The organism is Aquidulcibacter sp. (assembly GCF_049239865.1).
Lineage (GTDB): Bacteria > Pseudomonadota > Alphaproteobacteria > Caulobacterales > Aquidulcibacteraceae > Aquidulcibacter.
In genome coordinates, this window is sequence record NZ_JBMLTR010000016.1 from 1 (window position 1) to 44,819 (window position 44,819).

The window sequence follows — 44,819 nt, forward strand, 5'->3', positions numbered from 1 at the left end:
AAAGAACAGACCCACAGCACCCTCCCCTTTTCCATCAGTCTGCCTTGATCACCCCGACCTGCATAGCAACAATGCCAGTTTGTCGAGATTGGGGGCCATCGTTCCCCATATTGTCAGCGCTGTCAATTGGGGTGCGGAAGGGGTGCGTGCTGTGGCACCTGATCGCTGCACTGGAAGTGGCTATGAAAGAAAAGTGGTGCCCGGAGCCGGAATCGAACCAGCGACACGCGGATTTTCAATCCGCTGCTCTACCGACTGAGCTATCCGGGCAACCTGTCGGGAGGCAGGCGTTTAGCGGATCAAATTGTCTCTGTCCACGGGGTCCTCTGCATCGGGTATGCCATTATCCTCTTCTTGAACAGGAATTGCATACGAACCATTGAGCCAGCGGCCCAGATCGAGGTCGGCGCAGCGCTTGGAGCAGAAGGGCCGATAGGCGTGCTCGGTGGGCTTGCCACATTCAGGACAGGTCCGGCTCATGCGATCACCACCTCACATTGGGTTTGGTTAGGACGGCCGAGGCGCAGGTGAAACTGGCCGCCAATCGTGTCGGCAATATCCTGCCGCCAGCCAATAGGGTCAGCTTCCAAAAAGGCCAGAGGGGCAGCTGGGGCATAAAGGGTTACGGTGCGGCCTTTGGCCCCTTTCAGGGCTGCGGCCAGCCGATTAATGCCTTCTATTGCCAAAGTCTCTGCCGTTGGCTGGCCTGCCGCATCGAGGCAGATGTCAGCTAAAGCTTGGCGGCGCTTTTGACGGGCGATTTCGGCAATGCCAAAGCGCGAAACGGGTAGGACCTCTGTTTTGGGTGCGGCAACGCCGCCATTTTTCTCCGCGTCAAACGCACTGATGAGCGCCTTGGTCAGCGCCTCGGCATCGCCCTTGCGGCGCGGCCCGGTGAAATCCACACAAATCAGGCCGCCCAAGCCGCGCAAGCGGATTTGCCGCACGATTTCGGGCACTGCGGCGAGGTTGAGGCCACGGGCAAAGCGGGCGGGATCGGTACCGCCGGTTTCGCGATTGGCACTATCGACATCCACAGCGGTCAAGGCGCGCGTGCGCTCAATCGTTAGCCGCCCACCGCCCGCGATCGGCACTTCGGTGTGCAGGGCGGCTTCAAAGGCGGCATCAATCCGGTCAATCTCGTCTTCATCGGCCTCACGCGGCTCCCCCGGCCAGCCCTGCCAGGGCGTGGCATCTTCCAAGAGACGTGGGCAAGGACCTTGCGGGGCGAGGCCTTCATAGGCGAGTGCGGGGCCCTTGCCGCCTTCAGCCTCGCGCACAATACGGACTGCGACTGCAGCACCGACGCGCAGCTCTGCCTCGCGCTCGCGACCGAATGGCGCAAAGGCAGGCTCGCCCACGCCCAAATCGACAAAAGCGCCACCAATGCGGCCATCAATCGCGGTGACGCGGCCTGCATAAATCTGCCCCCAGCGCACCCGGCTTTCATGGGTGGACCAACGCTCTAAGCGCAGCTCCACAATCCGGTCGCGGTCGAACAAAGCGGCACGCAGCTCGCCAATGCGCTCATGAATGACGATCTCACGGGTCGGCGGTTTGGGCGCGTTCATGATAAGGCCCTTTTATAGCCAAAGCCCTCGAGTAGAGAGACGGTCTCAAAGAGTGGCAGGCCCATCACGCCCTCCCACGAGCCATGTAATTGGGTGCAAAAGGCACCAGCGAGGCCCTGAATGCCATAGCCACCGGCCTTCCCCATCCATTGCTCGCTATCGAGATAAAAGCGGATCTCTGCCTCGCTGAGGCGCTTAAAGGTCAGGCGGGTTTCCACCGCCCGGCTTGCCTTAGCTTCACCGCGCTGGACGGCGACTGCGGTCGTCACGCGATGATTGCGGCCAGAGAGTAGATTGAGGCACGCCAAAGCCTGTTCACGCGTTTCGGCTTTGGGCAACAGCCTGCGCCCCACCGACACCACGGTGTCGGCGGCAAGGATCAGATCATTTGGATTATCGCGCGCGACGGCTTCTGCTTTGGCACAAGCCAAGCGCAACCCATGCTGACGCGCTGTTTCTTGGGGCAGAGGTGTTTCGTCCAGATCGGCTGGACAAATCGTGTCGGGTACAATCCCGACTCTGGCCAGAAGCTCTTGTCGGCGCGGCGATGCGCTCGCCAGAATAAGCTTCATGGGACTTGTGTTACCGGAAGCGATAGGTGACCCGGCCCTTGGTCAGGTCATAGGGGGTCATTTCGACCAGAACTTTATCGCCAGCTAGCACGCGAATGCGGTTCTTACGCAATTTACCAGCCGTGTGGCCAATAATTTCATGTTCGTTTTCAAGACGGATGCGGAAAGTGGCATTGGGTAGAAGTTCTACCACGGTACCTTGAAATTCGAGCAATTCTTCTTTTGACATTGGGTCTCCCGGCCGCAAATGACCTGTTGGGCTGACAACTCAGCTTGATTGGCGCGCTCTATAGTCTGTTTTGGGGGTAAAAAGCCAGTGGCATGGATGTTGAAGCTGTTGAAATGGGGCCTAGGTGCCACAGGTGGGCCAGTTCCTCTAAATGCTCCTGTCAGTTTCATCTGCGTCCGTCTTGCGGCACAGCCTGTTTTCGCCCATCTGAAGGGCCAAGACTAATCAGAGAGCTTTATCCCCGTGTCCGCCTTTACCACTGAAACCGTGCTGGCTGTCCAGCACTATACCGACCGTCTTTTCCGCTTCCGCACAACGCGTTCGCCAGCCTTCCGGTTCCGGACAGGCGAGTTTGTGATGATGGGCCTTGAGATTGAGGGTAAGCCATTGGTGCGGGCCTATTCCATTGCCAGCCCGAATTGGGACGAGGAATTGGAATTCTACTCAATCAAAGTGCCAGATGGGCCTTTGACCTCAAAGCTCTGCAACATCGAAGTCGGCCAAACCGTGCTGGTGGGGCGTAAGCCTGTCGGCACTTTGGTGTTGGATGCGCTGTTGCCCGGAAAGCGGCTTTATATGGTGGCGACGGGGACGGGCATAGCACCCTTTGCCAGCCTGATCCGCGATCCTGAAACCTATGAGCGCTTTGACGAAGTCATCCTGACCCAAACCTGCCGCACCGCTGACGAATTGACCTATGGGATTGAGCTGGTCGCCAGCCTGAAAGACGATCCGTTGGTGGGCGAGTATATCGTGGCTGGCAAGCTGATCCTTGATACCGCCGCCACGCGCGAGGCACAAAACCCCAAGGGCCGCCTGCCCACCCGCGTCGCTGATGGCAGTTTCTTTCAGGAGCACGATCTGCCCCCGTTCAATCCAGAAGTTGATCGCGGCATGATTTGCGGTTCGATGGAAATGCTGGCTTCCTGCAAAGCGATGTTTGAAGAAGCGGGCTTCACAGAAGGCTCGGTCAGCCAGCCCGGTCAATTTGTCTATGAAAAGGCATTTGTCGGCTGAGCGATTGGTGCTAGGCCTCGACAATGGAGTCCATCAAGCTTTGCCTCGTTGTCGCACGTGGCCGCAATCATGTGATTGGGGTGGATAATGACTTGCCTTGGCGCTTGGGAAGTGACCTTAAAAACTTCAAAGCCATCACCCTTGGCAAGCCCGTCATCATGGGGCGCAAGACGCGGGATTCGATTGGCAGGCCTTTGCCAGGTCGGCCGAATTTAGTCATCACCCGCGATACTGATTTTCAAGCTCAAGGTGCCAGCATCTGGACCAGCCTTGCGCTTGCCATTGAAGCCGCAAAAGCCATGGCTAAGACCGCCCAGCAAAGCGAAATCTGCGTCATTGGTGGCGGGCAAATCTATGCCGAGGCCCTCCCCCTCGCTGATCGCCTGTACTTAACAGACGTGAATGCAGCCCCGGTGGGAACCGCTTTCTTCCCGGCTTTCGATGAATCAGATTGGACAGAAAGCGCGCGCACAGAGTTCGCTGCTGGCCCAAAGGACGATCATGACTTCGTGGTGCGTGTTCTGGATCGAAAAGCTTAGGCGGCTTTGACAGCCTGATAGAGCTTCAGGATTTGCAGGGTGGCCCCGTCATTGCCGGGCTTACCGCCTTCATCCAATTCTTCCTGCAGTGCCAGACCATCAATTTCCGACTGCAGGGCATGGGCAAGTTTATCGCGTAAAATGGGGTCATGTTGGCTCAACACTTCCCACAAGGTGCGGGTCATGCGCAGGGCAACATCAGTATCAATGCGAACGCCGAGTAATTGATTCTGATCATCTGGGGTGCGGTTATTTTGCAATGTCGCCTCCACTTTAAAAGTCTGAAAAACGTTTTGTTCGAAAACGGTTGAACTATCGCGGATTCTAACCTTACCCGCAAGATTATTTACAATTAGTTGCCGACGACTTGCTTGGATGTACACGCGATGTGTGAATACCTGAATTTATTGATCGCGGTACCTTTTTGGGCCTCTGTCGATCTCATCTTGCTAAATCAGACTTGGGTCTACATGATGACAAAGCCTATCCACTTTTGATCATTGAGCCCCCCCTTGTCTGAGCCAGAAATACCAGAACCCTGGCGTGGCAGCGGGGCTACAAAGGGCCGTCAGATTGGCCCAATGGCTGAATTCCTCATCCTTGAGGTCACGTCCCAATCGAAAGTCTATAAGCAAAAGCTCGACCGCCTGTTGCGGACCGACATGAAGATTCGTCCTCGTTATGGCGAGTTCGAGGTGGAAATTTTGATCGACCTTAATCGGGACTATCCGGCGATTGACCTCGATAATGTCGCCAAGGCGGTGTTAGACGGCATCAAAGGCGCGGTGTTTTTCGATGATGCCCAAGTCATGCGTCTGGTGGTTGAAAAGCGCTGGGCGGAGTCCGAGCGGGTTTTGGTTCGGGCTTGGCCCCGAGACAACCAAGAAGCGGCACATGATTAATGCCTCTTGATACGGCACAGAGACAATTTGTTACAACAAAGTCAGTAAAAAGACGATATAGCCCTCGACAGACCTAGAAGTATGGGATTGAAATGGATGGACAAAGCTTCATGAGGGCGGATGATGCAAGATTGGCGCGAAGATAAGACTTTTTTCCGCGCGACCATCGCGCTGCCAGTCATTTGGTTTATGATATTTTTTGTCGTGCCAATGGCCATGGTTTGGGCCTATTCGGTCGGCGAGAATGTTGGCCCCGTTGAGGTCGCGATCACCGGCACATTCTCCAATTATGCTAAGGCCTTTTCGCCCGAAGTCCTGAAAGTGATGGGCGATTCAGTCGTCTTGGCGATGGTCACCACCTTGATTTGCCTTGTAGTGGCATTTCCTGTCGCGCTGGCCATGACCTTTGCCGATGAGAAGCAAAAGACCTGGCTGTTGTTGCTGATCATGCTGCCGTTTTGGACCAATCTTTTGATCCGCACCTATGCGCTGATCGCGGTGATGCGCACGTCTGGCGTCATCAATTCGGGACTGGAGGGCCTGCATGGCCTCTTGGCGCTAACCGGCATGCAAATGGGGACGTTTGAGCCCCTGCCCTTGCTCTATAACAAGTTCGCGGTGGTGGTAGGGCTTGTTTATGTGCATCTTCCCTTCATGGTTCTGCCGCTTTATGCCGCGCTTGACCGTTTGGACAAAAGCTTGATTGAGGCGAGCCTTGATTTGGGCGCGGGTCATTTAGAAACCATAAGGCGCATCATTGTGCCGCTTGCGGCGCCTGGTATCGCGGCTGGCCTTGTGATCACCTTTATCCCAGCATTGGGCGCTTATTTGACGCCAGACCTGTTGGGTGGGCCAGATGATCTGATGATCGCCAGTCTGATTGAGCGGCAGTTCAAGCGCGCCAATGACTGGCCATTTGGGGCCGCTTTGTCCTTCATCCTGATGTATATCACGCTGATCTTCTTTGCCATTCGCGCCTTTATGGAGCGTAAGGGCGGAAAGGTGGGCGCACACTAATGGCCAAGAAAGTTGCCCGCGCGCCCTTAGACTACCTCAATATGCCCGCCATGAAGGCGTGGTTGGCTGGGGTATTTATCTTCCTTTACACGCCTCTGATGATCCTGATCCTGTTCAGTTTCAACGATTCTAAGGCCAATATCGTCTGGAAGGGCTTCACGTTCAAATGGTACGTCAAGGCGTTTGAGAACACGCAATTGCGCGAAGCCTTGTTCAATTCGCTTTTGATTGCGGGCGTCTGCACCGTCATTTCTGTCGTTCTGGGAGCTTTGATGGCCTTTGCCTTCTGGCGCTTCAAATTCCCGTTCAAGGGCCCACTTGAAAGCGGCATGAGCTTGCCGATCGTGGTGCCAGAAATCTGCTTTGGCGTGGCGGTTTTGATGTTCTTTGCCAAAGTCGGCTTTCCCAATGATCTGCCCTATCCGTTCAATCTGACGCAGATCATTCTTGCGCATGTGACCTTCGCCTTCCCCTTTGTCGCCATTGTGGTGCGCGCGAGGTTAGAGGGTTTTAACCCTGAATTAGAGGCCGCCGCACTCGATCTGGGGGCCAGCCCCTTTCAGGCTTTCCGCGATGTCATCATACCCCACATGAAGCCCGGCCTGATCGCCGGTGGCCTCTTGGCCTTTACCTTGTCGCTGGATGATTTTGTGATCACCTTCTTTGCCTCGGGTCCCGGCACCATCACTTTCCCAGTCAAAGTCTATTCCATGGTGCGCTTCTCGGTGACGCCAGAGGTCAATGCCGCCTCCACCATCATCATCCTGATCACGGTGGTTGCCACCGTCCTTGCCCTGCGCGCCCAAGCCGCAACCACCAAAGAGAGCTGAGCCATGAGTGATCGTGACACCATTATTCGGGTCGAAGAAGTTTCCAAACGCTATGGCAAGGTGACAGCCGTTGACCGTGTGACTTTGGAAATCCCACGCGGGGAATTCTTTGCGCTGCTCGGCCCTTCAGGCTGCGGCAAGACAACCCTGCTGCGCATGTTGGCCGGTTTTGAAATGCCCAGCGAAGGCAAGATCTTCATCGATGGCGTCGATATGTCGACCATCCCACCCAACAAGCGGCCAGTGAACATGGTATTCCAATCCTATGCCGTCTTCCCGCATATGACGGTGTTTGAAAATGTGGCCTATGGCCTCAAGTTCGACAATGTCGCCAAGGCTGACCAATATGGCCGCGTGATGGCCGCTTTGGCCGACGTTAAGCTCGATCATTTGGCAGAGCGCAAGCCCGATCAGATGAGTGGTGGTCAGCGCCAGCGCGTCGCTCTGGCCCGCGCGCTCGTCAAAAAGCCGAAGGTGCTGTTGCTGGACGAGCCTTTAAGCGCGCTCGACGCCAAACTGCGCGAAGCCATGCGCTTTGAACTGGCCGAACTGCAAGACAAGGTTGGCATCACCTTTGTGATGGTGACGCATGATCAGGACGAAGCGCTGGCCATGGCTGGTCGCTGCGCGGTGATGGACCGGGGCAAACTGATGCAAACGGCCACGCCCTCTAACCTCTATGAATTTCCCGCCAACAAATTTGTCGCTGACTTCATTGGCAGCGTGAATTTGTTTGAAGGCACGCTCGAAGTCGACGAGCCGGACCACGCCATCGTCCAGTCTGAAGAGCTGGGCGGGCGGATCTTCTTTGACCATGGCGTGTCGGGTGCCGGGGGCGAGAAAATGTGGGTTGGTATTCGCCCTGAAAAGATCGAGCTCCTCAAGCGTGAGGAAGGTGCGGCCCCGCCAACGCCAGAAGATGCGCCTTCGGGCTGTAATGTGACGGCAGGCACGGTGCGGCAGATCTCCTACCTCGGCAGCGAAAGCATTTATGAGATTGATCTGGTCAATGGTCGGCGCATGCAGGTCTCGCGCCCCAATCTGTCGCGCTGGGATCAAGAGGATTTCACATGGGACGACGAAGTCTGGCTGCGCTGGCATGGCGATAGCCCAGTCTTGTTGCAGAGCTAAGCGGGCACTCAGATGCAGGATATGAAGCACGGAAAGCTGGGCAGGTGTCGGTGTGGCCAAGTCCGCTTTCAGGCCAAGCCGCCCGTCCTTCTCACCATGGCCTGCCATTGCAAGGGCTGCCAACGCATGACGGCGAGCGCTTTCTCTTTGAGCGAAATGTATGCCGGGGCGAATTTTGAGCTTCTTTCCGGCAATCCGGTGCAAGGCGGCATGAAGGCCAGCCCGGTCCATTATGTCTGCCCTGAATGCTCCAGCTGGGTCTATACCAAAGTCTCATCCACCATTGGTGACTTCATCAATGTGCGCGCGACGATGTTTGATGCGCCCGACCAGAGCCCGCCCTTCCTTGAGACCTGCACGGCGGAAAAACTCGACTGGGTTGAGATTGGTGCCCAGCACGCTTATGAAAAATTCCCGCCGCATGAGAAATTTGGCGGCCTCATCCAAGAATTTATGGCTCGATCCACATGAACGCACGACCCATCCTCGGCATGATTTGTTGCCAACGCCATGTCGGCACCGAATATGCGCAAGCCGTGATGGAGCGCTATCTCTATGGCGTCAGCCCGCATGTGGATGCCATCCCGCTATTGATCCCCTCTCTGCCCGCCTTTGTCGACGCAGAAACCGTGGCGGGCCGCCTCGACGGGCTGTTGTTGACAGGTTCTCCCTCCAATATGCAGCCCCATCGCTATGGCGAGGCGATTGAGGACGCACCCGGGCCATTTGACCCAAACCGCGATGAGATGGCGATGGCCTTAGCCGATGTGATGCTGAAGGCTGGCAAGCCCGTTTTCGGCATTTGCCGGGGCTTTCAAGAGCTAAACGTCCATTTTGGTGGCACGCTGCGCCGCGACATGGCCGACCCAGCACGGGCCTTCCAACATCATTCGCCCGATGGGGTAAGCTTTGATGCCATGTTTGCGCATGAGCATGACGTGCGGCTGGAAGAAGGCGGGGCCATTCTGGCCGCCATTGGCCAAGCCGAAATCAAGGTCAATTCCGTCCATTATCAGGGCGTGGACAAGCTGGGCGCCGACTTGCGCGTCGAAGCCCGCGCGCCCGATGGCGTGGTTGAAGCCTTTTCCAGCACCGCCCGCGGCGGCCCCGTCCTCGCCGTCCAATGGCACCCCGAGTGGAAGCCCGAAGCCAATGAGAACAGCCGCAAACTCTTCGGCCTCATGGGCCGCGTCTTGCGCGGTGGCGCGCTTTAGGCCCCCTACTTCGGCTGCTTAGCCGGCACCGCCCCGCTGGTATCGGAAATTACCAAAGCCTCCCGCTTGTTCGCCCGATTGGCGGGAGGGCCAGAGTTTAGCTTTTCGCTGCCAATGCAATTTTGCATGAAGTAGTCAATCTCGCCAAAGACATTGGCTGATTCCACATAGCGCTCTGGCGCGTGCTTCATGCGGGGAAAACGCACGAGACGCGCGGTCTTTCCGTTAGCGCTGAGCGCATCATACATCAACTGACTATTCTTGGGGTCTACAATGTCATCGAGTTCCCCTGCCAGCAGCAACACAGGGACTTTGATGGCATTGACTTGCTTCAGCGGCGAAACCCGGTCCATCGCAGCGCGATCAACTGCGGGGTCCCCCATCGTGCGCTTCCAGAAGGCCGAAACCAAAGGACTGTCAAAGCGGTTGACCCAGTCCATTTGCGTCGTCAAATCCGCGACCCCATTGATCGAGGCAGCGCATTGATACAGGCTCGGCGTCAAAGCTGCCCCTGCAAGGGCCGCATAGCCACCGTAAGAGCCACCGACGATGGCAACCCGTTTGGGGTCAACGCGACCTGTTTTGACCAAATGCCCGACCAAATCGGTGACGTCGTCCTGCATGCGCCCGCCCCATTGGCGATAGCCAGCCAAGGCAAAGCTGCGCCCTTTGCTGCCCGAACCGCGGAAATTGGGCTGGGCGACTAAATAGCCGCGACTGGTCAAAAAGGCCGCCAAGCGGTCCCAATCATTGTCGGTAGAAACGCCGTGGGGTCCACCATGGGGCATGACAATTAAGGGCATCATGGTTTCTTGGGCACCGACGGGTGCCAGCAACAAGGCTTCTAAAGCTTGACCATCGCGCGCCTGATAATCCAACCAAGTCGCGGTCCCAATGCTGGTTTCATTCAAGACACGATCGGTCTGGCCAATTTTCAGCATGCGATTGAAGCGTGCGTCATGCACCCACAGACTACCGGGGTCGGTTGGGGACTCGGTCTCGACCGTCCACAAGCCATCGTCCGGCGAGATGGATTTGATCTTGAGTACGGTGCCTGCTGGGGCCCGCTTTTGAATTTCCTCAAATCGCGCCCGATCCTTGGGGTCAAGTGCCACAAATTGCGAACCGCGCCCGGCCTCAATGCCCGCAACGAGGCCATTGTTGGTGTCAAAGATCACATCGTCCATATCGTATTTGGTGGAGGCAATCCGCGGCTCAGAGAAGGTCTTGGCGACCACATCATAATCATAGATGGCGGCAAACTCATCATTGCCCCGTCTGGCCCGCACCGTCACGTGATCGGGCTTCTCCGACGGGCCAATCACATCGAAACTAGAATGCTCTTCGAACGGAAACTCGGCCAAGGTGGTCGCGGGTGCGGCGCCCTGAGCTAGACGAACCAAACGCACCGAAGACCCGCGCCTTGCTTGCTCACGCCGGATCAACGGCACACCGCTTGCCGAAATGAACCACTCGGTCCATTGGTCCGGCGCTGCTTCATCAAGGACTTTGGTTTCAAGTGAGGTGAGATTAACCGAGACCAAGCGATCTACATTGTCTAGCCGGGTGCCAATTAATACTCGGTCAGGATCGGCTTGCAGCCGGGAAACGATCCAAGTCCGATCCGGGCGCGGCTTTGCGCGCCGTGCATCGTCGCGCTTCATATAGAAGCTGATTTCTTCTTCTTCGGTATCGAATTTGGGATCTGGGGCGTAATCATCGTCTTGCCCGTCAAATCGGAACAGCTTTTTGGCCCGTGCTTCCCCAATTGTCCAAACCCATACCCCCAGCCGACTTTCCCGATCCCAACCCGTTAACAACAGGCGGTTCTGGTCTTTCCATTCAAGCGCATAGACGTGGAATGGCATGTCGAGTCCGCCCGCCCTCTTGGTGCGCGCTTCTTGCATGTCATAGAGTTCGATGGCGGATTCTGCCCCGACAAATTTGACGGTCGCCAAGACCCGACCATTGGGCGAGACGACCGCGTCGGTAAAAAACGAACCACCCCAGAACTCATCAAGTCGAGGCCGCTCATAACTGGTTGGGACCACATCAGGTGCCGCCTGGGCCTGCACAGCTGGGCCGCTTCCCGATCCCAAAACAAGCGCTGCTACAGAAGCCACAACAAGCCGACGCACCAAACCACTACTCATTTTTGTTCCCACTCACCCGTAATTCAAGCATGGCAGCTTATTGCCTAGAATTGAGTTGGCAAGGGGGTGGATTTTAGGTGCGTGCTCAATTCAGGAGCGCAAAGGCGCGCAACTCGTGTTGCGCGATCCTTTCGATTTGCGATTCGTGATGGAACGCACCCTGCGGCGCAGAACACTTTTATTAGGCCTCAGCTACCCCTCCTTTTAGTTTAGCTTTGGTCTGCTTTGCGCCAGACTAGGTCAATCAGTTACTTTTGTTGCGCGCTCCAGAGCAGACATTTGTGATAGATCAGGGAATTTGTATTTAAAGTTTTCTCGCGCGGACTTGATTCTCTTCCCTGAAAGATTGCGTTGGATACCGTTTATTATTTCGCTCAGACCTCGATTGCAGTCTCTGGCGCTGCACTATTAGCAGTCAAGGCTTGGAAAGTATGTCTTCCATGTTCGAGCTCCCAAGCGCGCGTTTTTTGGGTTCCACCATTGAAGTTCTGACAAGTCCACTACATCAAAGTTGACCACACCCAGAGATATGCACGATGACGTGAGCCGAACCCCATGTCGGGATCACTCCCACTTCGATCAGTCAGTTTCGTCCGAGAGGTCCGGGGCGCGGGGACCTCGGATATGGCGGTTCATGAAGATCGCGTTGAGCAGGAGGCGCTCTGTGCCGGGGAATGTGCCCCGGAAGGTGGGGTTGTCGGCAAACAGCACCAGCGTGCCCGTTCCGCGCTGGGTGGCGGTGACGGCGGGCGCCCCGGCCACACGGGCGATGGATGTGCGCGAGGCATAGCCCGCCAGGAGTGGTGCCTCGCGGTAGCGGGCCACAACGGCATACGCATCCTCCCGTGGCCACTCGAGCACGGCGGTGCCGAGCTTCATGATTGCAAGGTCCCGGTCGCTATGGCCGAACGCCAGCGGATGGCTCGGATCAAGGTCGGACTGGAACAGGGCGCCCGCGATGATGTGCTCGGTCTCGCCAGTTTCCATGCGATCAAAATCGCGCCGGTCGCGCGGTGGCTGGGCTGGCCGCGCTGTTGGTTGGTCAGGAGTTCTGGCCTCATTGCCATCACTCACGGGCGCTAGCGCAGGTCCTGCTGCAGGCCGCGCGGACGGGCTGGCACCCGCAGCGGCTGCCTCGCCGGTCTCGGCCGCGAAGGCTCGCTGCGCCCACTGGGCTGCTGCACCACTGGCGATTAGCACCCCGCCGCCCCGGGTCCAGCGCGTCAGCGAATCGGTTTCGGCCCGGGTCCAGCCGGACGAGACACCACCCAGAACTAGAATATGCGTATAGCGTGACAGCTCTGTCCGGCTAAGCTCGCTAGCGCGGCGCAGCGTGACTGGCAGGCCCATCTCGTGGTCCAGTAGCCACCAGGCCTCTCCGGCTTCCATGCGCGGCGCGTCGCCCGTGAACAGCAGCAGAATTTCAGGCCGTGTGACCGTGGTCCAGGACTTGTTGCCGCCAAGGTCTGTGGCGGGGCTGGGCGTACGGCCTGACACAATGGGCGCAATCATCGCGCCGTCTTCTCGCACCAGCCTGCCCATCAGGGCGTGTATGGCGGCCGCATCCATCTGTTGCCCGGCGGTCGGCACGAACAGCGCGCCGCGCCCGAACGCCACTGGTCCGGAGGGTGTTGCCGCTTCGAACGGAGCCGAGGCCGCGCGCACCAGCAGGCCCGCGCGCAGTAACTCGCCCGCCACGCGCGGCGCGGCGCGGTCGCTCCACCGCACGACATAGCCATAGGGCCCTTCTGCCAGATCGGGTGCGGTTGCCGCTTGACGATCAAACCCGCCGCGCGCCCGCTCTCCCAAAAGCCGAGGACGGAACGCACCTGGCTCCAAGGCGGCCCAGTCCAAGTCATAGGCCAGCGGCATGGTCCAAGCGGACACGTCATAGAAGACGTTCTCCTCGAAGGACTTCGGCGTCTCGAAGATGCCGCGCACCATGGCGGCCTGCCGCTGGTCGGTGGGCACCAGATAGGCGCGCCCCGCCTCGAACCGTCGGCCACCGGCCTCGATGGTCTCGGACAGCGCATGGGCCGTCACGCCATGGGCGGCCAGAAGCCCCAGGAACCGCTGCATCCGTGCCGGATCATCGGGGGCGGCAACTACATAAGCCGCTGGTCCGGATGCGCGGGCGCTGGCGCGCGCCTGCCGGAAGAAGGCGCTTTGCGATGCGGTCAGGTCGCGCCGGATCTCAACCGCGCCAGTGACGGCGGCCAGATTGGCGCGGAACTGTAGCCGGATGTTCTCGGCATAGGTGCGAAGGCCGTTGCGGCCCTCGACCGCGCCGCCAGCGGCAGTGCCCGCTTCGTACAGGATGCCAACGCCGCCATTGACCTGCGGATAGGTCGATCCCTTGCCGATGTAGAAGTTATCGAACCCCTCCTCGGCATAATAGAGCACGCCATCAGGATCGAGCGCGCGGGAATGGTAGCCTGCAATCCGGTCTGCTAGTTCGGTCTGCCGCCGTGTAATCAAGGCATTCGTCCGTCGCGGCTCTCCGGGGTGGAAATAGAAGCTGCTGTTGGAGCCCATCTCGTGATGGTCCAGTGACAGTTGCGGGACCCAGCGCTGCCAAGCCCCGACCCACGCGCGCGCCTCCGGCTGGCTCAGCAGAAGCCAGTCGCGGTTGAGATCGAAGCCATAATGGTTCACCCGCGCCTCGCCCCATCCGCTATGCTGGAAATGGCCTGGATCGCTCACCCCGGCCTCGCCCGAAAAACGGTCTACCCTCGAGACCCGCAGCGCGTGGCCGTCTGGATTGAGGACAACGACCACCAGGATCACGGCCCGGTCGAGCATCGCCTCGATCTCGCCGCCGGTGGCTGCTGCAAAATGGTAGACTGTGGCCAGCGCCGCATCCTGAGCCGACGCCTCGGCACCGTGCACCCCGAAATTGGCCCAGACGAACACTGGCGCATCGGCAGGTGCCTCGACTCCGGCCTCCAGCCGCCCCAGATGCTCGGTGCGCAGCCGTTCAAGGCGCGCATGATTGGCCGGGCTGGTGATCTTCAGTAGCAGGATCGGGCGGCGCTCGTGGGAGCGGCCGATTTCCTCGACGCTGATCCGGTCTGACAGCCTGTCCAGCGTGCCCAGATAAGCCAGAAGGTCATGGTGCCGGACTGGACGCTCACCAAGGGCAAAGCCAAGTGCGTCTGTCGGGGTGGGGATCGCAGGGTTGTAGGTGGTGCCTGGCAACACATGCGGCGGCACCACCTGTCGAGCGGCAACCTGCGGCGGCATCAGTGCTGCGCCGCTCGGCTGGGCAGCCGCAGGGTAAGCCAGAAACAGGGCCATGATCAGGGCCAGCATGCAAGAAGTCCAGCCGCATGCACGCCGCGGCAGCCAATTGTTCTGCATTGTTAGTCTCTCCAGCCCCTACGCTTTAGCACGGATTGTTCATCACGCTGCATGAATTGACCGGCGTGCCTTGCGTAAGTCGTTGAGAAAGTGAAGCAAAAAAAAATGCTTAACCCAGTTCCTCTCTCAGACAGATTGCGCCTCGACCGCCATAGATGAGTATGCCGCTATGCCTTTTCGTTTGCTAGCCTGTGCTAGCTGAAAAGTCAGTGTCGGGTTTGATGGCAGTGTACTGGCGGCTTAGCGGCGCGGAAGGTCCTACGATAATCAGCTAGCGCGACAAGACCGACACAACACACACAGCTTCTTCCACGCCCCAAAGCCCACCGCCATTTTCTGCGACCCCGACTTTTGCGCCTTCAACCTGTCGGAGCCCAGCCTCGCCACGCAATTGGGTTACGAGCTCAAAGAGCTGGGCAAGCCCTGTTGCACCGATTGGATGTCCTTTGCTCTCTAGGCCCCCTGAGGGGTTGACTGGCGTTCGACCCCCAAGTGCAGTTTGCCCTTGCAGGGCAGCCATGCCCCCGAGGCCTCTGGGTGCAAGACCGAGGTTCTCGACTTGAATGACTTCACCCACTGCCGTGGCGTCATGGACTTCAGCTACATCGATATCCTCTGAGCCTATGGACGACGCCTCAAAGGCTTTGAGTGCGGTAACCCGGCCGATATGGTGATCTAGATCATCGGGATCGCGCTCCACCGAGGTACCCAGCACACAGGCGCGCAGCTCTATCGCCCGTGACGTCGCTCCCAATCGGATTAGGCCTGCTTCTGTACATACGATGGCAGCCGCCGCGCCGTCGCTGACGGGGGCACACATAGGCAAAGTTAGTGGCCAGGCAATCGGGCGGTCTGCCAGAATTTCCTCGACAGAATAGGGTCGTCGATATTGGGCACGCTCGTTATGGACCGAGTGCATATGATTCTTTGCGGCGACGGCGGCAAACTGCTCTTGTGTTGACCCATAAAGACGCATGTGTTGGCGGGCAAAGGCTGCGTAGACATCCATGAACACGCTGCGCCTTGCTGCAGATGTGGGCAGGAGCTGTTCGTCCATGCCGCCTAGCGCGAGCAAGACTTCCCGGTTCTGCTCAGCCAGTCCCACGTCCCAACCCGCATCGAAGACGGCCAGTGAGCGCGCGCGATCAGGGTGGGAGAGCTTTTCAACACCAACCACAAGAACGATGTCGGCCGCGCCGGATTTTAAGTAATTCGCAGCTTCAAACAGGGCCGTTGAGGCGCTCGCGCACGCATTTTCAACATTGCTAATTGGGATTCCTGAGAAGCCCAATGGCCGAAGCGCAACTTGCCCACGGATCATATGTTGGCCCTCTAACGAGCCCTGACTGGTGTTGGCAAACCACGCGGCTTCAATCTGAGAGGCAGTACAATGCGCATCCACCAAAGCCTCGGCGACCGCTTGGCGCGTCAAGTCTTTGACCGAACGCGCCAAGTCAATCCCGAAAGTCGTCATTCCGACGCCCGCGACGAAGATTGGCTTGGCGCCCATGGCCTACAAATACTGGTCTAGCGCATAGAAGGGCGACCAGAGGTCCTCAATTGGGGTGCGATCATGCACGAGTTTCTGCATGTCAAAGCCTGCAAAGACAGGATCATCTGGCTTGCGGCCGCCTCGATGGGGACGATTATTGTCGCTGCCGGGTACGCCTTCACCCAGAATGGCACCCAAATCCTTCGTACGGAGGAGTCGGTCCATGTCATTAGCGATCGTCCGGCACAAGATGCGCCATTCGCCCGCACGCTTCTCAAAAATATCGAGGTAGCGGCCTTGGTGCCAAAAATCGAGGAAGTCACCGTCCGGCTTTTGTAGCCGATGAATCACCGACCACTGGCTCTCGCAGAAAGCGCGATCACCCTGTAGGTCGATGATAGTGTTGGTGATCGCATGAATACTGGAATTAACTTGCTTGAGGATGGGGATCACATAGTCGGCAAATGCTTGGCCATTGCCACCATAGAAACCGTGATCGTCATAGCCGTCTTCCCAATAGCAATCCTTGAATGCCTGCTGGTCGCAGCGATCCGCGCCACGGCAATAGCGATGAATCACGTCGCGTATCGCTTCCTTGTCACGCAAGATTGTCAATTCGCGCTCCAGCGCGTCTAGACGGGCAGTGATGTCGTCGCTCATTCTTGATCCTCTCTATTTGCTGCAAACACTCTGTTTCGAAGCACGCCAATCCCCTCAACCTCGAGTTCGATAACGTCGCCATTTTCAAGCAGTTTTCCTGCTTCCAGACCGCAGCCACCGCCAACGGTACCGGAGCCTAAAATTTCCCCGGCATGAAGGGTCTCTGACGTGCTAATGAAGGCGATGAGGTCCTCGAATTTGACGGTCATCGTGCTGCTGCGCCCGGTTGAGCGGACTTCCCCGTTAACCCGAACTGTCATGGACGCATCGTCTGGATAAAATTCATCGATTGTGACGATCCAAGGCCCAAGCACATTGGCGGAATCAAAGTCCTTGGATTTGGATGGGCCAAGGCCGCTTTCCATCTCCATACCTTGCGTGTCGCGTGCGCTGAAATCGTTGAAGATCGTAAATCCGAAAATATGCGCGCGCGCATCCTCGCGTCTGATATCGCGCCCCGTTTTGCCGAGGATACAGCCCATTTCGAGTTCATAATCCATCAGCTTGGAATAGGCAGGCCAGTGCACATCTGTGTCATGACCAACCACGGCAAAGCGGTTTGCTTTGTAATAGATCGGTCGCAACTTGAAGACGTCATACATTTTGCGGGACCGCTCAGACGGTTCGCTTAGACCCTGCAAGCGCATAGCGGCTTGGGAAGAGCCCACGAGATGCTCCTCGAAGCACATACAGTCCCTAATTTGGACCGGGCGCGGCAAAGGTGAAAGCAGCCGAACCTCACCTATCGGTAGGACTTCCCCTTTGTAGGCTTCGACAGCAGAGCGGATGAGGGCCAATCGCTCTGCGCCGCCCTCAATCAAGTCCTGCATGGACGCAGCCAAGCTCGCATCCAGTCCGTGGGCGGACAATGCGCCCGCCAAGTCGAGAACGGCACTATCATTTTGGATGACTACGCCTACCCGAGCTTTAGGATCATCTTCAGTTAGGTAAGTGGCCAGCTTCATATCATAGACCTTTAGAAGTCCGAGGAGACCCGCAGACCAAACGTTCGCGGTTCGGCCCAAATCCCGCGTTGCGCAGTCCCGGTGCTGTTGAGAACCTGACGCCGATAGCGCTCGTCAGACAGATTGCGCGCCCAAAGACCCACAGTCCAGTTGTTCTTCTTTAGGTTTATGGAAGCGTCCAGTAATCCGAGGCCGTCTTCACTCGACTCCGGGTCAACCGTGTTATTGTCCGCCTCAAAGAAGATTTTACTCCGATAGGAATAACCTAAACGACTGGTGAGTTCACCGAGGCTGGTTTTGGTCTCGAAATTGAGGCCAAGCGACAAGGTGTTCTTGGGCGCGCGTTGCAAACGGTTGCCGCTGAAGTCCAAGGTCGAGTTGAATACATAGTTTTTGTACTTGGCATCGAGATAGCCATAGCTGAAGTCGAGCGACCACTTGCTGTCGAAAACCGCGCGACCTTCTAGTTCAAGGCCTGGAATGCGGCTGCTCGCGGCATTGGCGATCAAGACTTGATTGACACCGCCACCGATCGGAATCAGTCGCAATTGCTGCAGGTCGCGATAGTCCATGCTGAAGATGGATGCATTTAGCCGCAGGCGACGATCAAACAAGGTGGTGCGCATCCCGGCCTCATAGGAGTCAACCGATTCCGGATTGGCAACTTGTTGGGCGGTGGCAGGGGCAATCGCGATGAATTGGAAGGCACCGGATTTGAATCCCGAAGTATAGGAGACATAGCCCATGACGTCGGCGCTGAACTTATAACTTAGCGAAGCCGATGGGTCGAAGGAGTCCCATTTGCGCGAGACGGGTGTGGTGAAGTTCGAGATGACAAACCCCGGTACCGTTGTGCGCGTGTCAAAGACAACGTCCTTTTGGTCCTCGCTGTAGCGTCCACCCAATGTTAGAGACAAACGTTCAGTGGGCTCCCACTGAATCTGCCCAAATAAGGCCGATGATTTGGATTCAAGATTGAGCCCGAAATCCCAGCGCAACGGTGCCGGACTTACAAAGAAGGACAGAAGTGAAGCCGGGCCAAAATTGATGGTCTCAGTCCGGTTTACGTCCTCAGAAGAATAAAAGGCCCCGACAAGCACCTTGAGCTTTTCAGTCTCGTAATTCAGTCGAACTTCTTGCGAGAATTGGCTTCCATCTTCGTTGGCCAGATAAACTTGGAACGGCAGTGTCGTGCCGTCGAGATCGTCGACCTCCTCGATCTTAAGCTTGCGTGCAGCGGTGATCGACGTCAGTTCAAACGCACCGAACGGAATATTGAGTTGTGCAGAACCGCCAGAGGTCTTCTTATTAATGCCCTGACCCAAAGCGTCCGACGATAGCTTGTAGGGATCTTGTGGTTCCGCTGGGGTCACAAAGCCTGGAGTCAAAGGTCCGGGACTATCGGCTGGTACACCTAGTTGGTTTGGAACAAACACAAGCGGCGGACCATCAATATCGGAATAGTCGGCAGACAGGCGCAGCGTCGCTTCACCCAAGTCGAATATAAGCTTGCCGCGACTGGACCAACCATCTTCGCTTCCGCCGCGAATGTTGGCGACAGCGACGGGTTGGTAGCCTTCACGATAGCGTCGCGTCACGGATAGCGATCCTCGAACGGCGTCACCTGCGATGGGGCCGCTCAGCGAAGCCCCTACAGAATAAAGTGAATCCCCACTGATGGCGCTAGTCCCAAGCTCCCCTGAAAGGTGACCTTTGAAGACTGAAGTCGGATCGCGAGACACGACAGAAATCGCGCCGCCGATGGTATTGCGACCGTAGAGGGAGCCTTGTGGTCCACGAAGCAATTCCACGCGTGCGACATCCATCAAGTCCATGTCGAGCGCCCCAAAGCGACCGAGGTAGACGCCATCTACAAAGACGCCAACGGAAGGATCGCTGCCTGCATCATAGCTGCGCGTGCCAATGCCCCGAATGTAGATCAGCGGCTTGGAGCGATCTGCGGCTTCGAAATAAACATTGCTGCTGAGACGAGAGATGTCATTGAGCTCGGTATAGCCAGCATCTTCCAAGTCTTTTCCCGAGACTGCGGAGATCGACATTGGCACGTCCTGCAGCGATTCAGACTGTTTGCGCGCAGTGACAACGATGACTTCGACGCCAGCCTGATCAGGTTGGACTGCCGGAGAGCTTGCAGAAGTCTGCGCCCAAGCGGGGTGCGCTGCGAACAATGCCGTGACTGCACATGACATCAACAAGCCGGATAAACGACGCGAATTTGCGGTTTCAGACCTCAACATCCTATCCTCCCATATTCCGCGACTTGAACGTCATTTTTAGATGCGGTACGATATTAGGTACATTAGTACCGATAAGAGGTCAAGCGATGCCGAGTCCAGAAATGAATGCCTACACCACTGAAGCGAGACAGACGCGCCGCGCCTTGCTCAATAGTGACTATAATCCAGTTGAAATGCGCCAGATGCTGGCCTCTTTCGAAACTCTGGGGCCCGAAGGTATCCCTAAAAAGTTAGGGGGGGCTGAGCTCGAGTTGCGGCGTTTGGACGGGGCAGCCCTCTTGGTCTATGTTCCCGGTGGCGGCTTTTGCTTTCCAGGCGGCGATGCGCATCGCGTGCTCCTGGATCGCATTTCGACGCTAGCCAGCACGCGCGGTGCGCTCCTGCAGCATCGCTTGGCACCTGAAAATCCGTTCCCGGCAGCCCATGACGATGTTTTGGGTGCCCTTCGAACGATCCTCTCTGAGGAGATAGGTCCAGTCTTTGTCATGTGCGATTCATCCGCAGGCGCTTTGGTTCTGTGCGCTTGCGCTCAGCTGAAACGCGAGGGGCATCGCCTGCCGGACAAGCTCGTGTGCCTGTCTGCTTTGACCGACCTTGCCATGACTGGCCATTCTTATGTCGCCAATGCAGAAGCCGATCCTATGTTTGGACCCCAGGCTGTGATCCACAAGGTCTACCATTATCTACAGGGTGCCAACCCCGCTCAGCCAGCTGCTTCGCCTTACTGGGATGAACCGGTCGCGCTTCCCGACAGCCTCTTTATCGTTGGCAGTACAGAAGTCATGCGCGACGATACTGTGCGCTACGCTGGCAAGGCGGAAAGTGCTGGCACGAATGTGACGGTCAGAGTTTATGAAGCAGCAGCCCATGTCTTCCCATTGCTACCTGGAATTCCTGAAGCCGAAGAAGCGATTGACCAAATCGCAGCCTTCCTGACAGGCTCGTGACAGAGGTCACTCGTCTGACTTCAAAAACAGCCCTGTCGTGAGGATTTTGTATAATTCGTCGAACGCTTGACTGAACCCGACACCGGTTCTTTCAAGCGTCGATGGTTCATTGATCCGGTTAACTGCTGCGAGAAAGAGCTCAGCGACTAATGCAGAATGGAAGGGCTTGAAACACCCTCGACGAATACCGTCCTCAACGATCTCCATAAGCACTTTGGTCCGCTGGGCTTGGTGTGCTTCAAGCAGGGCAAGAGCCGGGCGATAACTTTGCAAATCGGCAAGGAATTGGCGACTTGCAGGCCTAGACTCAATCACGCCGGGCTCAAGATAAGCAAGTACGCGCTTTGTCGGGTCGTCATGCTGGAGAACGCCTTGCCACCCTAAATGGCGGATGCGCTCTAGCCAAGATTCGATCACCAGAATGAAGAGTTCCTGCTTGCTGGGTGCAATCTCGTAAAGGGTTCGCTTTGAACACTTCAAGCGTGCCGCAATGTCATCAACAGTGATGGTTCGGAAGCCATTGGCGAAGAAGAGTGCCTCTAACTCACCGAGCAGCTCTTTCTGGCGGTCAGACCCCGGCGTGAGACGTTGCGTGTTTTTCGGAACCATTTCGAATTTTGCCACCAGAGGAGTATCGCTCCGAGATACCAGTTTGACCGCGTGCTGCCAACCGCCAAGGTCAAACTTTACAGGTACGCTCGTACCTATTATAGTACCGTCTTTCAAATTGAAGAGTGAGCCCATGGGCGACGTCTTGAAGGCACCCACATCAGCCCAGCTGCTACTTGCAGCCCTAAAGCGCCATGCCGAACGGGTAGCAATTACGTTCGGCGACCAGAGTTGGACTTATAGTCAGATCGACGAATTGTCGGATCGGCTTGCGGCTTTTCTCTTTGCGCGCGGGGTTCGGCCCGGTGTTGCGGTGGCCGTTCATCTACCCAACAGCCACGAATATGTTGTCGCCGAGTTTGCTATCCTGAAGCTTGCAGCCGTCCGCGTGCCATTGAACGAGCTGATGGGGGTGCCCGAACTAGGCTATTGCTTAGATCATAGTGAAGCAAAAGTGCTGATTACGCATGCAGATCTTCCCCGTGCCGGCGGTTTGAAAGACCAGCCATTCATAATCCTTGTCGGCTCAAAGACAGAGCCGTCCTTGGAAAGCGGGGAGGTGCACTGGAACAAGGCCCTGGCTGCTTTCAATATGTTCAAGCCGCTCATTGCCGCACCAGAGGATACAGCAATCATCGCTTATACTGGGGGAACTACAGGGCTCCCCAAAGGGGTACGACATTCCTATATCCGCATGGCGTGGAATTTGTTCTCCCATATTTCTTGCCTTGAAATCCGCAGCGAAGAAGTAATGCTGTTGACGACGCCACTGCCTCATTCCTCGGGCTACCATATGGCAGCAGCATTCCTTCAGGGTGCTCATGTGATGATTGAGGGTCGATTTGATCCAAACCGCTTTTTTGACCTGTGTCGCGATTCCGGCGTGACTTGGACCATGATGGTGCCGACGATGCTCTACCGCCTACTCGACCATCCAAAAGCCGGCACTAAAGATCATCGCTCCTTGGCAACCATCGTCTACGGCGCGGCCCCAATGAATCGGGAGAGACTGGAAGAAGGCCTCTTAAAGTTCGGCAAGGTGTTCCTTCAGATTTATGGCCAGACTGAATGCCCAAATCTGATCACAACCCTCAGCAAGGCTGATCATATGAACCCGCGCTTGCTGACTTCTTGCGGCCGCGCTGTTCCCTTGGTTGAGCTCCGTCTTCGCCCCGATGAATCCGGCGCTGGTGAAGTCGAGGTCAGCTCACCCTATCTGCTGACCGAGTATTATCGCGACCCTGTAGCCACCCAGCAGGCCCTGCAGGAGGGCTGGCTCCGTACCGGAGATCTGGCTCGGATCGAGGATGGCTATTTGTTTCTCGTGGACCGGGCCAAAGATATGATCATTAGCGGCGGGATGAATGTCTATTCGACAGAGGTTGAGGGCGTTCTGCTTCAGCATCCTTGCGTCATAGAGGCAGCAGTCGTTGGTATCCCCCATTCTGATTGGGGTGAAGCGGTTACCGCCGTTGTGATCGCCCGAACGAGCTGTGATGGCGAAGAAATCCGCCAATTCGCAAAGGCGCGTCTTTCGGCCTACAAAGTGCCCAAAAGCGTCCACTTCATCGAGGAAATGCCGCTTACCCAATATGGCAAAATCGACAAAAAGCGCGTTCGCGCAATGATGGTTGAACGGCGGCCCTTCATGTAGCCATTAGATCGGGGTCGGCACGATAGGTCTCCTTTGCGCCAAAATTGGCCTATGCGTTGGAGTGCCGTGTAAACGCAAAGCAGACATTCGCTCCCATCAAGTTTGTCTATCGAGCAGCAGTGTTTATGTCAGCTGCCAAAGCCGTTGCCCCCTCAAGGAGGGCGACAAGTTTTGGCTTCTCCGCATTGCTCGACCAGGCAGCGTCTGCCTCGCCCCAAGACATCGCCCATCGCGGATCAAGCGGTACACTGACATTGACGACAGAGCGCGGCTCCACTTGCACACGCGCAAATCCACATAAGCGGATAGACCCAAAATCGGCATTCAAGTCGCGCCAATCCGCATAAATCTGGACACAGGCATTGCCTGCCTTGTCTGACTGATTACGCACAAGCACGGGAACGACAGGCCGTCCTTCGAAGTCAGTCGTTACCCCGTCGACTGCATGGATAACTAAGCTTGCATAGCCAAGGCCATGCCCAAAACCAAACAGGGGCTTGGGTCCATGGGCGTGATGGCCCGGATATCCCATAAGCAGACCTTCGCTATAATCCATCTCAAGGCTGGAGGTGTCATAGTGCCGATATCCCGGTGAATCGTTCAATTGAGCTGGCCAACTAAACGGCAGGCGGCCGCCGGGTTCGGCGTCACCAAGAAGAACATCAGCAATCGCGTTGCCCATCTCTTGCCCCCCAAACCATGGCACGATCACGGCCTGCGCCTGATCGAGCCACGGCATTAGGACGGGTGCACCAATATTCAGTACAACTACCGTGCTAGGATTGGCGGCAATGATTTCAGCAGCTAGGCGATCCTGCTCGCCGGGCAATCGCATCGATGTGCGATCATGCCCTTCGGTCTCCCAGTCTGGATTGGCTCCAAGCACGAGGACCACCGCATCACAAGCTTTGGCAAGGTCGACCGCCTGACCCAGCATGTCGTCGGTCTGTGGTGGCAACACACCGAAGCGAAACCCTTTGAGCAGGCTTCCAGCCTTTGGATCGAAGCGCAATTCAAGTTTTACAGGCTGCCCCACTTCCAACTGGCACGCCGCGGTTTGCTCCCGGCTGCCAAATCCGAAGAACCCTTCACCACGAGACCAGCCGGTCCGGTTGTCGATGATGCATACACCGTTAAGCCAGATGTCACACAGGCCAGCGCTATGGACGCCAAATGTGTGCAGGCCGCTATCGACTGGGGTGAAGGTTCCGCTTAACCGCACACTCCCTGCACGCGCGGGATCATTGGCATTGGCAAGGAACCCAAGGTCCATCCAACGCGCGAGCTTCTGAACAGACTGGCGGACTGGGCTGCCCTGACAATCGGGCTGACCAAAAAACTCCAAAAGGAACCCGTCGCTTGCGCCATCAGGTGTTCGAACGGATCCAACCCTGAAGTCAGGCATATAGCGATGGATGTTGCACCCGGGGGCGTAGGACACTTCCGCTTTGCCATTCAGGTGCGTTTGTAGTGCGGCTAAGGGATGCACGGCATAGTGCGCATTAACGAAGGAACTGCCACCGCCCATAATTTCACCATAGGCTGCATTGGGGCCGATTACAGCAATGGTTTTCAGTCTGTCGGGGTCAAGCGGAAGTAGCCCATCATTTTTCAACATGACAGTGCCCGCAATGGCAGCGCGCCTTGCAAGAGCCCGGTCTTCGGGCCGATCGATGCTTTGCTCTGTAACTTCGCCATGGCGCGATGGCGCGGTGCGCTGCGCCAACCGTGACAGCCGTTCGATCGCATCGTCTAGCGGCTGTTCAGGCAATTGATCGGCCACAATGGCTGCTGCCAGTTTGTCGTTGAAATTTCGCCCCGGACCAGGCATTTCAAGATCCAGCCCACCCAGATAATCACCGTCCCAAGACAGGGACCCACCCCAGTCGCTCACCACTACACCATCAAAGCCCCATTCCCCTTTGAGAATATCGCGCAAAAGCAGAGCGTTTGAATTGCTCTGGGTACCGTTGATGCGATTATAGGATGACATGATCATCCAGGCTCCGCCCTCCTTCACCGCCATCTCGAACGGGCGCAGATAGAGGGTCCTAAGGGTTGTTGTGTCGACGTTCGAACTCACCTTATGGCGTTCAAACTCTGTGTCGTTTGCAACAAAATGTTTGGGGCAGGCCGCGACGCCTTGAGACTGGACGCCCTGCACAAACCCAACCGCTAGACACCCGGTCAGCCACGGGTCTTCCGAGTAGCATTCAAAATTGCGGCCTCCAATTGGAGTTCTTTGCAAATTGATCGTCGGCCCAAGCAGGACCTGACACGCTTTAGACGTGGCTTCACGTCCGAGCGCTGCACCGATCTCGCGCAAGAGGCTCACATCAAAACTGGCCCCAAGTGCCACGCCGACCGGGAAACAAGCCGCGGTGGCTCCGCTTGTCAGATCACCGCGCGCACCATTAGGTCCGTCAGTCAGCTTAAGGGCAGGAATTGACAGGATGGTGCTTGCCTTGGTGCGCCAAAAATCCCGCCCTGAGAGTAATCTGACCTTTTCTCGAATGGCGTCGGGCCGGTCGAGATGTTCAATACTATGGGGTGTCATGTCCATACTTTCCGATGGCCTGGCCATCAATCAACTGCCCGCTCATTCAACCTTAGTCAGCGCGCACTTGCCAGTCTTGTCATCATGATCAGGCCAGCTGCAGCCCAAGCTTGCGGCGCACATGCATGGGTATAGGCAATGGGTGGTCTGTTGGGCGTTCGAGCAAAGCCGGCCACTAGTTCTGGCAGCGAATTACCAGGCATGTTTAGGGCGAGTGACACGAGGCCTTCGGCGACGAGCTGGACCTCGCCGTTAAACCCATATCGCGCAAGCCCAGCCCCAAAAAGGGCTGTATCATGCGGCCATACACTACCGTTATGATAAGACACCGGATTGTAGCGCTTTTCGCCACTCCCAAGTGTGCGCAAGCCCCAGCCTGTCCAGCATTCGGGCTGAAACAGGGAGGCGACTAGGGTGGGTGCAATGTCATCTGGGACAATGCCACACCATAAGAGATGGCCCGGATCGGACGAGTGCACACGCAAAGGCCGATCCCCAGCATCGAGTGCCATCGCATAGGTATTCAGTTCTGGTAGCCAAAAGAGTGCATGGAAATTGTCTCGAAGGCGCGCGGCTCGCTCTTTGCAGACGTTTGCGTTCTCGCTGTCCCCCGCCAAGGCAAACAGGTCTGACGCGGCGATAAACGCCGCATAAGCATATCCTTGAACCTCGGCCACAGCCAATGGCGCAGAGGCCGGTGAGCCATCTGCGTGGTTCATGGAATCGTGCGAGTCTTTCCACGATTGCACGGTTAGCCCGGAGCCCGAAGGTTTGAACCTGATCAGGCCTTCTGACGTCTGGCAGTTGACGAGCCAGGCTAAAGCGTTCGACCAATTGCTGTGAAGTTCGACAGCAAGTCCAGCGTCGCCTGTTTCGCGGACATAGTGCCCGAGCGCCATGATGAACAAAGCGGTCGAATCAACAGATCCATAATAGCGCCCGAACGGCACAGCACCCGTCCGGCTTAACTCGCCCCGCCTGATCTCGTGCAATATTTTGCCTGGTTCTTCCTCGCGAAACGGGTCGATCCGTGTTCCCTGATGGTGGGCGAGGAACCTTAGGATGGATTGGCTGATATCGGCGTTTTGCGGTCCCAACATCATGGAAGTGATGAGCGCGTCACGACCGAAGAAATTGACGAAGTTTGGTAAGCCAGCGGCTGGATATGGGCCAAATCGAGTTGGCAGAAGCAGCATCCTCAAGTCCACGACGGCTTGGTCATAAGCTTTTTGCCAGTCCGGGCTTTGAAGATCGAGTGCATTGCGGGCGAGAAAGTCGGCCTTGTCAGGCAAAGCGGCACGGCTTGGTGTGTCTTCAATTGGTAAGCCGCTATACTGAATTTGCGCCCGCACATGGATTTCGCGACTCTCGCCCGGCGCAATCTTTAGGGTCCATGCTTTTTCTTGCAAAGGCGGCTGCAAGGCAATTTCCAAGGTCGAAACCACGCCATCAGATGCTTGCCTCGTAAAGGTTCGGGTTGATGGCGTTTGCACGTCCACAATCGGGGTGGCGGCGTCCAGGGCCTTCTGCGCCCAGATCATGAACACATCTCGGAAATCAGCTTCCAGATCAAGCCGGATCGTGAGTGTCTGGTCGTCCAAGCTCGTATTGGTAATGAGTAACTGGTCTATCACTCCATCGCTTAACACCCGAAGCTGCCGTTCGATGCCTATAGTTTGAACCTTATGGTCATTCACATGGGTAAAATACTGGAAAAGCTCGTCGGCACTGCCTTTAGAAGCGAGGCGCGAAACGGTACCCAAGTCCCAGCGCCAGACTGATAACCAGCGCGTATCGCGCTGGAAAATGCCAGACCCAGTTCCGCCAATCTCACCTGTCTCCTGGGCGACAAGATAAGTGTCACCTTCCTTCAGTTTGATCATCAATCAGGGGCCCCACAAAACGTATGCATACATGTTGACATATATAAATCCCGTGTCATGTTCTGAGTCAAGGGCGCTAACTTACCTGCAAGTGATGAAAGCTCGCATGAGCAAGGATGAGTGCCATGATTACACTGGGGAAAGCCATGACAGTTTCAAAGAAGTCCGCTTTGCGGCGCAAATGCTCACATGTATCCTTGCTGGTCGCGGCGGCTTTGTCGGGCGGTGCCTTGTTCGTAAGTCCAGCATTGGCGCAATCCTCAAGCGGTCAGAATTCTGCTGCAGAAGAAGCCGAAGAAGTCATCATCGTAACGGCGACCAAGCGCGGGCAAACTGTTTTGCAGGCCCCTCTGTCAGTTTCGGTGGTGACATCACAGACAATCGAAGACAGCGGTGCCACCAACACGTCAGAACTTGCGACTTTGATTCCGAGCTTGGTAGTTTCAAACAGCCAAGGCCCCGTTCAGTCGAATGTCGGTATACGCGGCGTGACAACGGCAGGCGGTAGCGCAGCCTTGGAGCCGAGCGTTGGAATTTATGTAGATGGGATCTTTACCGATCGCACTTCGATCGGCATCGGCGACTTCAATGATATTGCGGCGGTTGAAGTTCTTCGTGGCCCTCAATCCACCCAATTCGGCAATGCTTCTCCAGCAGGTATCGTCAATTATGTGACCAAGCGCCCTGAGGCAGACTTTGGCGGCGAGGTGCGCGCAACCTTGGGGGATTTCAACAAGCAACAATTTGCTGCCAGTGTCACCGGGACGATTATCCCGAATGAAATGCTCGGCCGTATCAGCTTCTATTCCAACAAGCGTGATGGCTTTTTGAAGAACTTGGCCGGCAAGGATATGAATGATCAAAACAGCTATGGCGTGCGCGGCAAGCTGTTGGTTGCGCCGGAAGGTCCTCTGCAGCTAACGATTTCGCTAGAATATTCCAAGACCGACATCAATTGCTGCCAGCCTGTTTGGGACAATGTTCCAGAAGCCCTTTATGCGCGCTTCGCGACTGGCTCTCAGCAATATCCGTTCAACGGGACAGGGGCACCGCTTCCCCGCAATCAAGTTAAGGGTCAAGTGATCGCGGTAGATGGTGCCAGCACGTTCGAACAGGATCTCGTAGCGGGTAGTTTTGATTTCAGATGGAAGTTTGGCGACGGGTTTGAACTGGCCTCAATCACGGCCGGCAGACAGGCCAATCAGACGTCTGCCTCTGATGTCGATTTCTCCTCACTTAATCTGATCAACTTCCCAGCCGTTGGTCGCACAAATAGACATATCAGCCAAGAATTCCGCCTGACATCGCCGAAAGATAAGGCGCTGACTTATCTTTTAGGTGCTTACTTCTTCCAGAAGAATGTCGAGGAGACCAGCGCGTCGGTTATCAATCCACAACTGGCTGCTATCGGTGGCGGCGGCATCTTCGCGCAATTCTCGCCAAGCGCAAATTCGATCAAAAACCGAAATGCTGCCTTGTTTGGCGAAGCAACTTGGGAGGTTTCCGAGAAGCTCAGCTTCACTGGCGGGCTGCGCTACAATTACGACGACAAGAAGATTAGTGCGTTTGCTGAACGGCTACGCCAAAACGGAACACCCTTGTCGCCCCGTCAAACAATTCCCGATAACAAGACCCAGCGCGATGGCGGTGAGTGGACAGGCAAACTTGTCGCTCAATATGATTGGTCTAACAATTGGAACACTTACGCCTCCTATACACGTGGCTATAAGGCGTTTGGGATCAATGATGACGCCAACTTGCTGCGCAATATCCCTGGGGCTGACTACTTCTTCGATTCCGAAAAAGTCGACAATTTCGAACTGGGGACAAAGGGATACATCGAGCCCATTCGCACGAGTTTAAGCCTTGTCCTATTCAACATGGACTATTCAAACTTTCAATCGCTGGCGTCTTTTGTCGATACCAACAACCAACTTCGCTTTTTCCTGCAAAATGCCGCGAGCGTTGTGTCAAAGGGTGCGGAACTCGACTTTGTCTCGCGCCCAACAAAGCACCTGACCTTCTCCGGTGGGGTAACCTTCTTGGACGCCACTTTTGACTCTTACCCTAATGCGCAAGGGCCGTCGGGAAAGATCGACTTGTCGGGCAAGCCCCTGTCCGATGCTCCGCAATGGTCCGCCAGTTTGGTCGCGCGCTATGAGCGGCCAATTGGCGAAAATCTAAAGTTCTATACCCAAGCCGACATGTTCTATCGGTCAGATGTCTATACCGAACTCACCTATAACCTGCTGCAAGTCCAAAAGGCGCATACCAAGTACAATGCCCGCATTGGTATTGGTCAAACGGGCAATGGCTGGGCGTTGGAGGCTTGGGGCCGCAACCTGACCAATGAGATTACCTTTGGTCGCGCAACTTCAGCGGCGATCCTAGGCCAATTGACTTCCGTGCTCCCGTTTGTGGGTGTTGCATCCTACCCAACTGGAACTTCCACCCTTAAATTCACCAGTGAACCCCGCACCTATGGTGCAACCCTGATCTACCGCTTCTAAACGTGACCTCCCCGCGTGACTTTCCCCGCCGCAAACTGAACGATACACCATGGGGTATCGGCATTGTTGGCGGCGGGGATATTTCTGGGCGTTATGCTAGTTGCATTAAGGCAAGTCCGCGATTGGTCTTACGCGGACTGAGTGCAAAAGATGAGGATACGCGCGCACTCGTTGTAGATCCGATTATCGACATTGTTGTGAATCTCACGCCCCCTCTGGCGCACGAGGCAGTATCGCGGCTGGCGCTTCAGGCGGGCAAGCATGTCTATTCTGAAAAGCCTTTGGCCCGTGATCTCACCCAAGCACGATCTCTCATGAAACTTGCAGCGGAGCGCGGCCTTGTGCTTGCGTGCGCGCCAGCTACCTTTCTGGGTAACGCTCAACAAAGTGTAAGGCAGCTTCTCGATGCCGAAGCTTTGGGGACAATTATCGGAGCGCGTGGAATCTTGATGTATCCCGGCCCGGACAAATGGCACCACAATCCGGCCCCCTTATTTGGGCCGGCGGCGGGTCCATTATTTGATATGGGTATCTATCATTTAGCCGCTCTGGCTGCCTTATTTGGCCCGATCGAGTCTGTGACGGCATTCGCGAGTCAAAGTGCCAATAGCCGAATCGTAGCCAAAGGACCGAAAGCTGGTGAACGTTTTAGCGTTAGCGTACCAACGCATGTCTGCACGCTGTTGAAATTCGTAAATGGCCAGATCGCAGACCTTGTTTTCAGCTTTGATGGGGTTGGCAGTGCGGCCCCTGCCTTAGAGATTTATGGTACAAAGGGGAGTTTGTGTTTGCCGCCCCCTAGCCAGTTTGATGGCACCATCAAGCAGGCCCTAAGCTATGATGCGTGGTCTGAGCTTGTACCCTTACGCGACGAGTGGGACGATAGTCTCTGGATCGCTGGGATTTATGCGCTTGTCGATCATCTGGAGGGCTTTGACACGCCGTGGCCCGATGCAGAATTCGCGTTGCATTGCCTTGAAGCCATGGTGAAGATTGAGGCCAGCACCAATCTGGGTGAAACCTTGCATCTCGAAACATCCTGTCAGCGACCACAACCCCTGACGCAAGAGACCATCCGCCGATGGAAACATCCTGATCAGAGGGCCGCATGAAACAAGATTGGCTAGACAAGGAAACAGGGATTTCGATCCTTTATGCGCTGCCATTTCTGGCCCATGCGATGGCGCTTACCCCCCTGATAACATTCATTCCAGGTTTCTATTCAGGGGAGCATGGGCTGCCTTTGCAATTGGTTGGTGCCATCATCTTTGCTGCGCGCCTATTCGACATTGTCGTCGAACCGACCGTGGGGATCCTCTCCGACCGTACACGTGGCCCTTTAGGCAGACGCAAGTCATGGATATTGGCAGGCCTTCCAATCCTGATGCTGGGCTGCTGGATGGTCTTTGCGCCGCCGGTGAAGGTGGATGCTCTTTATGCGGGCTTTTGGATAACAATCACCTTCGCCGCCTTCAATGTTTTGGATACGCCCTACAAAGCTTGGGGGGCAGAACTATCGCGGACCTATATGGGCCGGGCACGGGTTGCGGGATGGCGGGAAGGCTTTGGCAGTCTGTCGGGATTGCTGGCGCTGATCCTGATTTTCATCATGCAACAATCGGGATCTGAAGGCCTGTCAGACACGATGTTTGCGATGGCTGTCGCCTTTGTCATTGGGATGCCGATCCTGTTTGCAATCACGCTGACCTTGGTGCCAGAACCCCCGATCGAAGACCTTCATATCCAGCCGCCAACACTGAAGGAAAGCTTCAAGGTGATTGGCGAGAACAAGCCCTTCATGATGATTTTGGGCGGATTAGGCGTTTTGATGGCGGGCGGCATTATTGGCGCAACTCTGCACATCATCGTGATGGAGAAGTACTTCGATGCGCGAAAATTATTCCCAATCATTCTGGGCTCTGAAAGCATCGCTGGCATCCTCTCAATCCCGCTGTGGCTCTGGTTGGCTAAGCGCATTGGCAAGCATCGCGCCATGGCCATCGGCGTGATGTGGATGGCGGTTTGGAGCGCGCCAATCCCGTTATTGAAGCCTGATGACGACATGCTCTATGCGGCCTGCATCATCATCCGAGGCTTTGGTGGTGGTGCTTTGGCAGTCCTCATCGGCGCTATGATTGCGGATGTGGTTGACATTGATACGCTCAAGACCGGCCAAGCACGCAACGGGCTCTATTTTGCCATGGTCGGTATGCTGGGAAAAATCGGGATTGCGTTCGGTGCCCTAGTTGGCACGACCTTACCAACATTGTTCGGCTTTCAAACTGCCAATGCGGTGAATAGTCCAGAGGCGCTGTTCGCGCTCTTGGTGACCTATGCTTGGGTGCCCATGGTCATTATGGGTCTGGCGGCCCCATTCTTCTGGTTCTACCCGCTGACAGAGCAAGAACAAAAGCGTTTGCGCTTTGAGATTGAACGCAAGTTGCAAGCAAAGGCGGAGGCATAATCGCCATGCCCGTGACGCAATCGCCCTCGATTCTGGCCTTTGGTGCCCATCCAGACGATGTCGAGATCTATTGCCTTGGCCTATTGCTACGCTTGAAATCGTTGGGCTGGCGTATTGGCTGGGTCGTGGCGACAGCCGGACAGGCGGGCCTTTCGCCGGCCGGTGAACCCGATGAGCGCTTGGTTGAAATGAAGTTGGCAGGTGAGAGCGTTGGGGTAACTCCCGTATGTCTCTCGCTGATGGATGGAGAATTGACCGACGCGCCCGTGTCCCAAGCTGCTGTGCGGGCGGCGATTGCTTCATTTGCACCCGATCTCGTGATCACCCATCACCCGGACGACTACCATCCCGATCACCGAGCCTTGAGCCAACTCGTTCGACAGGCCTGCGGGCTTAAGTCAGGCTTGGTGTATGCAGATACGATGCTTGGTCTGGGTTGTTGTCCTGATTTTTCAATAGATATTAGCGACTTTGCCGTTGCCAAACATCAAGCCCTGCGCCTGCATGCCTCTCAAAAGCCCGACCTTTTTTTGGACAATCTTGTCGTCTGGGAAAAATTCCGCGCCATTCAAACGTTTCAAAAGGACGTCTCGCGGGCGGAAGCCTATTGCTTCCCCGATCCTTATCACAGGAGAAAGGTTCAACGACTGCTTGACGCGGTGATCATCCGATGACCAATTTTGAGCATGTCCCTATCCACATTCAAACCTCAGTTTTCGCTTTGATCAAAATCAAACTAAATGACTTAAAAGATAGACTTGGCGATCGGTTGATCGCTCTGGGTCCGCGCAAGGGAACACGACTTTATGCCCAATTCTAAATCAAACGAGTTGTCCGTGGTCCCCCGTATCGAGCCTGGCTTATCAAAGTCAGAGCAGACCCGCCGGACGCGCGCGCTGATTATCGAGACGGGTATTCGCTGCCTAGCGGCTTATGGGTTTACCCAAACCAGCATGCACCTCATCTCCAAAGAGGCCGGCATTTCGCGTGGGCCGATGAACTATCACTTCGCCGACAAAAATGACCTGATGGGGGCCATTGCGGAGGCCTTACCCTTGGGAGCTGGTCAAGATGTGCTCGCAAGGCTGCGCGCTGTCACGGGTGTTGAAGCAAGGCTTGCAGCGATTATTGATCTAGCAATCGAACAACATCGCGGTATGCATCATTTCGCAGCGATTGAGCTATTGGTCGCCGCACGCCAAGACCCTGCCTTAGCCCAAGCGATCGGCCCGCATTTCGAAGTGGCAGAAAATCAGCTCGATCAATGGTTCTGCGATTACATGGCCGAGCTAAACTGGGCTCGTGACACCTTGATTCCGTTTCGCACAGTGATGGTCGCAGCCCTGCGAGGCTTAGCATTGGATCATGTTTTGCAGGCGGATAGCGACGCCCATAAGGCTGCACTTTCAATGTTTAGGCGTATATTTCTGAGCCACATTACTCAGGCCGAGAACCAAGATGACTAAAAGGATCCTCGCCTATGGGGATTCTAATACCTGGGGCTTTTTGTCCCTTGATGATCGTGCTCCGCAGCTTGAACGATTGCCTTTTGAGGATCGTTGGACGGGCCAAGCGCAAGCGAAATTGGGGTGTGGCTTTGTCATTCTAGAGGATGCCCTGCCTGGTCGCGCACTTGATTTAGACCGACCGGATATGGCGGGGTCCAATTCCTTAGAGCCTGCCACTTGGAATGGCCTCAAGGAACTTCCTATTACCTTGATCCGCAATGTCCCCATTGATCTCGTGATCGTCGGACTTGGAACCAATGACATACTTCAGGATCCGGAGTTGGAGATCGACACTTATTTGGATCGAGTTAACTCCATGGTCAAACGGATCCGCTCCTTTCAATTGCCTCTACCTCTCAAAGGAATGCCGCAGTCACCGGCCATTCTCGTGATGGCACCGCCCGGCTTCGGTGGAGCTGTAGAATCGTCAGCAACGGAGCGAGCGGAAGCCAAGCGCGTGAAGCTTCTGCCAGAACTGATCAAACATGCTAGTGACCAGTCCTATCATCTGGTCAATGCTGCTCAAGCAGTGCCAACCCTTGCTGGAGATGGTGTGCATTTGGATCGACAAGCGCACCAACGCCTTGGCCTACACATGGCTGGTGCTATTGAAGCAATCTACTCAACCACAGGAAATGCAGAATGAACCGCTTATTGAACGTATCAAGGCGAAAGAGCATGATTTTGTTGGGGGCTGCCCTTACCTCAACCACAGCCCAGGCAGCCAATGTTCAAAAGAAACGTGTCTTGGCGTTTGGGGCATCGAACACTTGGGGGTTTCAGCCTGTTGACCCCAAAGAACGGATTCTGCGTCGCCTGCCGTTTTCACAGCGTTGGACAGGCGTCGCACAACGCGCCCTAGGCCGGGGCTACGAGATAGTTGAAGATGCCCTGTCGGGCAGAACCGCTGGCATAGATCGCCAAAATGCTGCTGGTTCGCAGTTGCCTGGCTCTGCGTACAACGGCCTCACGGAACTGCCTGAGGCTTTGGCCCGAAATGTTCCTCTTGATCTGGTCGTGCTTCAACTTGGCACCAATGATCTGATGTCAGATTCGAGTTTATCGGCCGAGGCTTTGTGCCAAAGGCTCATTACCTTGTGCAGCGTCATCAACAAATTTACCCTTCCAATTCCGCTGGAGGGACAAGGTAAACCGATCAAAGCCATGCTGATGGCCCCAACCGCGATCGGCCCGATGCCCAACAACCCAAACTGGGAGCGCGCTGAGACCACACGAAAGCGAGCGCTTCCATTGCTGAAAGCTGCAGGCCTTGAACACGGCTTCTCCGTCTTTGATGGAGCGCAGGCTGTGCCCGCTCCCGGTCCTGATGGCCTCCACTTTGGACCAGATGGCCATCAGCGTCTGGGACTTATAGCGGCAGCGGCAATACGAGAAGCACTCCGATAGCGGCTTCTTTCAGAGCTCCACAATCAATAAGTGGAAATTTGCCAACTTAAACTTGGCTGACGGAAATAGAAGCGAATTCACGGCGCGCTCAACGTCCGCTTTCGCCCTCCACGCCCCCCAAACCAGACCATCCGCTTTCGGCCAAAAGTCGACGTCGCGTGACTTCTTGGAATGGCCAAATTGACTGCGCTTGGAAGCGCTTTGGTGATCGTTCCGGCTCACTAAAATGGGTCCAGATGGAGAGGCTCCAGCCTCGTCAGGCACGAGGGGCGTTGGCCAGCCCCTGCCCCTACAACATCGCCGGAATAACGCGGTCGGGTGGCTTATGACCATCAGCGAAGGTTTTGATATTGATGATGACTTTCTCGCCCATTTCGGTGCGGCTCTCCATCGTGGCAGAGCCCATGTGTGGGAGAAGCATGACGTTGGGGAGTTTTTTGAGCTTGGGATTGATCGCAGGCTCATGCTCAAACACGTCGAGGCCAGCACCCGCCAACAAGCCCTTGTCGAGCATGCGTGCAAGGGCGGCTTCGTCAATCACTTCGCCACGCGCGGTATTCACCAAATAGGCGCTGGGCTTCATCAATTGCAGGCGCCGCGCCGAGAGCAAGTGATAGGTTGCCGGCGTATGCGGGCAATTGACCGAAATAATGTCCATCCGCGACAACATTTGGTCGAGGCTTTCCCAATAGGTCGCCTCCAACTCTTGCTCAATCGCGGCCGAAACGCGGCGGCGATTGTGGTAATGGATTTGCAGGCCAAAGGCCTTGGCGCGGCGCGCCACAGCTTGGCCAATCCGGCCCATGCCGACAATGCCCAGACGCTTACCAGCAACCCGGCGGCCCAACATCCACGTGGGAGACCAGCCTTCAAAGCCATCAGCCTCAACCACGCGCACCCCTTCCATCAGGCGGCGCGGCACCGCGAGGATCAGGGCCATGGTGATGTCGGCAGTATCTTCGGTCAAAACGCCCGGCGTATTGGTCACGGTGATGCCGCGCTGAATCGCCGTCGCCACATCCATATTATCCACGCCAGCCCCGAATTGCGCGATCAGGCGCAAACGTTCGCCCGCGCGCGACAATACTTTACTGTCGATCTTATCGGTCACAGTCGGCACCAACACGTCGGCGCGGCTGACAGCATCGACCAATTGTTCATAGGTCATGGGCGTGTCGGTCGCGTTCAACTCGGTATCAAACAATTCTGCCATCCGTGTTTCCACAGGCTCTGGCAATTTGCGGGTGACGATGACTTTGAGTTTTGACTGGGGCATAGCCCTGTGTAGCAAGGCAAAGGGCAGACGCCAAGCGACATCGCAGTGATCGCTGAAATCTCGTGCTTACCGACAATTTTACCCCCTAAATTAAGACGCTGTTCACCTTCATCGGCCAGATGAAAGCCGGGTAGGCTTTGTCAGGGAACGCGATAAAGTCGTTGTTTGGGAACTCGTTGCGCACGATGGGTAAAGTAAAAGCCATCCTTGCCAGCCTTGCTTTGGCAACCACCAGCCTGTGCGCCGGCTATGCGTATGCCGGTGGCTTTCCCCCTTTCAACCGTTTGGCGGGGGAAACGCCGTCAGGGCAACCTGTCCCGCGCTTTGTTTCCTTGAAATTTTCCAACATCAATGGTCGCGCTGGCCCCGACAAGGATTATCCCGTCCGCTGGGTCTATAAGCGTAAGGGCCTGCCCGTCCGTGTCGTTGCCGAGACCGACGATTGGCGCCGCATTGAGGACCCAGATGGGGCTGTCAGTTGGGTGCACAAGCGCATGCTGGATGGACGGCGGACCGGAATTGCACGCCCTTCCCGGGATATGCGCGTCGCCATGCGCGCCGACGCCAGCAGCGATACCCGCGTTGTGGCCTATATTTCTGACGGCGTGATCGTTGAAATCACTGAGGAACGTCCCGGTTGGCGCCAAGTTAAGGCTGGGCGCTTCAAGGGTTGGGTGCCCGCGTCCGAGCTTTGGGGCGCTGACAATTCGCGTCACCCCTAGCGGATAGCGTGCTTGGCGAATGGCCTTGCGCCATGCTAACGCCCTTGTGAAACATTTTGTAACAGGACGGCATCCCTTTGACGCAGACCACCGATACGACCATCCCCGCGCGTGAATCTTCCTATAGCTATGAGCAGCTGATCGCGTGTGGCGAAGGCAAATTGTTTGGTCCTGCCAATGCACAATTGCCCTTACCCAATATGCTAATGATGGACCGAATCACCACCATCACCGAGGCAGGCGGGGCTTATGATAAGGGTCGGATCGAAGCCGAATTGGATGTCAATCCGGGCCTATGGTTCTTTGACTGCCACTTCAAGGGCGACCCCGTCATGCCCGGTTGCTTGGGCTTAGATGCCATGTGGCAATTGGTAGGCTTCTATTTGGGCTGGTCGGGTCTTCCCGGAAAAGGCCGTGCGCTTGGCGTTGGCGAAGTGAAATTCTCGGGCCAGATCACCAATGACGTGAAACTCGTGCGCTACGAAATCGATGTTAAGCGCGTGTTCAAATCGCGTTTGATTCTGGGCGTTGCCGACGGCCAAGTGCTGGCTGACGGCAAAGTTATCTATACTGCAAAAGACTTGCGCGTCGGACTGTTTCAGCCAGACGCCCTATAAGGAAAAAGCCGATGCGTCGTGTTGTCGTAACAGGAATGGGCATCGTGTCATCGATTGGCAATGACACCGCAGAAGTGACCGAAAGCCTGCGAACTGCCAAATCTGGCATTAGTTTCGCCCAAGAGCATGCCGATCATGGCTTTAAATGTCAGGTGCAAGCGCGCCCAAATCTCGACTGGGAAACCTTGGTCGACCGTCGCGCCGCGCGCTTTTTGTCAGAAGGCATGGGCTGGGGCCATATTGCGATGGAGCAAGCCATTGCCGATTCGGGCCTAGAGCCACACGAAGTCAGCCATGAGCGCACGGGCATCATCGCAGGCTCTGGCGGTCCTTCCACCAAAGCCATTGTTGGTGCTGCTGATAAGACCCGCGAGACGGGCTCGCCCAAGCGCGTTGGCCCCTTTGCCGTGCCCAAAGCCATGTGCTCGGGCGTGTCGGCAGCCTTGGCGACCTGGTTCAAGATTAAGGGCGTCAATTATTCGATCAGCTCGGCTTGTGCGACCAGTGCCCACTGCATCGGCAATGCCTATGAAAGCATCGCTTGGGGCAAACAGGATGTGATGTTTGCCGGCGGCAGCGAAGACCTCGACTGGACCTTGTCGATCTTGTTTGACGCCATGGGTGCTATGTCTTCTGGCTATAATGACACTCCATCACGGGCCTCGCGGGCCTATGATAAGAATCGCGATGGCTTTGTGATTGCTGGCGGGGCCGGCATGTTGGTGTTGGAAGATTATGACCGCGCCAAAGCACGCGGTGCGAAAATCTATGCCGAGCTGACGGGCTATGGCGCGACGTCTGATGGTCATGACATGGTCGCCCCATCGGGCGAAGGCGCGGTGCGCTGTATGCGCCAAGCTTTAGAGATGTCGGGTGGCCGCAAGGTCGATTATCTGAACCCGCATGGCACCGCGACACCTGTGGGAGACGCCAAAGAAGTCGGCGCGATCCGCGAAGTCTTTGCGGGCCACATCCCCCTCATCTCGTCAACCAAGTCGCTGACAGGGCATTCTCTAGGGGCGGCAGGGGCACAAGAGGCCATCTACAGCCTGTTGATGATGCAAGCTGGCTTTGCCTGCGAAAGCGCCCATATTGATGAGATCGACCCAGACTTTGCCGATTTGCCGATCCTGCGGGCGCGCAAAGAGGTTGAGATTGAGACCGCCATGTCCAATTCCTTTGGCTTTGGTGGCACCAATGCAACTTTAATGTTCTCCAAAATCTAGCGCCATTTTCCCGTCACAAAGTTGGGGCTCAATCGGACCATGCGATTCCTCCTCTTTCTGCTCATCGTGCTTGGTGCCCTGTTTTACTCAAACCCGACGGAGCAGCGGCTGCGTCAGGTCATGCGCGAGCAGGACAAGCTCAGCTTGGATGCGGCAAGCCTCCTGCCCATCAAGCGCACCAATTATTATTTGGCCTCAAAATTTGAGATCAATTATCTGATCGGCAAGAAAACCTGCTGGGGCGCGGCCTATGGGGTGATCATTTGCCCAGATGACAAGAAGGCCAAGAAGTGATGCGCCCGTCGCTCAAATGGGCGCTGACGGCGACCGATGTCGCTTTCATGCTCTATTGGAGTGTGGCGCTCTTGGAATGCGTGGGCCTGATCAGCATCCCCAGTGCGTGGCTTTACGCCAATGCCCACGATCCCCGCGTCGTAGCGTGGAACTGGTCTTTCTTTCCCCTCGACATTGCCTTTTCCATCACAGGCCTGTGGGCGGTTCGCGCGGCAAGCCTTGGGGACCCAATTTGGCGACCTCTCGCTCTGATTTCCCTCATCCTCACCATCGTGGCAGGTGGCATGGCGTGCGGCTATTGGCTGCTTCTGGGTGAGGTCGATGCCGTTTGGTTTGGGATGAATGCGGTTCTGGTGGTTTGGCCACTGGTATTTCTACCCGCTTTGGTGCGAGAAATGGCCGTAAATTCTGCGTCTGCGAATTGACTTCTCGTGTTCTGACACGTATCAGCGCCGCTCTCTAAAGACGTCACCTTAACAGCGCCTTCATTGCGCGCCACCTTTTGGAATACGACCATGAAAGTGAAGAGCTCTATCAAATCACTGAAGACCCGCCATGCAGCGTGTCAGGTCGTGCGCCGTAAAGGTCGGGTCTATGTCATCAATAAGGTCGACCCACGCTTTAAAGCCAAGCAAGGCTAATTGCGCGTGCCTGCGCCCATCCGCGCAGTCCTTTTCGATTATGGCAATGTTTTAGTCGGCTGGTCGCCGCGCAAACTCTATGCGCGCTTGATTTCTGATCCCAGCCGTCTCGACTACTTCCTCGATCATGTCTGCCCAATGTCGTGGCATATGCTACATGACGAGGGCCAAGCCATGGCCGACACCATCCCTGCCCGACAAGCTGAGTTTCCAGAGTTCGCAGCCGAGATTGCGGCGTGGAAGGCGGGCTTTGCTGAGATGATCACCGGCGAAATAACGGGCTCCACCCAATTGGTAAAGGAGCTCGCCGCCGCGCAAATCCCGCAATTTGTCTTGACCAATATGCCCAGCGAGATGGTCGAAACCTGCTTCAGCCCGTTTGATTTTCCGCGCCATTTCAAGGACATCATCGTCTCGGGCGATGAAAAGACCGCCAAGCCCTTAAAGCCTATCTTCGACATCAGCTTGAAACGCATGGGCGGCCTTTCGGCAGAAGAAGTCTTTTTCACCGACGATTCGCCCGCCAATATCGCCGCTGCCGCCTCTTACGGCTTTGTGACCCATTTGTTTGAGGGGCCAGAGGGCCTGCGCCAAGCGATGCAGGACGCGGGTCTTCCCGTTTGACGGGTCTTCCGGTTTAGGGGAAAGCTAAGCCTATGCGGTTTTTGCGCCTGTTGCCCTTCCTTTTACTTCTGCCTGCCGGTGCGGTCCCGATCACGCCGGGCGTGGTGGTGCCTGAGGTCGACAATCCTACCGTCTATGATCCCCCCCCTGCCCAAAGGCTAAACAGCTATTTCGAAGCCTTGGCCCGCAGTGGCTCTGCCGAAGAGGCCATGCGCTTTGAGGGCGAGATTTATCTGATCATGACGCGCAATGCCTCGCCCACTATCAATTTTTTGATGGAAAGCGCCAGTGTGGCGCTGGATGCCGGTGACACCGATGCCGCCCGGACGGCCTTGACCTCTGTCACAGAGCTAGCCCCCAATTTCGCCGAAGGTTTAGCGCGCCTGGCCACGATTGCTTATGATGATGGCGACTTGAAACAGGCTGAATCGCTACTGAAACGGGCGCTGCGCCTGGAGCCACGTCATTTTGCCGCTTGGACGGGCTTGGGCCTTGTACGCGAAGATCTGGGCGATTTCCGAGGGGCCGAAGAAGCTTATCGCGAAGCCCTGTTCTACCACCCTTATCTGGACGGGGCCAAGCGTGGCCTGATCCGCATGGAAGCCCGATTGGACGGATTATCGCTGTGAGCCCTGACGACCTTTCCCGCCTCATGCCATTTCTGGTGCTGGCCGCAGCCCTGTGCGTCTTCATGCTAATCTCGATCGTGTTGCGGCTGGCCTTGATAGAGCGTTCCTGGCCAGCCATCGGCCGCTTTGTGACCGCACGCGGGGTGAAGGCCCATGTGATTGAGCAAGGCAGTGGCCCTGAGATTCTCATGGTGCATGGCGCGGCTTCAAACGGGCGCGAATTGATTTCTGCACTCGGCCACCGCCTGACAGATATGCGCTTGATCGCGCCAGATCGTCCGGGTCTTGGCTATTCAGAGCGGCCAAAAGACGCGGCCACCTTGGGCGAGCAAGCCGCCTTCATCGCCGACATTCTGCGCCAGACCGCGTCTGGCCCCGTCGTAGCGGTTGGCCATAGCTGGGGCTCAGGGGTTATCCTGCGCTTAGCCTTAGACCATCCAGACCTCGTCAAAGCGCTGGTTCTTTTGGCCCCTGCCTCCCACCCGTGGCAGAAGTCGACCAGCCTATTAAACCGTATCGCTGGCTGGCCGATCTTGGGCGACCTACTCGTCTGGACCCTGCCGCCGCTGATTGGGCCAAAGCTTGCCCCCAAGGGCATTGCGCGCGGCTTTGCCCCCGGTCCGGTCAATCCGCCCGATTATGGGGATAAGATCGGCACACCGCTCTTCTTCCGGCCCAAGGCCTATAAGGCCAATGCCGAAGATATGGTGATTGGCAGCGCGGAAATGGGCAAACAAGCGCCGCGCTATTCAAGCCTGACCCTGCCGGTCACCATCGTTTCCGGCCAAGGCGATGTGATTGTTTATAATAGCATTCATGCCGCCGGCCTCAAGCGCGACATCCCACACGCGCAAAGCTTTCGCGTGCCCGAAGCGGGCCATATGCCCCATTGGGTCGATCCCGATCTGGTGGAGGGCATCATCCGCGCTCATGCGACCGATACTGTGTATGAGGGCAGTTCTGCCCAATTTCGTGCAGAGCCCTGATTGCGCCTTGGCGCAGGCAGGCTAGAAGGATGGTTAAGACCAGCCCCACATTGATGCTTTGAGGTTCCGACCATGTATGATGCCGACGACGACCAATCCCATGTTTCCGCCCCTCAAGCTTTGACTTCATCGTCTAAGGAAAAATTGCGCCAGTTTGTTGCCCGCATCGAAACCTTAGAAACCGAGAAAACCGAACTGGCTGAGCAACTCAAGGAAGTCTATGGCGAAGCCAAATCCTTGGGCTTTGACACCAAGGCCCTGCGCGCCGTGATCCGCTTGCGCAAGCAAGACGCCAATGATCGGGCAGAAGCTGAAATGATGCTCGACCTCTATCTGGAAGCCGTCGGCGAAATCTGAGGCTTTTTTGTCGCGACGGGTTGACCCTGCCCTGACCAAGCGCGCCCTGTCGGCCCTGAAACGGGCGGCAGATAAGGCCAAATTGAGTGAAGAGGGTCTAACGGAATGGGAAGCCGAATTTCTGGGCAGCGTCGAAGAACGTCTGACGAAATTCGGCTCTGCCTTTGCCGATCCTGATAAGGGCCAGTTGAGCGCGCCGCTCTCGATGCGCCAAGGCTTGAAGGTCCGTCAAATCAGCAAAAAAGGTGAGACCGAAGCCGACAAGAAGTCCCGCACGGGCTTTAAGGCCAAGGACAAGCCTCCAACCCCCACCAATCGAAAATCAGTCAAGCCAAAATCAGACAGGCCAAAATCAGACAGGCCAAAACCAGATAAGCCGCGCAAGCCGCTTGCCCGCAAAACGGGTCTCACTTCCAAAGGCTTCAGGCCCAAAAGGGCTGACTAATTCGGAGCAGCGTCTGAGGCTTCATCCCCGTCGTCGCCATCCGCACCAAAGCCGCAATCCCACAGCTTGCGATCATGAAACTTTGCCCGCACGGCCAAGGTCGAGGCAAGGCTGCGGGCTTGGGGCGGTGCGCCGCGGCGAAAACCACCCTCCCCCATTTTATAGATTAAATAATGTGAGACGAACTGGCTACGGGGAACCCCTGTTCGCGCTTCCATCGTGGTGAAATGCCAGCCGACAAAATCTGCCGACAAAGCAAAATTCGAGCGCGAGCCTGAGGTTCGGCCCGTGTCGCGCAAAAACCAGTTCCAGGTCCGTAGATTGGCTTGGGCAAAGCCGAAATTGCGCAGCGAATTGGCATCCACCGCCCCTGCCCCCTTGGCCGTGGCGCGAAAGCGGCTTTCTTGGTCGATCACGGTAAGGATCGTGCCGGGGCTGACCTTCCACGTCAAAGAGGCAGAGCGCACGGCCTCTGCCCAGCCGGGATTGCGCGCCATTAGGGCGCACATGTCTTGGGTTTGCGCGTGGACTGGCTGTGCGGCCAGATAAAGCCCGCAGGCCGCCAGAAATGCCACCGCCCGCATCTTAACGTGCCCCACAGCAGGGACAGGCAGGATCGGCCTTCAAACGCACGGTTCGGCTTTGCCCGCTTAAGCCATCCATCATCCACAGCCGACCCATCAGAGGCTTACCGGCCTTGGTCAGCCACTTGATCGCCTCTAGCGCCATCATTGAGCCGACTACACCCGTCAAGGCACCAACAATGCCCATTTCCGCGCAGGTCTCGGCCTGAGGTGGCACTTCGGGCACAAAGCAGCGATAGCAGGGCAAGGCCTCGCCATGAAGGTCGGTCTTACTGAGGCCCGAGCCAAACACCGCCACTTGCCCATCCCAACGCCCAACCGCGCCAGACACCAAGGGAATACCCAAGGCGTGGCAAGCGGCATTGACGGCAAAGCGGGTTTCAAACTGGTCGGTGCCATCCAGCACGAGGTCTGCGCCCGCGATCAAGCGCTCGGCATTGGTGGCGTCCAAACGCTGGACTTGCACTTCCACTTCAATGGCGGGGTCCAAATGCTGGATCGCGGCTTGGCCAGCCCGAACCTTATCCACGCCCACGTCTTCGGTTTTGAACAGGATTTGTCGCTGCAGATTGGAGAGATCGACCACGTCTGGGTCAATCAAGATCAAACGACCAACGCCTGCTGCTGCCAGATAAAGCGCCGCTGGTGCCCCCAAACCACCCACACCAACCAATGCCACCGTCGCCCCAGCCAAGCGCTTCTGCCCGGGGCCACCAATCTCTTTGAGAAGAATGTGGCGAGCATGTCGATCAAGGCGAACATTACCTGTTTTCATGGGAGCATGATGACTGTCCCGGCGGGTGATGGCAAGATCAGGGTGCGGGTGTAAAACCCCTCTCCCCTTGGGACACATCGGCGCATGCGCCGATGTCCGGGAGGGATTGAAGGGGAACCTGCGCATCGGTACGCGTTGTCAGGCGCAGCTCGTGCTGCGCGGTCCTTTTGGTGATCCTTCTGTCTCACCAAAAT

General features: G+C 56.5%; 45 protein-coding genes and 1 tRNA gene. 28 read left to right on the top strand and 18 right to left on the bottom strand.

Annotated features, from left to right (window positions below):
* Positions 1-194 precede the first annotated feature (194 nt).
* The 5 genes from ACOVRA_RS01715 to infA all read right to left on the bottom strand — a co-directional run bounded on the left by ACOVRA_RS01715 (position 195) and on the right by infA (position 2,372).
* Positions 195-270, bottom strand: a tRNA-Phe gene (locus ACOVRA_RS01715).
* Positions 271-291: 21 nt separating this feature from the next.
* On the bottom strand, positions 292-480 hold the full coding sequence (locus tag ACOVRA_RS01720; protein WP_085339455.1) for a DNA gyrase inhibitor YacG: 189 nt from the start codon (positions 478-480) through the stop codon (positions 292-294).
* The gene (locus tag ACOVRA_RS01725; protein ID WP_298228208.1) at positions 477-1,571 is read right to left on the bottom strand and encodes a ribonuclease E/G; all 1,095 of its coding nucleotides are present in this window, start codon (positions 1,569-1,571) and stop codon (positions 477-479) included. The genes ACOVRA_RS01720 and ACOVRA_RS01725 overlap by 4 nt, the downstream gene beginning before the upstream one ends.
* The gene (locus ACOVRA_RS01730; protein WP_421718799.1) at positions 1,568-2,143 is read right to left on the bottom strand and encodes a Maf family protein; all 576 of its coding nucleotides are present in this window, start codon (positions 2,141-2,143) and stop codon (positions 1,568-1,570) included. Before ACOVRA_RS01730 ends, ACOVRA_RS01725 begins: the two co-directional genes overlap by 4 nt.
* A gap of 10 nt (positions 2,144-2,153) precedes the next feature.
* Positions 2,154-2,372, bottom strand: a complete 219-nt coding sequence (infA, locus tag ACOVRA_RS01735; RefSeq protein WP_085339458.1) for a translation initiation factor IF-1 — start codon at positions 2,370-2,372, stop codon at positions 2,154-2,156.
* 243 nt (positions 2,373-2,615) lie between these two features.
* On the opposite strand from infA, the gene ACOVRA_RS01740 reads away from it, so the two are divergent.
* Together ACOVRA_RS01740 and ACOVRA_RS01745 are read left to right on the top strand one after the other, a co-directional pair.
* The gene (locus tag ACOVRA_RS01740) at positions 2,616-3,389 is read left to right on the top strand and encodes a ferredoxin--NADP reductase (RefSeq protein WP_298228212.1); all 774 of its coding nucleotides are present in this window, start codon (positions 2,616-2,618) and stop codon (positions 3,387-3,389) included.
* Positions 3,390-3,412: 23 nt separating this feature from the next.
* Positions 3,413-3,928, top strand: a complete 516-nt coding sequence (locus ACOVRA_RS01745) for a dihydrofolate reductase (RefSeq protein WP_421718800.1) — start codon at positions 3,413-3,415, stop codon at positions 3,926-3,928.
* Here the strand turns inward: ACOVRA_RS01745 and ACOVRA_RS01750 are convergent.
* Entirely contained in the window at positions 3,925-4,188 is a 264-nt protein-coding gene (locus ACOVRA_RS01750) for a hypothetical protein (protein WP_298228216.1), read from the bottom strand. The genes ACOVRA_RS01745 and ACOVRA_RS01750 overlap by 4 nt on opposite strands.
* Positions 4,189-4,440: 252 nt before the next feature.
* On the opposite strand from ACOVRA_RS01750, the gene ACOVRA_RS01755 reads away from it, so the two are divergent.
* From ACOVRA_RS01755 to ACOVRA_RS01780, 6 genes are all read left to right on the top strand, one after another.
* On the top strand, positions 4,441-4,830 hold the full coding sequence (locus tag ACOVRA_RS01755; protein WP_421718801.1) for a RusA family crossover junction endodeoxyribonuclease: 390 nt from the start codon (positions 4,441-4,443) through the stop codon (positions 4,828-4,830).
* A 120-nt stretch (positions 4,831-4,950) separates the two neighbouring features.
* Positions 4,951-5,847 (top strand): ABC transporter permease, encoded by an 897-nt coding sequence (locus ACOVRA_RS01760; RefSeq protein WP_298228220.1) that lies wholly within the window; start codon positions 4,951-4,953, stop codon positions 5,845-5,847.
* Entirely contained in the window at positions 5,847-6,677 is an 831-nt protein-coding gene (locus ACOVRA_RS01765) for an ABC transporter permease (protein WP_421718802.1), read from the top strand. Before ACOVRA_RS01760 ends, ACOVRA_RS01765 begins: the two co-directional genes overlap by 1 nt.
* A 3-nt stretch (positions 6,678-6,680) precedes the next feature.
* Positions 6,681-7,808, top strand: a complete 1,128-nt coding sequence (locus tag ACOVRA_RS01770; RefSeq protein WP_290804592.1) for an ABC transporter ATP-binding protein — start codon at positions 6,681-6,683, stop codon at positions 7,806-7,808.
* A 21-nt stretch (positions 7,809-7,829) separates the two neighbouring features.
* Positions 7,830-8,279 (top strand): GFA family protein, encoded by a 450-nt coding sequence (locus ACOVRA_RS01775; protein ID WP_421718803.1) that lies wholly within the window; start codon positions 7,830-7,832, stop codon positions 8,277-8,279.
* Positions 8,276-9,022, top strand: a complete 747-nt coding sequence (locus ACOVRA_RS01780) for a gamma-glutamyl-gamma-aminobutyrate hydrolase family protein (protein WP_421718804.1) — start codon at positions 8,276-8,278, stop codon at positions 9,020-9,022. The genes ACOVRA_RS01775 and ACOVRA_RS01780 overlap by 4 nt, the downstream gene beginning before the upstream one ends.
* Before the next feature lie 5 nt (positions 9,023-9,027).
* Here ACOVRA_RS01780 and ACOVRA_RS01785 read toward each other — a convergent pair whose 3' ends face one another.
* From ACOVRA_RS01785 to ACOVRA_RS01810, 6 genes are all read right to left on the bottom strand, one after another.
* Positions 9,028-11,175 (bottom strand): alpha/beta hydrolase family protein, encoded by a 2,148-nt coding sequence (locus ACOVRA_RS01785; RefSeq protein ID WP_421718805.1) that lies wholly within the window; start codon positions 11,173-11,175, stop codon positions 9,028-9,030.
* Between the two features lie 579 nt (positions 11,176-11,754).
* On the bottom strand, positions 11,755-14,487 hold the full coding sequence (locus ACOVRA_RS01790) for a M14 family zinc carboxypeptidase (RefSeq protein WP_421718806.1): 2,733 nt from the start codon (positions 14,485-14,487) through the stop codon (positions 11,755-11,757).
* Between the two features lie 319 nt (positions 14,488-14,806).
* A complete protein-coding gene (locus ACOVRA_RS01795) occupies positions 14,807-16,045 on the bottom strand; it encodes a thiolase family protein (protein ID WP_421718807.1) in 1,239 nt (412 codons plus the stop codon).
* Positions 16,046-16,048: 3 nt separating this feature from the next.
* Positions 16,049-16,687 carry a nuclear transport factor 2 family protein gene (locus ACOVRA_RS01800; protein ID WP_421718808.1) on the bottom strand — a complete coding sequence of 213 codons (639 nt, stop codon included), beginning with the start codon at positions 16,685-16,687 and terminating at the stop codon, positions 16,049-16,051.
* Entirely contained in the window at positions 16,684-17,652 is a 969-nt protein-coding gene (locus ACOVRA_RS01805; protein ID WP_421718809.1) for a fumarylacetoacetate hydrolase family protein, read from the bottom strand. Before ACOVRA_RS01805 ends, ACOVRA_RS01800 begins: the two co-directional genes overlap by 4 nt.
* An 11-nt stretch (positions 17,653-17,663) precedes the next feature.
* Positions 17,664-19,910, bottom strand: a complete 2,247-nt coding sequence (locus ACOVRA_RS01810; protein ID WP_421718810.1) for a TonB-dependent receptor — start codon at positions 19,908-19,910, stop codon at positions 17,664-17,666.
* A gap of 86 nt (positions 19,911-19,996) precedes the next feature.
* Here ACOVRA_RS01810 and ACOVRA_RS01815 point away from each other — a divergent pair, with 86 nt between their 5' ends.
* Positions 19,997-20,857, top strand: a complete 861-nt coding sequence (locus ACOVRA_RS01815) for an alpha/beta hydrolase fold domain-containing protein (protein ID WP_421718811.1) — start codon at positions 19,997-19,999, stop codon at positions 20,855-20,857.
* A 6-nt stretch (positions 20,858-20,863) separates the two neighbouring features.
* Here the strand turns inward: ACOVRA_RS01815 and ACOVRA_RS01820 are convergent, their stop codons facing one another.
* Positions 20,864-21,583, bottom strand: coding sequence for a TetR/AcrR family transcriptional regulator (locus ACOVRA_RS01820; protein ID WP_421718812.1), 720 nt, complete (start codon positions 21,581-21,583; stop codon positions 20,864-20,866).
* 16 nt (positions 21,584-21,599) lie between these two features.
* Here ACOVRA_RS01820 and ACOVRA_RS01825 point away from each other — a divergent pair, with 16 nt between their 5' ends.
* Positions 21,600-23,120, top strand: a complete 1,521-nt coding sequence (locus tag ACOVRA_RS01825) for a class I adenylate-forming enzyme family protein (protein WP_421718813.1) — start codon at positions 21,600-21,602, stop codon at positions 23,118-23,120.
* 106 nt (positions 23,121-23,226) lie between these two features.
* On the opposite strand, the gene ACOVRA_RS01830 is transcribed toward ACOVRA_RS01825, so the two are convergent.
* A complete protein-coding gene (locus tag ACOVRA_RS01830; RefSeq protein ID WP_421718814.1) occupies positions 23,227-25,677 on the bottom strand; it encodes a glycoside hydrolase family 3 C-terminal domain-containing protein in 2,451 nt (816 codons plus the stop codon).
* 56 nt (positions 25,678-25,733) lie between these two features.
* Complete coding sequence (locus ACOVRA_RS01835; protein WP_421718815.1) at positions 25,734-27,560, bottom strand: glycogen debranching N-terminal domain-containing protein; 1,827 nt, start codon at positions 27,558-27,560, stop codon at positions 25,734-25,736.
* Positions 27,561-27,706: 146 nt separating this feature from the next.
* On the opposite strand from ACOVRA_RS01835, the gene ACOVRA_RS01840 reads away from it, so the two are divergent.
* The 7 genes from ACOVRA_RS01840 to ACOVRA_RS01870 all read left to right on the top strand — a co-directional run bounded on the left by ACOVRA_RS01840 (position 27,707) and on the right by ACOVRA_RS01870 (position 35,449).
* A complete protein-coding gene (locus ACOVRA_RS01840; protein ID WP_421718816.1) occupies positions 27,707-30,070 on the top strand; it encodes a TonB-dependent receptor in 2,364 nt (787 codons plus the stop codon).
* Positions 30,071-30,072: 2 nt separating this feature from the next.
* Positions 30,073-31,182, top strand: a complete 1,110-nt coding sequence (locus ACOVRA_RS01845; protein ID WP_421718817.1) for a Gfo/Idh/MocA family protein — start codon at positions 30,073-30,075, stop codon at positions 31,180-31,182.
* A complete protein-coding gene (locus ACOVRA_RS01850) occupies positions 31,179-32,534 on the top strand; it encodes an MFS transporter (protein WP_421718818.1) in 1,356 nt (451 codons plus the stop codon). The genes ACOVRA_RS01845 and ACOVRA_RS01850 overlap by 4 nt, the downstream gene beginning before the upstream one ends.
* A gap of 5 nt (positions 32,535-32,539) precedes the next feature.
* Positions 32,540-33,208 carry a PIG-L deacetylase family protein gene (locus ACOVRA_RS01855; RefSeq protein ID WP_421718819.1) on the top strand — a complete coding sequence of 223 codons (669 nt, stop codon included), beginning with the start codon at positions 32,540-32,542 and terminating at the stop codon, positions 33,206-33,208.
* A 132-nt stretch (positions 33,209-33,340) separates the two neighbouring features.
* Positions 33,341-34,000 carry a TetR/AcrR family transcriptional regulator gene (locus ACOVRA_RS01860; RefSeq protein WP_421718820.1) on the top strand — a complete coding sequence of 220 codons (660 nt, stop codon included), beginning with the start codon at positions 33,341-33,343 and terminating at the stop codon, positions 33,998-34,000.
* Positions 33,993-34,688 (top strand): SGNH/GDSL hydrolase family protein, encoded by a 696-nt coding sequence (locus tag ACOVRA_RS01865; RefSeq protein ID WP_421718821.1) that lies wholly within the window; start codon positions 33,993-33,995, stop codon positions 34,686-34,688. The genes ACOVRA_RS01860 and ACOVRA_RS01865 overlap by 8 nt, the downstream gene beginning before the upstream one ends.
* 32 nt (positions 34,689-34,720) lie before the next feature.
* Entirely contained in the window at positions 34,721-35,449 is a 729-nt protein-coding gene (locus ACOVRA_RS01870; RefSeq protein WP_421718822.1) for a GDSL-type esterase/lipase family protein, read from the top strand.
* Between the two features lie 289 nt (positions 35,450-35,738).
* Here the strand turns inward: ACOVRA_RS01870 and ACOVRA_RS01875 are convergent, their stop codons facing one another.
* Complete coding sequence (locus ACOVRA_RS01875) at positions 35,739-36,725, bottom strand: 2-hydroxyacid dehydrogenase (RefSeq protein ID WP_298228392.1); 987 nt, start codon at positions 36,723-36,725, stop codon at positions 35,739-35,741.
* A 185-nt stretch (positions 36,726-36,910) separates the two neighbouring features.
* Between ACOVRA_RS01875 and ACOVRA_RS01880 the strand changes: the two genes are divergently transcribed.
* From ACOVRA_RS01880 to ACOVRA_RS01930, 11 genes are all read left to right on the top strand, one after another.
* Positions 36,911-37,447 carry an SH3 domain-containing protein gene (locus tag ACOVRA_RS01880; RefSeq protein ID WP_421718823.1) on the top strand — a complete coding sequence of 179 codons (537 nt, stop codon included), beginning with the start codon at positions 36,911-36,913 and terminating at the stop codon, positions 37,445-37,447.
* A 101-nt stretch (positions 37,448-37,548) separates the two neighbouring features.
* Complete coding sequence (fabA, locus tag ACOVRA_RS01885) at positions 37,549-38,064, top strand: bifunctional 3-hydroxydecanoyl-ACP dehydratase/trans-2-decenoyl-ACP isomerase (protein ID WP_421718832.1); 516 nt, start codon at positions 37,549-37,551, stop codon at positions 38,062-38,064.
* Between the two features lie 11 nt (positions 38,065-38,075).
* Positions 38,076-39,290: a beta-ketoacyl-ACP synthase I gene (fabB, locus tag ACOVRA_RS01890; protein WP_421718824.1), complete on the top strand. Its 1,215-nt coding sequence runs from the start codon at positions 38,076-38,078 to the stop codon at positions 39,288-39,290.
* A 39-nt stretch (positions 39,291-39,329) separates the two neighbouring features.
* On the top strand, positions 39,330-39,584 hold the full coding sequence (locus tag ACOVRA_RS01895) for a hypothetical protein (protein WP_290807369.1): 255 nt from the start codon (positions 39,330-39,332) through the stop codon (positions 39,582-39,584).
* Complete coding sequence (locus ACOVRA_RS01900; RefSeq protein ID WP_421718825.1) at positions 39,584-40,009, top strand: DUF5360 family protein; 426 nt, start codon at positions 39,584-39,586, stop codon at positions 40,007-40,009. Before ACOVRA_RS01895 ends, ACOVRA_RS01900 begins: the two co-directional genes overlap by 1 nt.
* 90 nt (positions 40,010-40,099) lie before the next feature.
* On the top strand, positions 40,100-40,225 hold the full coding sequence (gene ykgO / locus ACOVRA_RS01905) for a type B 50S ribosomal protein L36 (RefSeq protein WP_085339923.1): 126 nt from the start codon (positions 40,100-40,102) through the stop codon (positions 40,223-40,225).
* Positions 40,226-40,231: 6 nt separating this feature from the next.
* Positions 40,232-40,849: an HAD family hydrolase gene (locus tag ACOVRA_RS01910; RefSeq protein ID WP_421718826.1), complete on the top strand. Its 618-nt coding sequence runs from the start codon at positions 40,232-40,234 to the stop codon at positions 40,847-40,849.
* A gap of 32 nt (positions 40,850-40,881) precedes the next feature.
* Positions 40,882-41,478: a tetratricopeptide repeat protein gene (locus ACOVRA_RS01915; RefSeq protein ID WP_421718827.1), complete on the top strand. Its 597-nt coding sequence runs from the start codon at positions 40,882-40,884 to the stop codon at positions 41,476-41,478.
* The gene (locus ACOVRA_RS01920) at positions 41,475-42,464 is read left to right on the top strand and encodes an alpha/beta fold hydrolase (protein WP_421718828.1); all 990 of its coding nucleotides are present in this window, start codon (positions 41,475-41,477) and stop codon (positions 42,462-42,464) included. The genes ACOVRA_RS01915 and ACOVRA_RS01920 overlap by 4 nt, the downstream gene beginning before the upstream one ends.
* A 72-nt stretch (positions 42,465-42,536) precedes the next feature.
* A complete protein-coding gene (locus ACOVRA_RS01925) occupies positions 42,537-42,821 on the top strand; it encodes a DUF2312 domain-containing protein (RefSeq protein WP_290807359.1) in 285 nt (94 codons plus the stop codon).
* A 7-nt stretch (positions 42,822-42,828) separates the two neighbouring features.
* Positions 42,829-43,266 carry a hypothetical protein gene (locus tag ACOVRA_RS01930; protein WP_421718829.1) on the top strand — a complete coding sequence of 146 codons (438 nt, stop codon included), beginning with the start codon at positions 42,829-42,831 and terminating at the stop codon, positions 43,264-43,266.
* On the opposite strand, the gene ACOVRA_RS01935 is transcribed toward ACOVRA_RS01930, so the two are convergent.
* The gene (locus ACOVRA_RS01935) at positions 43,263-43,850 is read right to left on the bottom strand and encodes a hypothetical protein (protein WP_421718830.1); all 588 of its coding nucleotides are present in this window, start codon (positions 43,848-43,850) and stop codon (positions 43,263-43,265) included. The genes ACOVRA_RS01930 and ACOVRA_RS01935 overlap by 4 nt on opposite strands.
* Position 43,851: 1 nt before the next feature.
* Entirely contained in the window at positions 43,852-44,625 is a 774-nt protein-coding gene (locus tag ACOVRA_RS01940) for a HesA/MoeB/ThiF family protein (RefSeq protein ID WP_421718831.1), read from the bottom strand.
* Between the last annotated feature and the right edge of the window lie 194 nt (positions 44,626-44,819).

Bases quoted from the DNA above. Each gene is read 5' to 3' on its own strand.
- ACOVRA_RS01875 (WP_298228392.1), bottom strand. From the start codon at position 36,725: ATGCCCCAGTCAAAACTCAAAGTCATCGTCACCCGCAAATTGCCAGAG.
- ACOVRA_RS01760 (WP_298228220.1), top strand. From the start codon at position 4,951: ATGATGCAAGATTGGCGCGAAGATAAGACTTTTTTCCGCGCGACCATC.
- ACOVRA_RS01860 (WP_421718820.1), top strand. From the start codon at position 33,341: ATGCCCAATTCTAAATCAAACGAGTTGTCCGTGGTCCCCCGTATCGAG.
- ACOVRA_RS01850 (WP_421718818.1), top strand. From the start codon at position 31,179: ATGAAACAAGATTGGCTAGACAAGGAAACAGGGATTTCGATCCTTTAT.
- ACOVRA_RS01745 (WP_421718800.1), top strand. From the start codon at position 3,413: ATGGAGTCCATCAAGCTTTGCCTCGTTGTCGCACGTGGCCGCAATCAT.
- ACOVRA_RS01800 (WP_421718808.1), bottom strand. From the start codon at position 16,687: ATGAGCGACGACATCACTGCCCGTCTAGACGCGCTGGAGCGCGAATTG.
- ACOVRA_RS01805 (WP_421718809.1), bottom strand. From the start codon at position 17,652: ATGAAGCTGGCCACTTACCTAACTGAAGATGATCCTAAAGCTCGGGTA.
- ACOVRA_RS01780 (WP_421718804.1), top strand. From the start codon at position 8,276: ATGAACGCACGACCCATCCTCGGCATGATTTGTTGCCAACGCCATGTC.
- ACOVRA_RS01825 (WP_421718813.1), top strand. From the start codon at position 21,600: ATGGGCGACGTCTTGAAGGCACCCACATCAGCCCAGCTGCTACTTGCA.
- ACOVRA_RS01790 (WP_421718806.1), bottom strand. From the start codon at position 14,487: ATGCTGGCCCTGATCATGGCCCTGTTTCTGGCTTACCCTGCGGCTGCC.
- ACOVRA_RS01925 (WP_290807359.1), top strand. From the start codon at position 42,537: ATGTATGATGCCGACGACGACCAATCCCATGTTTCCGCCCCTCAAGCT.
- ACOVRA_RS01815 (WP_421718811.1), top strand. From the start codon at position 19,997: ATGCCGAGTCCAGAAATGAATGCCTACACCACTGAAGCGAGACAGACG.
- ACOVRA_RS01720 (WP_085339455.1), bottom strand. From the start codon at position 480: ATGAGCCGGACCTGTCCTGAATGTGGCAAGCCCACCGAGCACGCCTAT.
- ACOVRA_RS01895 (WP_290807369.1), top strand. From the start codon at position 39,330: ATGCGATTCCTCCTCTTTCTGCTCATCGTGCTTGGTGCCCTGTTTTAC.
- ACOVRA_RS01730 (WP_421718799.1), bottom strand. From the start codon at position 2,143: ATGAAGCTTATTCTGGCGAGCGCATCGCCGCGCCGACAAGAGCTTCTG.
- ACOVRA_RS01940 (WP_421718831.1), bottom strand. From the start codon at position 44,625: ATGAAAACAGGTAATGTTCGCCTTGATCGACATGCTCGCCACATTCTT.
- ACOVRA_RS01810 (WP_421718810.1), bottom strand. From the start codon at position 19,910: ATGTTGAGGTCTGAAACCGCAAATTCGCGTCGTTTATCCGGCTTGTTG.
- ACOVRA_RS01770 (WP_290804592.1), top strand. From the start codon at position 6,681: ATGAGTGATCGTGACACCATTATTCGGGTCGAAGAAGTTTCCAAACGC.
- ACOVRA_RS01765 (WP_421718802.1), top strand. From the start codon at position 5,847: ATGGCCAAGAAAGTTGCCCGCGCGCCCTTAGACTACCTCAATATGCCC.
- ACOVRA_RS01835 (WP_421718815.1), bottom strand. From the start codon at position 27,560: ATGATCAAACTGAAGGAAGGTGACACTTATCTTGTCGCCCAGGAGACA.
- fabB (WP_421718824.1), top strand. From the start codon at position 38,076: ATGCGTCGTGTTGTCGTAACAGGAATGGGCATCGTGTCATCGATTGGC.
- ACOVRA_RS01840 (WP_421718816.1), top strand. From the start codon at position 27,707: ATGACAGTTTCAAAGAAGTCCGCTTTGCGGCGCAAATGCTCACATGTA.
- ACOVRA_RS01795 (WP_421718807.1), bottom strand. From the start codon at position 16,045: ATGGGCGCCAAGCCAATCTTCGTCGCGGGCGTCGGAATGACGACTTTC.
- ACOVRA_RS01870 (WP_421718822.1), top strand. From the start codon at position 34,721: ATGATTTTGTTGGGGGCTGCCCTTACCTCAACCACAGCCCAGGCAGCC.
- ACOVRA_RS01900 (WP_421718825.1), top strand. From the start codon at position 39,584: ATGCGCCCGTCGCTCAAATGGGCGCTGACGGCGACCGATGTCGCTTTC.
- ACOVRA_RS01725 (WP_298228208.1), bottom strand. From the start codon at position 1,571: ATGAACGCGCCCAAACCGCCGACCCGTGAGATCGTCATTCATGAGCGC.
- ykgO (WP_085339923.1), top strand. From the start codon at position 40,100: ATGAAAGTGAAGAGCTCTATCAAATCACTGAAGACCCGCCATGCAGCG.
- infA (WP_085339458.1), bottom strand. From the start codon at position 2,372: ATGTCAAAAGAAGAATTGCTCGAATTTCAAGGTACCGTGGTAGAACTT.
- ACOVRA_RS01880 (WP_421718823.1), top strand. From the start codon at position 36,911: ATGGGTAAAGTAAAAGCCATCCTTGCCAGCCTTGCTTTGGCAACCACC.
- ACOVRA_RS01915 (WP_421718827.1), top strand. From the start codon at position 40,882: ATGCGGTTTTTGCGCCTGTTGCCCTTCCTTTTACTTCTGCCTGCCGGT.
- ACOVRA_RS01855 (WP_421718819.1), top strand. From the start codon at position 32,540: ATGCCCGTGACGCAATCGCCCTCGATTCTGGCCTTTGGTGCCCATCCA.
- ACOVRA_RS01865 (WP_421718821.1), top strand. From the start codon at position 33,993: ATGACTAAAAGGATCCTCGCCTATGGGGATTCTAATACCTGGGGCTTT.
- ACOVRA_RS01775 (WP_421718803.1), top strand. From the start codon at position 7,830: ATGAAGCACGGAAAGCTGGGCAGGTGTCGGTGTGGCCAAGTCCGCTTT.
- ACOVRA_RS01830 (WP_421718814.1), bottom strand. From the start codon at position 25,677: ATGACACCCCATAGTATTGAACATCTCGACCGGCCCGACGCCATTCGA.
- ACOVRA_RS01935 (WP_421718830.1), bottom strand. From the start codon at position 43,850: ATGCGGGCGGTGGCATTTCTGGCGGCCTGCGGGCTTTATCTGGCCGCA.
- ACOVRA_RS01785 (WP_421718805.1), bottom strand. From the start codon at position 11,175: ATGAGTAGTGGTTTGGTGCGTCGGCTTGTTGTGGCTTCTGTAGCAGCG.